Raw genomic sequence first — 55,657 nt, 5'->3', positions numbered from 1 at the left:
TTGCCTTTTCTTCCAGAACAAAACGCACGCGCTGCGCATACACGCAATCGTCACTGGAATACAATGTCATCAGGGTTTTTTTGCTGCTGGGCGTGGCCATATTTGAACTTCCTTGATCGCAAGTTGAGTATATCTTTAACATGAAACCCGTAAAGGATTTCATCGGCTCGCTGATTATACATGACTACCGCATTGTTGGGGTATTTCCATGAGGAAAGAGCGACTGATGGAAAATATTATTTGTTAATGAATGTCAATAGGCCTTGTCGAGGACTGTGGGGCGCTGTAAACTTCCTGACCAGTCGGTTAGTTGTATAGAGACAACAAAAGTTGTAACCTAAACCACAACTGTATGGGAGGGCGGTCCTGAGGATCGCATAGGAATTAAAATTATGATCCGTCAGCGCACACTGAAAAATATGATTTGGGGCACCGGAATCGGCCTGCATAGTGGCCGCAAGGTTTATCTGGGCCTTCGTCCCGCCCCGATTAACACCGGCATTGTTTTCCATCGCAGCGACATTGAGGGCGGTGCCTGGATCAAGGCAGATCCTCTTCATGTGGTGGATACCCGTCTTTCCACCAATATCGGCGACGGGCAGATTCGTGTGGGCACCATTGAACATCTGATGTCAGCTTTGGCTGGCTTGGGTATTGATAATGCCTATATAGATCTGGATGGTCCGGAAGTGCCAATTATGGACGGTAGCGCGGCGCCTTTTGTTTTTTTGATTCAATGCGCAGGCATTGAAGAGCAGAATGCGCCCAAGCGTTTCATCCGTATCACCAAGCCACTGCTTGCCGAAGACGGTGATCGTTGGGTGCGTCTGGAACCTTTTGATGGATTCAAGGTGAGTTTCACCATTGATTTTGACCATCCGGTCGTCAAAAACGGTGGCCAGGACGTGACTGTGGATTTTTCACGCACTTCCTACCTGAAAGAAGTGGCGCGTGCCCGGACTTTTGGTTTTATGCGAGAAGTCGAAACCCTCCGAAAAATGGGCCTGGCTCTGGGTGGTAATCTGGATAACGCCATTGTGGTGGATGATTACCGCATCCTCAATGAAGAGGGTTTGCGATATACCAATGAGTTTGTCCGTCATAAGGTTCTCGATTCCATTGGAGATTTGTATCTGCTGGGACATCCTCTGGTGGGACATTTTTCCGGGCACAAAGCAGGGCACGCTCTCAATAACAGCCTGTTGCGATACTTGTTGCAGCGCCAGGATGCCTGGGAATTTGCGGATTATTCCGAAAGCTCTGCGCCCTTTTCCTTTGCGGAAACCTTGGTGTCTTCTCCAGCCTGAGCTTTTTCCAGGGTCTCTGCCAGGCGCAGCATGGCCCGGGCGATAGCTGGTGCCATCTGCTTGCTGCTTTGTTTGAGGGTTTGGGCAGCTTGATCCGAGTAGGTTTCAGGTTTTTTCTGTACTCTGGTTTGAACGGGGAGTTGGGCATGCCAGTGCCTGATGCTGGACTGGATTTGTTGTACAGGGTCTTCGGGAAATTCCTTATTCCAGCGTTTAATCACTTTTTTTTCATTACGCCGTAACCAGGCGAGCCAAACCGGACTTTGGCAAAGCACTTGTAAAGTGTTATTCGACCAGGCCACCAGCCAGGTGTGGTCCTGGATTTCCAGATCAAGCATGGCATTCCAGGCAGGCTGACGTTCCCGCAGCAGGCGGGCATGCTGAACAATGCTGCCGACATTTCCTGAGTGGCGTAGTGTAAATGGGCGTTGTGGTCGCTGTCGTTTATCATTCATGGGCTTTCATGCTAACCTGCAAAATATTTTTTACCTAGGTTTGTCTATTCATGTTTGGAACCATCATCCGTCATGTGGTTGGTAGTCGCAATGAGCGTCTGATTAAGAAAGCCCGTGCTGTAGTGGTCAGGATCAATGCGCTGGAAGAGCAATACCAAGCCATGGACGATAGCAGTCTGGCTGGGCAGACAGCTCTTTTCAAAGAGCGTATCGCCCGGGGTGAAAGCCTGGATGCCGTGCTGCCCGAGGCTTTTGCTGTGGTTCGCGAAGCTACCCGGCGGGTAATAGGTATGCGCCATTATGACGTGCAGTTGATTGGCGGATACATGCTGCATGAGGGCAAAATCGCAGAAATGCGGACTGGCGAAGGCAAGACGCTGGTCGCTACGCTGCCCGCCTATCTGAATGCCTTGTCGGGCAAGGGCGTGCACGTAATTACCGTCAATGATTATCTGGCTAGCCGTGATGCCCAGTGGGTTGCCAAAATACATAATTTTCTGGGTCTCAGCGTGGGTACCATCATTTCCGATTTGGCCACGGAAGACCGGCGGGCGGCTTATGCAGCCGATATTACCTACGGTACCAATAATGAATTCGGCTTCGATTATTTGCGCGACAATATGGCTTTTTCGCCTGCTGACCGGGTCCAGCGTGGTTTGCATTACGCCATTATTGACGAAGTAGACTCCATCCTCATTGATGAAGCGCGGACTCCTCTGATTATCAGCGGCCCCACGGAAGAAAATACGGATTTGTATTTCCGGGTAGACAAGCTGGTAGGGCAATTTGTTGTCGAGGAAGATTACACGGTTGACGAAAAAGCCAAGCAGGTGATGCTCACCGAGGAAGGTATCGAAAAGGCCGAAAGGCTCATGGCTGAACATGGCCTGCTGACTGAAGATAATCTTTACGATCTGGCTAATGTCACCCTGGTACATCATCTGAATCAGGCGCTGCGGGCGCACGTCATTTATCATCGCGAAACGGACTACATTGTCCGAGATGGTGAAGTTTGTATTGTGGATGAATTTACCGGTCGTATGATGACCGGGCGGCGCTGGTCTGATGGATTACATCAGGCAGTGGAAGCCAAGGAAGGGGTCGAGGTCCAGAATGAAAACCAGACGCTGGCTTCCATTACCTTCCAGAATTATTTCCGGATGTACGACAAGCTTTCCGGAATGACCGGCACGGCAGATACCGAAGCGTTTGAACTGAATCAGATTTACAATCTGGAAGTGGTGGTTATCCCGACCCACAAGCCGGTTCGGCGTCTGGATATGGCGGATCTGATTTATCGCACGGCTCAGGAAAAATGGACGGCGATTGTTGAGGATATTCGTGATTGTCATCAGCGTGGACAACCGGTGTTGGTGGGTACAACCTCCATTGAGCACAACGAGTTTCTCTCACATTTGCTCAAGCAGGCAAAAATTCCCCATGAAGTGTTGAACGCCAAGCAACACCAAAGAGAGGCAGAAATTATCGCCCAGGCGGGTACGCCCGGAGCGGTAACCATTGCCACCAATATGGCCGGCCGTGGTACGGATATTGTGCTGGGCGGCAATGTGGGGCATCAGGTGGATATGGTGCTGGCAGATCCGGACATGGATGAAGCGCGTAAAAGTGAGCGCGCCGAATCCCTGAAAAATGGTTGGCAAGGCTTGCATGACCGGGCAATTGAAGCGGGTGGCCTGCATATTATCGGTACGGAACGTCATGAATCCCGGCGGGTTGATAATCAGTTGCGGGGTCGTTCCGGTCGTCAGGGTGATCCGGGCACCACTCGCTTTTATCTGTGTCTGGAAGATCCGCTGATGCGGATTTTCGGCAGTGACCGTTTGGGTGGACTGATGCAGAAACTGGGGATGAAAGAGGGCGAGGCCATCGAACATCCCTGGGTCACCAAATCCATTGAAAATGCGCAGCGCAAGGTCGAAAGCCGTAACTTCGATATTCGCAAGCAACTGCTGGAATATGATGATGTAGCGAATGAGCAGCGCAAAATCATTTATCAGCAGCGCAATGCTTTTATGGATGCGGATGATGTCAGTGAGGAAATCCAGGTGTTGCGTGAAGATGTACTGGATGCTGTGCTGGCAGACCACACCCCTGCCGGGGTCATGGAAGAAGAATGGGATGTTCCTGGTCTGGAGTCGGCCCTGCAGCGGGTTTTTGGGCTGGAAGCTCCAGTCGAGCGGTGGCTGGAACTGGACAAGCGTTTAAACTACGAAGGTCTGCGCAGCAAAGTCATGGAGCTGGTGCAGACATCTTATGCCGAGAAAGAAGCCTTGATGGGTAGTGAAATGGCGCGCCATTTTGAAAAGTCCATCATGCTGCAGGTGCTGGACAGCCAGTGGAAAGATCATCTGGCAAGTATGGATCATCTTCGCGAAGGCATTCATTTACGTGGTTATGCACAGAAAAATCCCAAGCAGGAATATAAAAAAGAATCCTTGGCGATGTTCAACAGTATGTTGGCGCGCATGCGCGAAGAGGTCATCAGTACCTTGTCGCGTCTGCATGTCAGTCCGGCGGCGGAAACCATGGATTGGGACGCTCTGGCGCGTGCCGCCGCACCCCAGCACTTACAGTTTTCTCATCCTGATTTTGCGGCGGAGTCGGGAGCTGAAAATTTAGGCTTGACCGCATTAGCCGGGAGTGTGCCCGGTGAACAGCTGACGGATACGTCGCCCCATTCTCCGACGCAGTCGCCGCTGATTGCCGATGACAAAATTGGCCGGAATCAGCCCTGCCCCTGTGGATCAGGCAAAAAATACAAGCATTGTCACGGACGCTTACAATAAGGAGCTGCTATGGCTGTTGGCCTTCTTCCTCCCCACGATTTACTGCCTGTAGCCGGTTTGCGGCTGGCGGTCACCGAAGCAGGCATCCGCTATGCCGGACGCCGTGATCTCACCCTGATTGTTGTGGATGAAGGCACTCAGGTAGCGGGAGTGTTTACGCGGAACCGCTTCTCGGCAGCTCCGGTATTGGTGGCCCAGCAGCATTTGTCCTCGGCAACCCCCATCCGGGCGCTGGTTATCAATACGGGTAATGCCAATGCGGGTACGGGGGCTGCAGGCTTGCGGGCGGCGGAAGATTCCTGCCAGGTTGTGGCCGCAGCTTTGAATTGTTCTTCAGGGTCCGTGTTGCCATTTTCCACCGGTGTGATTGGTGAACCGGTAGATCTGGCCGGAAAAATCTCTGCGGCGCTTCCCGCATTAAAAATACACCTGGATGGAAATCATTGGGAAATAGCTGCCGCTGCCATCATGACCACCGATACCATCCCCAAGGCCTGCTCGCGGCAGATTGATCTGGATGGTCAGGTAGTGACGGTAACCGGCATGGCCAAGGGTTCCGGGATGATTCGTCCGGATATGGCGACGATGCTGGCTTATATGGCTACCGATGCCACTTTGCAGGGAGAAGCTTTGCAACAGTGTCTGCAGGATGCCATGGCGCAATCGTTTAATCGAATTACGGTAGATGGAGACACGTCTACCAATGACGCCTGTATTTTGATGGCGACGGGCAAAATTGCCGCTGAGCCCATTAGCAGTGTCGAAGATCCGCGTTATGCGCCGCTCTGTGCGGTAATCACCGAGGTGGCCCAATTTTTGGCCCAGGCTATTGTTCGGGATGGCGAGGGCGCCAGCAAATTTATTCCTATCCACATTGCAGGGGGGCGCAATGAGGAGGAATGTCTGCAGGTGGCTTATCGCATGGCTCACAGTCCTTTGATCAAGACCGCCTTTTTTGCTTCAGACCCCAACTGGGGACGTTTGTTGGCCGCCATTGGTTCAGCCGGGATCGATGATCTGGAAGTGGACAAGGTTCAGGTCAGCTTGGGGAACACGCAAATCGTCCGGGATGGGGCCCGAGATCCTGATTACACCGAGGCTGCCGGGCAGGCAGTGATGGCTGAGGCAGAAATCCCGGTGCGGGTGGATTTGGGTCGCGGGCTGGCGAGCGCAACAATCTGGACCTGCGATTTATCCTATGACTACGTGCGTATTAACGCCGATTATCGCAGCTGATGACAGTCGTTCCTGTAGCCACGGGTATTCTTGAGGACGAAAATGGTCGTCTGCTTATTTCCTTGCGCCCTGAAGGCAAACCCTGGCCGGGGTTTTGGGAGTTTCCGGGTGGCAAGGTGGACCCCGGAGAAACGCCTGTGGAGGCTCTGCATCGCGAGTTATGGGAAGAGATTGGCATCAGGGTGCTGGATGCGGAAGCATTCCGGACCCTGGATTATACCTACCCAGAGCGGACGGTGCGCCTGCATTTTTACCGGGTGCGACGCTGGGACGGTGCAGCTCATGGTAAGGAAGGGCAGCAAGTTCGCTGGTTATTCCCCTGGGAAATTCCAGCGTTGGAATGTCTGCCCGCCAACCTGCGGATGACGGCAGCAGTATTGGAAGAATATTTGCCGCATCCGCCACTGTGTCTGATTGCAGATCCGGCCCGTGTGGAGCCTCAGGCATTCGCTCATGCCTGGCGAGAAGCCCTGAGAGCCGGCCTGCAATGGGTGATCCTGCGTTGCAAAAATTCCGTGGATGGAGAGCACGCGAAGTTGTTGGAATCCCTTTGCACAGAATCGCTGGCTGAAGGTGCGCAGGTCTGGCTAAATCATCCTGAACCTCTGCCGGACTGGCCGCATAGCGGTCGCCATTTGACGCAATCCCAATTGGATGCTGGCTTGCGGCCTGCAGAAGCTTTTGGTGTTTCCTGTCATGATGCCGAGGGAATTCATCAGGCGGCCCGGGCGGGAGCCCGTTATGCCCTGCTTTCCCCATTGTTTTCCACCCGCTCGCATCCGGATACCTTGCCTTTAGGCGAAAAAGTTTTTGCTGAACTAGCGGAAACATCGGCTATCCCGCTTATTGCCTTGGGTGGGCTAACGGCGGAGCGTGTTCCTGCGGCAATGGCGGCCGGGGCCAGTGGGGTTGCCATCCTCTCGGGAATTATCGAGGCTTCTGATCCTTTTACTGCTACCAGTCACTTTCTGCGCTATTGGAGGCCCTGAGTGCCCCGAATTTCGGTCGTGATTCCGCTGTATAATGAAATTGATAACGTCACACCGCTTTGTGATGCCTTGAGTGTGGCGCTGGACGGGGCTGATGTAGAAATCATCATTGTCGATGATGGTAGTCGTGATGGCAGTGCGGCGGCCCTGGACCGGGAAGCCGCAGCACGCGGAGACCATTTCAAGATGATTCATCTGCAAAGAAATTTTGGCCAGACAGCGGCCATGCAGGCGGGAATTGATGCCGCCCAGGGGGAGGTCATCGTGACCCTGGATGCGGACCTGCAAAATGATCCACAGGATATTCTCCCTTTGGCCGAGCGCTTGCTGGCTGAAAATCTGGATGTAGTAGCGGGTTGGCGCAAAAATCGTCAAGATGGCCTGTTTTTGCGCAAAATACCTTCGCGTATTGCCAATCGACTTATTCGCCGTTTTACGGGTGTGCGCTTACATGATTATGGATGCACGCTCAAAGCCTACCGGGCTTCGGTGATCAAGGGCGTGCGCCTTTATGGAGAAATGCACCGCTTTATTCCGGCCTGGTTATCGACCCTGACTTACACCGATCGAATTGTGGAAGTGCCCGTGCGTCACCATGCGCGTGTGGCAGGTAAGAGTAAGTACGGGATTTCCCGAACTTTTCGGGTGCTGGTAGACTTGTTGTTTGTTAAGTTTTTTCTGGGTTACAGCCAGCGACCCATGCATTTTTTTGGTACCGTCGGGTTGTTTTCGCTGTTTGTGGGCTCCGGCATGCTGATTTATTTGTTTATTGATAAATTCGCCGAAGGTGCAGAGATTTCCGGTCGGCCCATGCTCATTGCTGGCGTCCTGTTTTTTCTGGGAGGGCTGCAGTTTTTGAATACGGGTATTGTCGGGGAGATGTTGTCGCGGATATACCATGAATCCCAGGATAAAAAGACTTATGTAATTCGCCATACGGTGCATCTTGACCCAGGTGCCGAACCCTGATGGCCGTGCCTATTTTGATGTATCACAATATTGACCGCGCACCCAACGGGGTGAAATTGCGCGGTCTTTATGTTTCTCCAGAACGATTCCGGCGGCAGATGGCATTGCTGCATCGCTTTGGTTATCAGGGTTTGTCCATGTCTGCGGCCATGCCCTATATTGGTGGAGAAGCCAAAGGAAAAGTAGTCGCCATTACCTTTGATGATGGTTATCGGGATAATCTAGAAAACGCCTTGCCGGTTTTGCTGCATTATGGATTTACGGCGACCTGTTACATGGTCAGCGCGGCCCTGGGCGCGGATAATGCTTGGGATGCGGAAGATCTGGGTGTACACAAGCCGTTGATGTCCGAAGCCGAATTGCGTCAATGGCAAGCTGCCGGAATGGAAGTCGGCGCCCATAGTCGTCATCATCCCCGTCTGCCGGATCTGACAGAAGCGGATCTGCTGAACGAAATGGCCGGTTCTCGTCAGGATCTGGAAAAATTGTTGGACGTTCCCATCACGCAATTTTGTTATCCCTACGGGGCCGCAGGACAGCGCGAGCGTGAAGCGGCAAAACAGGCCGGGTTTTTAGCGGCAGTGACCGTGCGCCGGGGGCGTGCCCGAGCGGGGGAGGACGATCCTTTTGACCTGCCGCGCGTCATGGTAGGCGGACATCACGGCCCGCACGTATTCCCCATGCAGATCTGGACGGCACATGAGGATCGACATTGAGCACCGTGTTACGTTTGCTCTGGGTGGGTACAAATCCGGGGGGGGGAGGTACAGAAACCCACATGATCACCATGTGTCGGGCTTTGGCGGATGCCGGCGTGGACATGCATGCTTTCGTGCATCCCCAGGGACATATTGGCGAGGCTTTGTCTGACAGTTTGGTCAAGTTGCACTATGGGGTGTTTCGTAACAGTGCCGATGTGCCAGCCATGCGCCAGCTATGGAAAATTATCCGTCTTGTGCAACCCGATTGGCTGATCGGGAGTTTCAGCAAGGAATACTGGCCACTGGCCATGCTCAGTCGGATGAGTGGACGTCCTCTGGCCTTGTTCCGGCATATGGATTTACGCCTCAGACCTAGCACCCGCTGGCTTTTATCCCGCTGGCCCTTGCGGCTTTTCGCCATATCCGAATACTTGCGTCGCCGTCTGATTGAACAGGGCATTCCTCCGGCGCGGGTAGAAGTGCTCCTGAATCCCATCAACCTGGCAGAATTCCATCGAGATGTCGAAGTCCGTCAAAACCGGCGACGCGATTTAGGGCTGACTGATGCAGATTTCCTGTTGGGTTTTGTGGGTGCCTGGCATCGTGGTAAAGGCGTTTTCATGTTGGCCGACGCCATTGACGCCGCCCACGCCCAAAATGCGCATGTTCATGGCTTATGGTTAGGCGGTGGAGCCCATGAGGAAGAATTGCGCTCTCGCCTAGCCAACAAACCCTGGCACTATGTGCTGGGTTGGCAAAATCCGGTAATGCCTTGGTATAGTGTGATGGATGCTCTGGCCCTGCCGTCCATAGAACCCGATACTTTCGGGAGGGTTTGTCTGGAGGCGCAAGCCTGCGGGACACCAGTGCTGGGCGCGGACATAGGGGGTATTCCCGAAAGTTTTGTGGATGGACAGGGAGGATGGCTGTTGCCGGCTGGAGATGTTAAGCGCTGGGAGAATGCCCTGCTGAGCTTGTTGGCGAATCCGGCTCTGCGAGAAAAATTTGCTCATGCAGGACCGGTTTACGCAACAGGATTTGCCTCAGAAAACATTGCCTCCAATTTTTTGCAGGATTTGCAGCAATGACTGCTGGTTTTACAGGCTAAACATGGCGCGTGCTATTCCCTCCAATCCCCGGCGTATTTTACTGATCAAATCCCATAGTGCGGGCATAGGTGATATTCTCCGCAGCTCTGCGGCTTGGGCCGTTCTTAAAAAGCGTTGGCCCGATGTCGAGTTGCATTTGCTGTTTTTGACGCGCTGGCCAGGATATCCTAGTGAAGCGTTGATTCGTGAGCATTTTCTGCTTTCCAGTGCACATTTTTTGCCTATGCAGGAAGGCCGTTTCTGGGGAATGCGTGGAGTGGGGCCTCGAACCTGGAGACGTTTATTGCCGGAATTGAGAAAAATTGCCGAGCAGATACAGCCTGATTTAATTATTGATCATGAACCTCATGGTTTGGAAACTACCATAGCGGCAAGGTGGCTACGTCGTTTTTGCAAGGCAGCAATAGTCGGCGTCGATCAGGTTATGGGGCGTGGATTGATGTATGACAAATCGGGCCCAAGTCTGCAGCAATATGCAAAAAATGAGCGACTCGACTGGCCAATGGACTATACCGAAAGGGACTTCGCAGCGCTGGTAGCACTCGGTTTGCACCGTGAAGATCAATCCATAGTCCTGACGGAAACTTCTGATGGTCGGTTATTTCGTGATGAAATGCAGCAGCTCTTGCCAAAAGACTTGCCGATAATCGGTCTAAATATTGGTTGCGGTACTCCAGATGCTGAGAAGAAGCGTCCTAACCTGGATTTATTAGTGATGGCTTTTGGGAGAGCGTACAAAGAGAATCCGTATATCTTATTGTTAATGGGTGCTCCTAACGAAAGATTTATAAATAACTCATTTATAAATAAATATACAGAAAAATGGGGTAATAATGAGCATATAATTGATATTGCCGGTAGAACCTCACCAACAAGCCTCACTGGAGCGATCACTCTATGTGATGCTTTCGTATCCAGTGATTCTGGTCCTTATCATATGGCGGTAGCCTTAGGAATTCCTGTGGTTGCAATATTTAATACCAAAAGTTCTGTTCATTATCATAAAGAGGCAAAAATATTGATTGAAAATTTTGATACAAATTTATTTTTAGATAATCTAAGTAATAATATCGTTAACTTTTTGGTTCGTAAAGCATGAATTATATTTATAAAAAATTAAAATCACATAAGTTCTTTATTGGCTTTATACATAAGGTTGAATGCTTCCCTAGAGTTGTTTGGCATGCTTTTGATAAGATGTTTATTTTTATTTGCACATTACAGGTTGGTCCTGAAAAAGATGGTGGTGTGGCTGTTGTTAGAATAGGTGGTATGGGTGATATGATTCTATCAATACCGCTTCTATTAGAAATGAAAAAAAAGCATTATGTAACATTGATATGTAGTTCTGATCACATGTATATGAAAGAAATATTTTATGATTGTGTTAACAGCTTTATTTTTTTTGATGAGTATAAATTTCGTAAAAACATACTCTATAGATTTTCATTCTTGAAAAGAATATCAAGCATGAAATTTTCATGTACAATTCACTCTGGGATAAGCCGGCAGCAAGGTGGGGCTGATGTTATCGCTTGGGCTGCGAAATCAAAGAAAACAATTGCTTTTGACGCCAGAGAATGGCACTCATGCGAAAAGTTAATCAGTGATCGTTGGTTTGATACGTTGATAGATGGGAAATATGGAAAAATACATGAGTTGGAAAGGATGTCAATCCTTGCTGGGACCGCCCTGAATTATGATGAATTTTTGAAAAATTGTGATTATAAAGTTGTTGAAAAAAAATATGTTTATAATAATTATGCAATATTTAATGTTGGGTCAAGCACTAGTGTTAGAGAGTGGGAAATTAGCAATTTTGTTGAGGTTGCTAGAGCCTTACATGAAAAAAAAAGCCTTCTACCAATATTTATAGGCACGGAAAAGGACAAGCTAAAGATCTCTGGCATGAAAATTCCATTTCCTCATGAGAATCTCATTGGTAAATTAACTGTAAAAGAATATATTTTATTGTTAAAAAATGCTGATATTATAATTTGTAATGAAAGTTCACCAATGCATATTGGCGTCATGTTCGATAGGCCGACTGTGGCTATTGTTTCTGGTGGGGAGTTTAATAACTACTGTAAATACCCGGATGGTGTAGCGGAAAAACTATTAGTGATTTCATCGCAAGATAATAGCTGCTTCAACTGTGGTTGGAATTGTATTTATAAGAAAAATGATGGGCATTCGTTTCCATGTCTTGACGCGGTAAGAAGTCATGACGTTATCGAAAATATTTTATCATGGGAATTTTTTATTTAAGAAAAATATCAGCATTTTTTAATTATAGGATATTAGATCCTATAATTTCCTATATTGAGACTTTGGAGGGGCCATGAAATTACCAAAAATATTTATATTTTATTTTTATCCATTACCGATTTTATTCTTTTCAATTAGTACAGCCGCAACAGGTATTGCTGGGGCGTTACTTATTATTTACTATATTTATAGTGGTTATTGGAGGAATTGGAAACTTTTATATCAAAGACGCTGGACGATTCCTCTGTCAGGGTTGATGCTTTGGACATTTCTGGGTTTGCTCTGGAGTAATGATGTTTCTGCAGGCTTGAAAGTGGCTCAGATGGCAGCATTTGGAATTTATGCATTTATGGGTGCTACCTTACCATGGGAAGAAAAAAACGTTCGGTTATTTATCCGTCTTTTTTTGCTTGGGTTATTTATAAATGCAATTATAGCTGTGTTGAAGTCAACGGGCACATTGATTATACCGTATGGTCAACCACATCAATTTGTTGGTCTTGCTTCTCATATTTGGTGGTCGATGGCACTGACCCAAGGATTGCTTTGGTTTCTTTGGGATTGGCGTCATAGATGGGCATTCCCGCGCTGGATTATTGCGCCCGTGGCCTTATTGTTTTTTGCGGTGCTAATTCTCTCCCCCGCTCGTTCTGGGCAGCTGCTTTTTATCATTCTCGTTCCGGCTGCTATTTGGATTCTTTATTCAGGGCAGTGGAGATATTGGGGATTGGGGACTCTATTGCTTGCGATCACTGCGATGTCCTTTTCTCCGATGGTGGAACATCGAGTTGAGCTTGGTATAAGCAATCTTCAACAGTTTTGGAACAATCCCAATAGAACAGAAACTAGCTGGGGCATCCGTATTGCGACTATGGAGGCTGGTGCTGAAATGTTTTTTAACCATCCTATCATAGGAGTAGGAACCGGAGATTTTAGTCAACAAATGATAATCCTGCAAAAGCAAGGTATCGTAACCAAAACTCCGGGAATAATTAATACTTCGGCATCTAACAGTTACTTGAGTGAAGCTGCAGCGCTTGGATTACCCGGAATCATTTTGTTCCTCTGGTTTATTTGGAGTGTAAGCCTAGAAGCATGGCGGGTTAGATTGAGACCTCAAGGTTGGTTCGTGCTGACTTATCTGGGGATATTTTGGGTCGGTGGCCTTTATAATACATTAATCTGGGGCTACGTTGATGCAATGGAAATAGCTTTATTTGCTGGGCTTCCGTTGATTATTAAAACCGATATTCAAAACGAAAATCTCTAAGTACGATGGATGCTGATATAACCAATGGTTGCCTTTATTGTACCCCGGTAAACTTCGTTAATATGGGCTATCTGTTCCCAAGCCATCTGAAGTTGGAACTATCCGCTTGAAACGTCAAGGAGCCTTATGAAATTACCATTAACTGTGACAATAATTACTCTTAACGAAGAGCATAATTTACCGCGATGTATTGAATCCATAATCGACTTGGCATGCGAAGTAATTGTCGTTGATTCTGGTTCGATCGATCTCACAGAAAGTATAGCTAGAAAATATGGTGCAATTTTCGTCAAGAATAGCTGGAAGGGAAATGTCTCACAAAATCAATATGCTTTTAGTCTTTGTACTAGTCCATGGGTTTTATCTATAGATGCTGATGAGGTAGTTACGCCAGAACTAAAAAATGCTATACGCACTATTTTTGAAGGTCATATGGATGACTATGATGGTTTTTATGTTAATCGTCGCACTCAATATCTTGGGAAGTGGATATGGCATGTTTGGTATCCAGAATGGCGTCTTAGATTGGTGCGTAGAGAAAATGCAAGTTGGGTTGGTCCAGATCCGCATGGACACTTAGAAGTGGTTGGTGCTACAAAAAAAATAAAGGCAGATTTGCTTCACTATACCTATCGAAATCTCGATGAGCAACTTCACAAGATTTCTTCCTATGCAAAAACAAGTGCCGATATAAATTATCAGTATGATATTAAAACAAGTCTTTTGCGGTTATTGCTTTCTCCTTGGCTTAGATTCTTGCGTGATGTTTTTGTAAAAGGGGCATGGAGAGATGGTCGCAGGGGAATACTTATTGCCTACATGGGTGCATTTTCTTCTTTTCTTAAGCAAGCTTATTTATATGAAAATTATCTGAAAAGGTATGAAAAAGAAAGTGAAAAATAGCTTTTTAACCATTCCCAGCCTTGGGTGCCTTCATGAAATATGCTATTGCCCGTGAAATGCAGTTGCAGGACAAGGAAAATTCGTGAAGTTGCTGCTGCTGCGCCTCAGCTCTTTGGGAGATGTGCTGCATACTTTGCCAGCTATGTCCGATTTGGCGGTGTATTGCCTCGATGTTGAAGTGGACTGGCTGGTGGAGCCTGCTTTTGCGCCGGTTGTTGCCTGGCACCCGAAAGTTTCCAATGCGATTCCTTTTTCTCTGCGCAACCTTAAAAAAACACCACGCGCTTTTCCTGCCGCGCTGCGCCAGCTCCGCAAAACCTTGCGCGCTAATCACTATGATGCTGTGCTGGATAGTCAGGGGCTCTATAAAAGTGCATTTCTGGCCCGGTTGGTAGGTGCTCCGGTTTGGGGGCTGGCTGCGGACAGTGCCAGAGAGCCTGGAGCTTCTCGCTTTTATCAACAGCGCTTTACGGTTCCCTGGTCCAGTCCTGCCATTACGCGTAATCGCCAGTTGTTCGCGGCGGCGCTGCAATATCCTCTTCCTGACACGCTGCCTGACTTTGCTTTAGCCCCTCGTCGTAGACTATGGCAGGATCAGTCGTTGGCTGAACCGTTGGCGCAATGTGTAAGTAAGCCTTTTGTCATAGGGTTTCATGCGACTTCTGCTGTCTGGAAAACCAAGGAGTGGCCAGAACAGCACTGGATGGCATTGGCTTCTCGTATGCGCGTAAACGGCTTGAATTTATTGCTACCCGCAGCGGACGAAAGAGAACGCCTGCGGGTGGCTACGATTCAAGCGGGTGCTGATAATGTTATAGCGCTTCCGCGCCTGAATCTGGAAACTCTAGCTATGGTCATGAGCAGAGCGCAGGCTTTTGTGGGGATGGATACCGGGCTATCTTATCTGGGCAGTGCTCTGGGGCTGGCTGGAGTAACACTGTATGGACCTACATCTGTAGAACGTTTAGCCCATGGAGGAGAGCAACAGATTAACCTTCAAAGCCCGCAATCCTGCGCCCCCTGTGGTAAAACCCGCTGTCCGTTGCCCGAGGCGCAAAATGGCCGGATACTTTGTCAGGAGGCGCTGGGTCCTGATCGGGTCTGGGCCGCTTTATCTTCCTTGCTGGAGTCGTCCGATTCATGAATTCGTCCCTCAGGCTTTTGCCGGAAGAGCGTCGTCGCTATCGTCGTCATCAATTCTGGACAGATCACGGCATATTTCGGGAATGGTTTTACGCCAATTTCCATGAAATGGCACCGGGCGTATTTCGTTCGGCACAACCTTCGCCAAGGCAGTTGCGGCTCTGGCATAAGCGCCATGCTCTCCGGGCGGTGCTGAACCTGCGAGCCCCCGCGCCTCGGGAACCGCATTACCGTCTGGAGCAGGAAATTTGTGACGCTACCGGAATGCAGCATATTGTTTTGCATGGTTTCGGTTCCCGTGATTTACCCGAAAAAGAGCGTTTGCTGACAGCCATGGATTTGTTGACTGAGCTCCCTAAACCTTTTTTGTTGCACTGCAAATCGGGGGCAGATCGGGCCGGATTCATGAGTGTCCTGTACATGCACCTGGTCTTAGAGCAGCCCATTGCAGAAGCCCAGAAGCAGTTGCGATTATGGCCATTTGGTCATATCCGTCATGCCAATACCGGGATTCTTGACTGGTTTTTTACCAGTTACCGATTGGCTCTTGTCAATGAACCGGGACTCACCTTACGCCAGTGGGTAGAGCGCGATTATGATCGTGAGGCGCTGCTGAAGAGTTTTCGCCCCTGGTATCGTCTGGATTGGCTGACCGATCGTCTGTTGCATCGCGAATGATGAATCGCCGTATTTACGCGGGATTACTCGGTTTTTTTAGTCCGTTTTTGCTGCTTTTTACCTTATGGCGCGGCTGGCGTCGTCCGCCTTACCGGGAAAAATGGCGGGAACGCTTCGGCTGGGGAGAAATGCATCAGGATCGCCCCCTATGGATTCATGCGGTGAGTGTCGGAGAAGCCATTGCCGCTATCCCGTTGGTGCACGCCCTGCAAACACGCTATCCGAATATTCCGATTCTGCTGACCAGCACAACCCCCACGGGTGCTGCCATCGTCGCTCAACGTCTGGGTTCGGCGGTGCGCCAACACTATATGCCCTATGATACTTCGGCAGCAGTAAGCCGGTTTTTGAAGCGTCAGCAGCCCCGCCTTTGTCTGATTATGGAAACCGAAATCTGGCCGAATTTATGCTTCTGGACGGTCCGATTTTCTATCCCACTAATATTGATTAATGCGCGCTTGTCGCAGCGTTCGCTGCGGGGCTATGGACGTTTTCCAGGTTTGTTTCGCCCGGCGCTGGCCTCCATGACGGCGGTGGCGGCACAAAGCCCCGAAGATGCCGAAGCCTTCAAGAGCCTGGGTGCTTCCCGGGTCCTGGTCATCGAAAATATCAAGTACGATCTTCCTGAACCCGTGGATGCCCTGAAAAAGGGGCGCGTCTGGCGGCAGCATCTGGCGACCCGGCAGGTTTGGGTGTTTGCCTCCACCCATGCTGGTGAGGAAAAAATAGCAATAACTGTACTCGAACATTTACGGGTGCATTGGCCCCACCTTTTGCTGGTGCTGATTCCCCGGCATCCCAGCCGATGCGATGCAGTAGAGGCGGAGCTGCAAGCGGCTGGGATATTGTATGCGCTGCGCTCTCAACATGACGAAATAGAAAGTAAAAATGTATTTCTGGTGGATACCTTGGGAGAGGTGATGGATTTTTATGCAGCGGCGGATTTGGTGACGGTCGGCGGCAGTTTTGTCCCTGTTGGTGGACATAATCCATTGGAGGCGGCGGTGCTGTCCTGCCCCATTATTTTTGGTCCGCATATGGAAAATTTTCGGAGTATTGCGCGGGACATGCTGACTGCTGAAGCCGCCGTTCAGGTTGATGATGCTGACGCTCTGGAGGCCCAGTTAGAGCACTGGCTGCGCCAACCCGAGGACGCTCAGGAACAGGGAAAAAAGGCTTTGGCCTTTGTCCAAAAGCAGCGCGGTTCTCTGAAAAAGATTATGCAACTTCTGGAGGAACTGGATTTGTCCTAGAGCTGGCAGCGGTCCTGGAGGCTTTGCCGCGACTTTGTCCCGCGCCGTTGTTGTTCTTGGTGAAATCCTGCGCCCGTCAGGAGAGCTGTTTGAGCCCAAAGGGCGAGTTCTCTCCTGACAGCAGGATGAACCTTAGAACAACAGGCAAGGGACGTTGGAGCAAAAGCCTCCAGGACCGCTGCCAGCTCTAGGACAACAACCCGTTTCGCAAGCGCAATAATCCTTCTTCCAGGACGCTGCGGGGTGCTGCAAAATTCAGGCGCACGAAACCTGCTCCGCCCGGCCCGAAACTGGGTCCAAGATTGAGCCCGAGCCCGGCCTTGAGCAGGCTTTTCTGAATGTGATCGTCGTCGCCGTAAGCAGCCACATCGAGCCAGGCCAGATACCCGAACTCGGGAAGACGATAGCCCAAATCCGGTAGTTCCCGGCGCAGGAATTCGTGAATGAATTGTGCATTGGCAAACAGGTATTCCCGCAGCGCCGTCTGCCATTCTGCACCCTGCTGCCAGGCACTGGTCATGGCCGTCAGAGCGCAGGCATTGGTCTGATGAATCTGGCTGCGATACAGCTCATCCCGAAAAGTCTGGCGTAATTCGCTATCCGGAATAATGGCAATTCCGCCGCCAATGCCGGCAATGTTGAAACTCTTGCCCGCCGAACTCAGTAAGACAGACCGGGCTGCAAGCTTTGCAAAGGGAATATGTTGCGCATAACTGAGGTCGGCGTGAATTTCATCGCTGACGACCACGCAGTCGGCGGCCTTACAAAGATGGGCCAGACGCTGAAGTTCTTCTTCCGTCCAGACCCGCCCCACCGGGTTGTGCGGCGAACAGAACAGCAGCAGGCGAGATCGGGTTAAGGCCTTTTCCAGGGCCTGCCAGTCAATATGGTAAGTCAGGTCTGTTGCCCTTTCCAAGGGCACGAGGAGCAGCTCCCGACCGTTTTTCCGCACGGCATTCATAAAGGGAGGATAGATGGGTGGCATAACCATGACGGTGTCGCCTGGTTGAGTAAATGCCCGCACGGCTGCAAATAAGGCCGGTACCACGCCGCTGATGCTTCCCGTCGCGCTGGGTTCCGGGCGCCAGCCATGACGCGCAGCCATCCATTCGTCAGCGGCACGTAACATGGCCGGTCCGTCACTGGGGTATCCAAAAATCGGGTGTTCCAGACGTTTTCGCAAGCTCTGGATAATAGGGTCAGGAACAGCAAAATCCATATCGGCGACCCACATGGGCAAAACATCGCCGCCGAAGCGCTGCGCTGCTTCATCCCATTTTATGGAACCGGTGCCCACGCGCGGAATAACGGCATCAAATGGCGAGACTGAATTTCCATGATTTTTCATAGGCGCTCCCAGAGGGTGGCTTGCGCGATACTGTGCTGATATTTACGCGCGGTTTCGCGGATGACAAAGGGAATATCCAGCGGGCTTTCTTCCCGAAGCCGGAAATAGGGCGACAGGATTTCCTTGAGTGCTTCCAGGGTGCTGAGATTTTCGCCATCTTTTTTGTAGCCACCGAGCCACTCACTGCGTGCGGTATATTCTTCCAGCCAGGTGTAAGGTGAGGTGATGAGCAAAATGCCGCCCGGTACAATGCGCTCACGTATATCATCCAGAAATTTGCGAGGATGATGCAGGCGGTCAATGAGATTGGCTGCGACCACCAGATCATAGTCCCGATACAATGGTTTGAGATTGCAGGCATCGGCCTGGAAAAAATGGACATGATTGGCACTTTCCCGCAGACCCAGGGTTGCCAGATCGATGCTTTGATAGCTCCGCAAATCGCCTTCTTCAACCAATGTGTAGGAAAAATGTCCGCGCTCTCGAAGTTGTACACCAACACTGATAAAGCGCGCCGAGAAATCCAGTCCGGTCACATCCGGGCAGTATTTTGCCAGTTCAAAGCTGCTCCGTCCCACCGCGCAGCCAATATCCAAAGCCCGGCGCAAGGGCTTACCAGCCATGGCGCGGAGCGCCAACTCAGCGACCGCAGCCGCAAAGTTAGGTACTTCATAATAGCTGCGTCCATAGTGAAATTCCGCATACTGGGAGACCAGTGCGTCGCTTTCATAAATAGGTACTTCAGGAACGGTGTTGGTTGAGGTGACATAACGAAATCCGGCATGCTGAAAAAAATGCCGACGGAAGGCATAACGTGCTTCCTGCTGCATTTCGTTACCCAGACTGATAAACGACCCCCCTTTCATCAGATTATGCTGCTGATCAAAAGTGGGCACCGTAAAATCGTCGTAAACCGGATGGACTTCAAATCCGGGAAAAGGATAAATGGGTGTGCTGGTCCATTCCCAGACGTTACCCATCAAGTCGTAAAAGTCGCCCTGGGGAAACTGGTCCACCGGACAGGGTGAACAGCCGACACTCAAGCCAATATTGGCGGGGACCGCATCTTCCCAGCCATCGCTGTCACTCAATGCACTGAGATTGCGCAGATGGCGCCACTCGTCCTCACTGGGAAGGCGCAGGTTTTCACCGGTTTGGGTCGATTTCCAGCGACAAAAAGCCGCTGCCTCCAGGGCATTTACCTCAACCGGCCAGTTCCAGGGCATGGGCCGCTCCTCGGCAATCAGGCGCAAAAGCCATCCTGCGGAATTGGGTACCCAAAATGGTGGATGTTCGGCGCGACTGAAGCGCCGCCAGCCATCGCCTTCTTCATCCCAGTAACTCGGGTTGTGATAACCTCCGTCTTCGACAAAGGCAAGAAACTCCTGATTACTGACCAGAAATTTTGCGGCGGCAAAAGGCTGTAGTTCATGTTGATGACTACCGTATTCGTTGTCCCAGCCATATTGGCGGTCATCTTTTGCCTTGCCCAGCTCAACGAGACCTCCGGGCGCGGGCAGCAGGGCATTTTGTGGAGCCGTGCCAGCCTGATCCCATGGCGTAAAAGCGGCTACAGGATTGACCCGGGAAATTGACAACTGGCGCATCAGGACGGAGCTGGTTTCCAGATGGATGTTTTCGTGTTCAATGCCCATCAGGATGACCCACCAGGGTGAATCCCAGGTAATGGGGAGGGTCAGGGGTAACTCGGAGATGAGTTGGTCCACCATCTCCCTTACCTGCTGACGATAGTCGCGGACGCTTTCAGGGGCTGGCCAGTCATAATGGGTTTCGTCCAGATCATCCCAGGACATTTCATCAACGCCGACGGCAAATACGGATTCCAGATGCGGGTCCAGACGGGCTTCAATCAGTCCCGCAAATTGCAATTTGTTCACATAAAAAGTAGCGGTATGCCCGAAGTAAAAAATCAGCGGATGCCGCAGAGGAATGGCTTTTTCTACCCAGGCAGCAGAGTCCTGCAAGTGATCAAACAAGGATTCATACAAGGAGAAGGTTTCATGAAAAACCCTGCGAATTTCCTCCCGTTTTTGTTCAGCATTCTCACCGTCCAGACGAAGTGGAGTAATGCGTGTGCGCGCCATGATTGCTCCTTTTAAGTCATTTCTGTTTGTCATCCCCAGTCTAACACAAGATACCGTCCGGTCGGATGCTTGGGAAGGGCCTGACTGGCAGGCTCAGGTGTTGCGCGCAGGGTCCAGTCAAGCGCCGCCCTTGAATCCCAATTGTCGCCATGCTTCAAATATACCAACCGCACAGGCATTGGAAAGATTCAGGCTACGCTGTCCCGGACGCATGGGTAAACGCAGGACTTGACTGGTGGGAAGGCTCTCCAGAATCTGCGTGGGCAGGCCACGTGTTTCCGGCCCGAACAGCAGGGCATCACCTTCCTGAAAAGCCACTTGCTGATGCAGGGTTTTTCCTTTGGTGCTGAATGCAAAAATACGTGCTCCATGCAGTGCATTCAGGCAATGTTGCCAATCCGAATGCCGTAACACCTCTGCAAATTCATGATAATCCAGTCCTGCACGGCGCAGGCGGCGATCATCCCAGGCAAAGCCCAACGGCTCTACCAGATGCAGGCGCGCCCCGGTGTTGGCGCAGAGCCGGATAACATTGCCGGTATTGGGCGGGATTTCCGGCTCATAAAGAATGACATGCAAAAAAGTCTCAGGCATGGGCAGGGGCCGCTTCGCGCAGGGCTCGGGCCAGAACCCAGACATCAATACGTTGCACACCCGCACTTTTTAATAACTCGGCCATTTGTCCCGCTGTTGTTCCTGTTGTCATCACATCATCGACGATGGCTACATGGGCAGGTAATTTGCCGTGCAGGGTAAAAGCAGAATCCAGATTATCGCGTCGGGCGGCCGCACTCAGCCCGGTTTGGTGGCGGGTATTGCGACAGCGTCGCAAGATCCCGGGTTTTACTGGAATACGCCAGCGTTTTCCCCAATGTCGGGCCAGCAGCAGCGCCTGATTGTAGCCGCGCTCGCGCAGTCTTTTGGGGTGCAGAGGCACGGGTAGTAGGCATTCGGGATGAGAAGGCGCATGCCCTCCCCAACCCTCTGCCCAAGTCGTCGCCAAGGCGCGAGTCCAGTCCAGACGCTGGTGGAATTTCCAGGCGAGAATGGCAGCATTCAGGGGTTCGGCATACACAAAAGGCGTATAGACATGATCGTACTGGGGCGCTTCTACAGAACATACCGGGCAGTCACCGTTGGCCTGGAGGGGCAATGCACAATAACTGCAACGGTTTTCTGGCAGGCGAGGCCAATCCTGGGCACAGGCCTCGCAGAGGGCGGCACCAGCCACGCCACAGGCGCGACAATATTCAGGGAAAAGCCACTGAGTGAGTTTTCGTCTGCTTTGGTAGAGATGTTGCAGGGAGAAGCGAGGCAAGGGAATCCGTACACCTTTTGCGAAAGTGGGAGGCTGTAGTTTATAGATTCTGGCGCTTCGGGCTGACATTGACAAGGTAGATACCCGTCCTTATAAGAAGCTATGTCTGATATAGCAGAAAATACCTGGAGTACGCAGCTTGCGGATATTCGTCGGCAGGGACTTTGGCGAGAGTTGCAGCCTCTGCAACCGGACCCGGACGCCGATCGTCCACAGTTTGTGGATGCGGAAGGTCGCTCACTACTTTCTTTTGCCAGTAACGACTACTTGGGTCTGAGCAGGGAGCCCGCGTTACGACAGGCAGCTATTGCCGAAATGGAGCGCAGTGGGGTGGGCGCTGGTGCGGCCCCCCTGCTGGGCGGTGAACGTCCGGCTCATCAGGCTTTGGCGGCAGATTTGGCACGCTGGCTGGGTGTGGAAGCTGTGCTGCTTTTTGGGAGTGGTTATCTGGCTAATCTAGGAATCATTTCTGCCTTGGTCGGCCGTCTGGACCGGGTTTACGCCGATCGTCTCAATCATGCCTCACTGGTGGATGGTGTGCGTCTGTCCGGGGCGCGTCTGCAGCGTTACCGGCACGGCGATATGACGCATTTGCAGCAACTGCTGGAGCGCGATACTTCGGGGCAGGCGTGGATCATCACCGATGGTGTATTCAGTATGGACGGTGATCTCGCCCCTCTGCCTGAAATCGTAAGCCTTGCCCGCCGGTATCAGGCCAGAATCATTCTCGATGAAGCCCACGCCTTTGGCGTGTTTGGCGCAGAGGGGCGAGGGACCCTCGCGCACTATCAACTGGATACGCACTCTGTGGATGTCATCATGGGGACGCTCGGCAAAGCTTTCGGGGTCTATGGGGCCTTTGTGGCAGGTAGTCAGGATCTGATTGACCTGTTGCGTAACCGGGCACGGAGTTTTATTTATCATACGGCCATGCCTGCGGCACTGGCGGCAGCGGCACAGGCCTCTTTGCAGTTGTTGCGCGGCGGAGAGGCTCGTCGTGCCCGCCTGGTAGAGCATCAGGACTGGCTACATGCCCAGCTTCCCGACGCGCCCTGGCTGCCCAGTGCAACGCCCATTCAGGGGCTGGTGTTGGGAGAGGCAACAGCGGCTGTGCAGGCGGCTGCCAGATTGCGCGAGGCCGGACTGTACTGCCCGGCAGTGCGCCCCCCGACCGTGCCTAAGGGCAGCGCCCGTTTGCGGATTACCCTCAGTGCTGCGCATCATCGCGAAGATCTAATGCAGTTGGTGACCGCCCTTCGGGAGATTTTATGAGTTGGTATCGGGAACAGACAGGTCAAGGTCCAGCTTTGCTGTTGCTCCACGGCTGGGGCATGGAAAGCCGGGTTTTTGCGGGTTGGCGCCCTTTTCTGGAAAAGCATTTTACCTGCATATCCTACGATCTGCCCGGTCATGGCCGCAGCCCTTGTACGGCGGATGGCATGCAATGGGCTTATGTTCTGGAACAGTTGACGGGCATGCTGCGTCGTGAGGTAGAGGCGCCGATTTTGTTGGGTTGGTCTCTGGGTGGTCTGCTCGCCCTCGGACTGGGTCTGACCCAGCCCGCATTGTTGAAAGGCTTGGTACTGATGGCGAGTTCACCGAGTTTCCGCCAGCGCCCCGACTGGGCGGCAGGGATTCCTGCCGCAACTCTGGAAGATTTTGGCCAGCGCCTGCACAGTGATCCCCAGGGAACCCGCAAAAGGTTTTTAGCCCTGCAGGTTTTGGGTGATCCACAAGGACGACGGGCGCTGGAGGGCATGACCAACTGGCCGTCGCCTGATCCTGCCTGTCTGGCTGATGGGTTGACGCTTCTCCAGGAAGTGGATTTACGCGATCGACTGGATAGCTTGTCCATACCGGTTCAGTTGATTCATGGTGCGCAGGACCGCATTGTGCCTCCGCAAGCCAGTTTTTACCTGCAGCAACATCTTCCCGGCAGCCATCTGAACGTGCTCGAAAAGGCAGGGCATGCGCCCTTTTTATCCCAGCCGCAAGCCTGCCGGGATGCTCTTTTGGAGGTCTGGGCATGAATCCATCGACGCCAGCGGATTATCAGCTGGAAAAACGCGCGATCCGCCGCGCTTTTGACCAGGCTGCTGGCTCTTATGAAGCTAGTGCTGTTCTTCAGGATCAGGTAGGCCAGCAACTGATTGAACGACTGGATCTGGTCAAGCTGGAACCACAATGGATTCTGGATCTGGGCAGTGGCACCGGCCTGCAAAGTCGGCGCTTGAATCGGCGTTATCCCAAGGCACGGTTGCTGGCGGTGGATTTGGCCGCCGGTATGCTCCAGCAGGCGCGACTGCGCAAGAGCTGGCGGCAACGCCAGCACTTTTGCCAGGGGGATGCCGAACATCTGCCGCTGGCGACCGGATCCATGGACTTGCTTTTCGCCAACATGTCCATCCAATGGTGTAATGATCTGGATCGGGTGTTGCGCGAATTTGCCCGAGTCCTGCGTCCCGGGGGGCTGTTGATGTTCAGCACCCTGGGTCCGGATACGCTCACCGAGTTGCGCCAGTCTTTTGCCAGACTGGATGATCAACCCCATGTCATACAGTTTATGGATATGCACGATATTGGCGATGCCCTGGTCCGCCAGGGTTATGAAATGCCGGTGCTGGATGTCGAACATTTTCAATTGACTTACGCAGCGCTGGAGGATCTTTTGCGCGACTTGCGCAGCATTGGTGCGACCAATGCCACAGTCCAGCGACCGCGCGGTTTGTTGACACCCGGTCGTTTGCAAATCCTGCGCGATGCTTATGAACAGTTCCGTAAAGATGGACGTTTGCCAGCCACCTATGAGGTGGTTTACGGGCATGCCTGGAGCAGCGGACCACGTCCTGAGATTCGAGAAGATGGCGCAGTTACCCTGCCCTATCCGCAAATGCGGAGGCATATAAAATGAATCCGGCAGAAACATTGGAAAACCCGCCCACGCCGCCGCTCCGGAGTCTTTTTGTCACCGGGACGGATACCGGCGTTGGCAAGACGACGGTGACAGCCGCTCTGGCACAACGCTGTGCACGTGAAATGGGCCGGGTCGCAGCCTTGAAGCCGGTGGTTTCCGGTGTGGAAGGCGATGGGCAGTGGAGTGATGTGGAAATCCTGCGCGCCGCATCAACGCCCTCACGCTCTTTTGAACAAACCTGCCTTTATGCTTTGGATCCGCCTATTGCTCCGCATTGGGCAGCAGCGCAAGCCGGTCTGACGCTTAATCGTCAAAAAATTCAGCAATTTATCAAGCAACAGTCGGCAGGTATACATGCTGTTCTGGTAGAGGGAGCGGGCGGTTTTCTGGTCCCGCTGGGTGATAATTGGAGTTTTGCTGACCTGGCCCTTGATTTGCAATTTCCGGTGCTCTTGGTCGTGGGTCTGCGTCTTGGTGCCATCAACCATGCCCTGCTTAGTGCCGAGGCTATTCTTACCCGTGCTTTGCCGATGGCGGGCTGGGTGGCTAATCATCTTCAACCCGATTTTGCTCCGGGAACCCTGGAAACTTTGCAACGACTGATGCCCAGCCCCTGCCTGGGAGAAATCCCCTTTCAGGCAGAGGCATCAAGTGTCTGCAGGAGTCAGTATCTGTCTCTTCCGGCGTGTTGGGATTGATGTTAGGATTCAAACGACTGCCATAAAAAAATAGAGGGCAGCCGGTCACGGCGCGGCGGGTATTACAGCGGGAGCCGTGACAGTGAAACGTAGATATTCTGATGGAGCGTGAATGTCATGAAATCATTCAAGAGCATAGCCTTGTTGGTGGGTACCAATTTACTTATTTTTATCACCCTTTCCATTACTTTTTCGGTCCTGGTGAATCTGGTTTTACCCGCTTTTGGCGTAGATCTGCGCGGGGTGGTCAGTGTGACCGATTTACTCTGGGCGCTGGTCATTGGTTTTGGGGGGGCTTTTATTTCCCTGCTGATGTCCAAGCATCTGGCACGAGCCGGTATGCAGATGCAACGCATCGAGCAACCGCAGTCTGCCAAGGAGCGTCTGGTTTACGATACCGTGGTGCAGTTGTCTACCCGTTTGGGCATCCGGATGCCGGAAGTCTGGATTTATTGGAATGATGATCCTAATGCTTTTGCTACGGGGCCGGGGCGTAACCACAGCATGGTGGCGGTCAGCAGCGGGCTCGTGAATCTGCTTAATGACAATGAAGTACGAGCGGTGCTGGCCCATGAAATGGGTCATGTTTACAATGGGGACATGGTCAGTACGACGTTACTTCAGGGGTTGATGAATACTTTTGTATTCTGGTTATCGATGTTGGCGGCCCGACAATTTGATGATCGCCCGATGATTGCCTTCGCGGTTTCCATGTTCCTGCAAGTGGCCTTGTCTTTTTTGGCGCTGATTCCCATCACCTGGTTTTCGCGTCGTCGGGAGTTTGCAGCCGATCGCTTTGCTGCTGAACAAATTGGTGCTGCCGCGATGATTTCTGCTTTGCAGAAGCTGCATCAACGGTCCACAGCCATGCATGTAGAGCATGATGCGGTCCGTGATCCTATGGCTACTGCCTATATTTCGGGTAGCTGGAAGGGGCTTTTTGCGACCCATCCCAGCCTTGAAGCGCGGGTTGCGGCTTTGCAGGCTCTGCAAAAAGGGTATAGTTACCCGTAGTGTTCTGGCAGGGGAGTGATTGTGGATGCACCTGAATAGGGGAGTAAACAGCATTGCGCCCTGAGCGGGTAAAACCGGTTCTCCTCAGTAGTCAAAATGCCTCCGTCATTTTTCCGGATCCGGAAAAAGCCGACAGCAACCTGATTGCAGTAGGGGGTGATTTATCCCGAAAGCGTATTCTTCAGGCTTATACTCAGGGTGTATTCCCTTGGTTTGGTGAAGAAGATCCCATCTTGTGGTGGTCCCCTGATCCTCGTGGGGTGCTGGAACCCGATGCCATTCATATCAGTCGCAGTTTAATAAAAAATGCTAACTTTGCGTCCTGGCAGGTGGTTCTGGATCAAGATTTCGCTGGTGTTATGGATGAATGTGCGGCTCCGCGTTCAGGTCAGGGCGGGACCTGGATAACTGCCGAGATGCGTAATGCCTATCTGGATCTTTTTGCTGCGGGGGCTGCCCACTGTATAGAAATTCTTCAACATGGTCAGAGGGTCGGTGGATTATATGGCGTCGAGCTGGGCGCAATTTTTTTCGGAGAATCGATGTTCAGCAGGGTTCCCGACGCTTCAAAAATTGCTTTGGTCTGGCTGGCCCGACATTTGGCGCATTGGGGTTTTGGTCTGATTGATACCCAGTTTTTGACTCCACACCTGCAAAGCATGGGCGCTTCTGAAATTCCACGTGCTGAATTTTTACAGCGTTTGACCAGGTTGAAAGCCCAGGCAACGCAAGGGGCGTGGCAGGAACTTCTGCCCTGGGGGCATATTTTTTGGCGATGAGTTTTTATATGTCGACCTTGCAAACCTGTCCCTATTTACCTGAACAGGAAGAATTACTGGTGTTGAGTGATCCGCGCGCAGTGCTGGAAAGCGTGGAGTACGATCAACTGTTACAAAAGGGCTTTCGACGCAATGGTCCAGTCGCGTATCGGCCTATGTGTCCGCAATGTGATGCGTGTATTTCCGTTCGTATCCCGGTGGATCATTTCCAGCCGGACAGGGGGCAAAAACGTACCTGGGCACGTAATCAGGATCTCAGCCTGCGTGTGGCACGACCATACCGGGATGCGCAACATGCCCGTCTTTTTGCCGATTATCAGCGTTTGCGACATCCAGATGGTGGTATGGACCAAGAGGCTGATCGCCTGTATGCAGAGATGATGGCAGATACCAGCGCCGTGGATTCGCAGCTGTTGATATTTGAAAAGGCGGATGAGCCCTTGGCGGTAGCTCTGGTTGATCAGGTAGATTCTGGATTGTCAGCAGTTTATACATTCTACCGAACAGACCTGGCGAAACGCGGTCTGGGGATTTTTGCAATTCTGAGTCAGATCGAATGGGCCCGCAACCAGGGGTTTTCTCACCTGTATCTGGGTTATTGGGTCGCAGAAAGTCCAAAAATGGATTATAAAAGGCGTTTTTCGCCCCTGGAAGGTTTTATCGCCGGTGAATGGCGACCGCTTTCCACGCATCCTTAATCCATAAAGAAATTCGCATCCATGCTTAATGCCGCACCGGATATATTCCGTACCTTCTCACCCTGGGCCCTGACCGGCGTATTGGGGCTGCTGGGAAGTGCCTGGGCACTGTCGGCATGGCAAAAGTTGGGGGTCGGTAAGGATCTGCTCTGGTCAGCAGCACGCGCGACCGTACAGCTGGGAATTATGGGTTTTGTGCTGGGCTGGTTGTTCCGTCAGCATCAAGCCTGGTTACTGCTGGTGTTTCTGGCGCTGATGATTCTGATGGCCGGTCGATTCAATCGCAAACGGGGAGCAGGTATCCCTCATGCTTACTGGATTGGTGTCGGAAGTATTGGTATTGCGACAACGGTGACTCTGGCCTGGATGCTGTTTTCCGGTTTGGTATTCTGGCGTGGTGAATCTCTGGTGCCTATTGGCGGGATGATTATTGGTAATGCCATGAATGCTGTTTCTCTGGCATTGAATCGCTTACGCAGTGAAATTGACCAACGTGAGGATATGTTGCTGGCGATGCTGGCGCTGGGTGCCGGACGTCGTCAGGCCATGCGCAGTCTCTACGGCATCGTGGTCCGCAGTTCGCTGATTCCTACCATTGATAGCCTGAAAAGTGTCGGCATGATTCATATTCCAGGTATTACAGCAGGAATGATTCTGGCGGGTATGGCCCCACTTGCAGCTGTTTCCATGCAGTTGGTGGTGATGCTGATGCTGACTGCCTCAGTCACCTTGAGCGTTTCTACGGCGGTCTTGTTGGCTGCACCCCACGCCCTGATATTTTCACAGCGTACAGAAGGATAATTGATATGGCCGCACTAGCTGGACGTTTTCGTGGTTTTTTGCCCGTAGTGGTTGATGTGGAGACGGCGGGTTTTGACCCGGAGCGTAATGCCCTGCTGGAGGTGGCAGCGGTCATTATTGGTGGCGAAGTGGGACAACTGAAACCGGTAGCCAGTCATCATTTTCACGTTATGCCCTTTACGGGCGCGGTGCTTGACCCAGCGGCACTGGCTTTTACCGGAATTGATCCTTTTCAGCCATTGCGCGGAGCGGTTTCTGAAGAAGAAGCGCTGCGCGGTATTTTTCGGGCCATTCGTACGGCGGTAAAGGCTGCACAGTGCCGGAGGGCGATTCTGGTAGGTCACAATGCTGCCTTTGATTTGTCTTTTATCAAGGCGGCAGAAAAACGCTCTGCAGTGAAAAACAACCCATTTCATTTGTTCAGTACTTTTGACACAGTCAGCCTGGCGGGTCTCGCTTATGGTGAAACGGTACTGGCCAAAGCGGCACTGGCCGCAGGTTTATCCTGGGATCATGAACAGGCACATTCGGCGTTATATGATGCGCGCCAGACGGCAGAATTATTTTGCAAGATAGTGAACGGGTTTGACCTTAATCGGGAATATCCCTGAAGTTGTTGCAACAGCAGTCAACATCCGGTGCTTCTGTTAGAATATTGGCATCTACCATTTTTAAGAGGGGCAAAACATGCCTTATCGTCTGACAATTGAACCCAGCGGTCACGAGATGGATTGCGATAGTGATGAAACCATACTCGAGGCAGCACTGCGTCATGGCTTTAATATTCCCTACAGCTGTCGCAATGGTACTTGTGCAACCTGTAAGGGGCGCATTTTAAGTGGCACTGTAGATTATGGGGATATTGAAGAAAAAGTGCTCAGTGAAGCAGAAAAAGTGGACGGTTTGGCCCTGTTTTGCCAGGCTATACCGCTTTCTGATCTGAAAATTGAAGTGCGCGAAATAGGTGCAGCCAAGGATATTCAGATTAAAACCCTGCCGGCACGGGTAGCTAAAATAGAGGATGTGGCGCCGGACGTGCGCGCACTGTTCCTCAAAATACCCAGTACAGAGCGCCTGCAGTTCCTTCCCGGTCAGTATATAGACATTCTTTTGAAGGATGGCGCGCGCCGGGGTTTCTCGCTGGCGAATACCCCTAATGACGACGCTTTGCTGGAATTGCATATTAAGAAAGTAGAGGGTGGTGCATTCACCGGGCACGTTTTTTCAGCAATGAAAGAAAAGGATATTGTGCGATTTGAGGGACCTTTGGGCACTTTTTTTGTTCGCCAGGAATCAACCCGACCGTTGTTGATGGTGGCTACAGGAACAGGCTTCGCGCCGATCAAGGGGATGCTGGAATCGCTTTTTGCTCAAGGCTCAATACGGCCCATTCACTTTTATTGGGGCGTCCGCCATTCTGAAGATTTTTATTATGAAGATCTGTTACAGGAGTGGCAGTCGCTCCATAGCCATTTTAATCTGACTAAAATTGTCTCACAACCGGATAGCCATTGGTCGGGTCCTACGGGATATGTAACAGAGCAGGTGATTAAAGACTTTCCTGATGCCAGTGCTTTTGATGCTTATATTTGCGGTCATCCGGATATGGTTTTTTCTTTATCCGCCGCTTTAGCTCAGGCAGGATTGGATTCAGAACATATATTCGCAGACGCATTTGTATTTGCCAAAGCAAAAACAAGCTGACATAATAATTTTATTGGCGACTTTAGCCAAAATTTCAACTTATTTTTTTCAGGAGTGAGCGGGTATGGAATCTCAAACAAAAAAACGTCATCGTCGTAGTGCCGAAGAGCGTCTTGCTGATTTGGAAGAAAAGCAACGTCAAACGGAATTGCGCCTGCGCGAGCAATTGGCCAAAATTGAGCAGCAGAAAAAGTCCCTGCAGGAAAATCCCCGTGCCAAACGCGAACGTGAAGCACAACGGCGTTCTTTGATGGATCGCGTTTCCCGCCTGGTACCTGATTGGGAGCCTACCCAGATTCTGGCAGCTATTGCCGAAGTACGGGATCGTGTAGGCGATAACCATCATGCGCTGCAGGAACTGGAATCCCATGGAAATGCATTGATGCAGGAACTAAAGCCACGTCGTGGACGGCGTCCGCGTAGCGCGCTCTAATTTTCTGTAGTTAAAAGCCCCCGAATTACTGAATTCGGGGGCTTTTTGTTTGTATGTCAGTCATTAGCGTTTGCAGCTGCGCCACCGCTTTAACATGGGTACCCGATGGGCCATATAGGCACGAACATACCAAGGTGCCTGTCTGTTGCGCATCAATTGCCTGACTCGCTGTTGCATGGCTTCCAGGGTTAATTGAGGGTCCTTGAAGGCGCCATCTGCATAGCAGTAACTGCAGTAATCCCGGCTGTGGCTGCCATCGCTTTCCGTACCGCCGCCTTGCGGGTCAAACTGTAAGGGCATGCCACAACTTTGGCAGCGGTTTTTTTCAATTTCCAGTTGGTGTAACCATTTTTTCATTAGCAAATTAGACATCCTCAGGAGCAACCAGTTCAAGGGCCTCGATATAAATATGGGCCATCCCTAGCAAAAATACGATATTCGGTATAATGAAAACCAATGCGGTGGCAACGCCCATCCCCATGCTGAGTCCGACATTATACAGGGCAGTATTCGCGGTGACGCTGGAATGCGTTGCATGGTCCAGCATAAAAGGGTTTCCCGTAATCGCATCCATCATCTGCCAAAACATATCGGCGCTACGGCTCAGTTCGCTGGCCAGAGCTGGGGCCGCAGCGGACAGTGCCATACTGTATCCGGTGTAAAGGATGACGGCGATAATGACCGCCAGACCAGTAGATAGCACCCCGAGTAACAACATCATCAGCAAAATGGAGCCGGGTTTGTTACGGGCAATACCAATAGTGTGGCGCAGGGAGTTGCTGACAGATTCGCCATGCCAAAGAGCCGGACCGGACAGATTAAAAACAATGATGGCCAGAACGAAAACCACGGCATTTATCAACATGGCTACCGGGAAAAGCGGTACAAACAAAATCGCTCCTATTCCTGGTATTTTACAGGCCATGAATCCCAGTAACTCGACCACAAAAATGCCAAAGAGCAAAAGACTTTCAATGATCAGCAAGCCAATCAGCCGGGGTAGCGATCTTAAGCCAAAGCGGAGACTGCGCAAAATCCCAGGTAATGAATCACCTCGGGCTTCATGTAATAGTACCCCGCCAGCCCCTAAATACCCCACACCAAAACTGATGAACAAAATCAGCATTCCGATGCTGGCACCAATCATTCCGCCGGGCCATTGCACAAAAAATTCGAGGCCCGCCATGCCCATAAAAACGGCGAGAACATACACCAAAATTGGCTGCCAGAGAGTGATTCCCCGTAATGCCCGCAGCAACAGCGAAAAAGACAGGTCCCCCTGACTGGGAGAATGACTAAACATGGGAGCTTCCTTTTTCAGTGACCGATCTTAAGGATGAATGCCAAGGATAACCGTTAGATTTTTACTGTAAAGCGACAATCGCTTTTGTTGATGCTACACTGACCGGATATTGACCGATTGGTCGGGTGTTTTTCAACTGGCTGATAATATGTGGAAAGAGATCGCTGAGGGAATGTTATGGATAATACGCTGGCGATGATAGAAGGAGAGGGGCGGCAGCGTATCCTGGCTGCTGCCGAAAAACTCTTCTCGGCTAAGGCCTTTGATGCAGTTTCCATGAATGCCATAGCCTGCGAAGCCGGTATCAGTAAAGCCAACATCTACCACTATTTTCCGAATAAAGACACGCTGTATCTCGCGGTTTTGCGCGTCGCCAGCCATAATCTGCGCGCGGTGTTGAACGAAGCGGTCAGCGCCCACGGCTCGGTTCTGGATGTATTGCGGCATTTTGCCCGCAATCATCTGCAGGCGTTGCTGAACAGGCCGCAACTGGTGCGTTTGGTCTGGCGGGAAATCCTGGAAAGGGGCGCGCCCAGAGCACAGGAGTTCGCCGAGCAGGGCTTCGCGGATATGTTTTCTGCGCTGGTAGATGTGCTGAAGCTCGGGCAGAGCCGGGGCGAGTTCCGCCAGGACTTTGATCCGGCACTGGTCGCTACACTCCTGTTGGGTGCCAACGTGTTTTTTTTCCAGTCGCGAGACATATTGCGACACTATCCCCCCATTACTTTTGCAGACGACCCTGCCGGATATGACGCGGGTATTGTTGAAATTCTTTTGCGCGGGCTGGTCCCAGCCTCATCCTGAGTTTTGCTTCATAACACAAGAGATTCGTATGGATAAAAGCCCTAAACACCAAGCCCATGTTCTTGTGGAAGCCTTGCCCTATATGCAACGCTTTCATGGACGGACCATTGTCATCAAATATGGTGGGAATGCGATGACGGAGGCGCATTTGCAAGAGCAGTTTGCCTATGATGTTACCTTGATGAAGCAGGTAGGGATGAATCCTGTGGTGGTTCATGGCGGTGGGCCGCAAATTGGCGCCATGCTTGAACGTCTGGGCGTGGAAACCCGTTTTGTGGATGGTATGCGGGTAACCGATGCAGCGACCATGGAAGTGGTGGAAATGGTGCTTGGCGGTCGCGTCAACAAGGAAATTGTGCAGGGAATCAATCGTGCCGGTGGGCGGGCAGTGGGGCTGACCGGCAAAGATGGGGCTTTGCTTCGCGCCCGACCGCTGCGCAATGCGGTGGCTGATCTGGGGATGGTCGGTGAAGTGGCTGCCGTTAATCCGGAAGTCATTCGCTGGTTGGACCAAGGCGATTTTATCCCGGTAGTAGCCCCCGTTGGCGTCGGTGCTCGGGGTGAGTCTTACAATATCAATGCCGACCTGGTCGCCGGAGCACTGGCCGCTACCCTGAAAGCCGAAAAACTGATTTTGATGACCAATGTGGCTGGGGTGCTGGATAAAGAGGGCACCCTGCAAACCCGCCTGGAGGCCAGCGCAGTGGCACAAATGATTGCCGATGGTCAGATATATGGTGGCATGTTGCCAAAAATTCAGTGTTGTCTGGATGCCGTCGCTGCTGGTGTTCAGGCCGCGCATATTATTGATGGCAGAGTACCTCATGCCTTGTTGCTGGAGATTTTTACCGACGCCGGGGTGGGAACACTGATTGCCAGCAGCCATTGAAAAAACTGTCCGCTCCTGCTCCGCAGCGTAATAAATACGCTTATTCTGCGGCAACCCGCAAGCGTCGTCTGTTAGCCTGGCGGCGAAGTGCGCTGCCGGTTTTCCTCTTCGATCTCGACAATACTCTGTATGACGCAGACCGTTACTGCTTTCCCTGGATGCATGAGCACATCAATGCCTTCCTGATGCAGGAGCTTGGCCTGAAGATGGAAGCCGCCGATCAGTTGCGCCGCCATTACTGGCGGAGTTATGGGACCACCCTCGCGGGTTTGATGCGGCATCATACTGTTGACCCCCGGGTTTTCCTGAAGGCCATTCATCCCCCGGTTCTGTCTGCCCAGGTTCCTGAAAATCCGGAGTTACGTCGTTGGCTTGTGCAACTTCCCGGGCCGGTGTTTGTTTTTACGAACAGCGTGTCCAGTCATGCCTGGCGAGTGCTGGAGCGTTTGGGCGTGGCGGATATTGTGGAGGATGTATTTGATATGGAGACCGCAGGTTTTCAGGGGAAACCCCACCATCATGCTTATCACCAGGTTCTTGGAAGATTGAAAGTTCCCGCCTGGCGTTGTGTTTTTTTTGATGACACCCTGGCCAATTTGCGGACCGCTCGCTGGATAGGTATGCGAACGGTACACATTGAAAAAAGTCGCAGACGCTCGCGCAGTGCCCATAGTCGGGTTCCTTCACTCATGCGCTGGCGTTACAGTTCCTCCTAAAGCGGCAGTGGGCCTGAGAGCTTTTTGCTCCAACGTCCCTTGCCTGTTGTTCTAAGGCTCATCCTGCTGTCAGGAGAGAACTCGCCCTTTGGGCTCAAACAGCTCTCCTGACGGGCGCAGGATTTCACCAAGAACAACAACGGCGCGGGACAAAGTCGCTGCAAAGCTCTCAGCCCCACTGCCGCTTTAGTCCTACAGAATCGGCTTCAGAAACTTGACCCAATCCGGTGCGCCGCCAGTGTTGATGGTGACCGAAGCGCTGGTACCAATACGTAAGGGCAGTTTTGGATCAGGATTGGTAATCATCACCCGTACGGGTACCCGTTGCGTGACCTTTACCCAGTTGCCTGTCGCATTTTCCGGTGGTAACAAGGAAAAAGCATTGCCGGCCCCGCCGCTGAGGCTGACCACTTTTCCCTTGAATTTGTGGTTGGGGTACATGTCTACCTGGATACTGGCAGTCTGCCCAGGATGAACCCGATTCAGATCGGTTTCCTTGTAATTGGCTTCCACCCAGTATTCAGCATTACCAATCAACGGGAAAAGATCCTGGTTGATGCTGACGACATCACCCACATGAATTTTGTCGACTTTGCTGACTACTCCCGTGATGGGCGCATATAAAGTCGTTTCCGCGAGATACATTTTGGCGGTACCCAATGCGGCCTTGGCTGCGGCGATTCGGGCAGCATTGAGGCTTTGTTGGGCGCGGGTGGCAGACAAATTGGCTTTTTCGGCTTGCCATTGGGCCATGGCCCCTTTTGCCGCCGTCATCCGGTTGTCCGCTTCCTGTGCAGACAAATATTTTTGAGCAGCCAGTGCGGCAGCGCGTTGGGCATTGCGCTGGGCGTTTTGGTAGGTGATCTGGTCTGCACTGACTCGCGCCTCGGCTGCCGCAATGTTGGCCTGAATAGCACCCGTCTGGCGTTCTGCCTGAGCCAGTTCTGCCTCGGCTTTTTGTACGTCGTACTGGTAGGCTTCCGGGTCAATTTTCACCAGAGCTTGACCAGCGTGCACCACCTGATTGTCGCGCACATAAATATGGACAATGTGTCCAGTCACTCGTGGCGAAATATTGACCACATGGGCATGGAGGTAGGCGTCATCAGTGTTGGGGTAATAATTGGCAATCTGAAAATAGGCATAGGCACCGAAAGCGACAATAATGAGAATGATCAGGACCAAAAAGCGTTTGAGCCAGCGCATAGCTTTCCTTGTGTTGCAATAACAGCAGCCAATTCCCGTGGCGCCCCATCAACGAACCATAATATTCCGTATATACTAGGCTCAAGGGCGTTCCGGTAAGCCAGTAGCTCAACTTCAGTCCTGTTGCAAAATTTTGACAGGCTCGAAAGTAAATCGCATACTGACCGTTCGGTTGATACCTTAACCTAAACACTTCAAGTCGGCAAGATGATGTATGAATGAATTGGATACAAGGAGTAATCATGAAAAATAAGCAGTGGGTCTGGACGGGGATTTTAGGCGGTGCCGTTCTTGGATTATTGGCGGCAACTCCAGCATTGGCAGATAGCGAAGGTTTGCACGTGATTCAGGGCGGTCCTTCGTATTTTAATATTGGTCTTGGCGCATTTAATGCGGCCGGTGTGACTCCTGGTCCAGGCTATACCAATGCTACACTTCCAGAGATTAACCTCGAATATCAAACGGGTGCCAAGTTATTCGGGGTGGGTGCTGTCTATGGCCTGATGGCCAATACCAATGGCGGCTTTATGGGTTATACGGGCTTTTACACAGATGTTGCCTGGGATCACTGGGTGCTGACCCCCGTTTTGGCCATGGGTGGTTATCATCAAGGTCGGGGTAAATATCTGGATGGTACTTTTCAGTTTCGTCTGGAGCTCAGCCTCGATTACCAGTTTGCCAATCAGTCGCGTTTCGGTCTGAAAATCGCCCATATTTCGAATGCTTATATCAAGAATAGCGATCCGGGCGAAGATGAAATCATGCTCAATTATTCCATGCCCCTGTCCTTTGGGGAGCATTCCTGATTTGCGTTTTTTTGAGTTGAATAAGCCCTCTGATTCCTTATGGGTCAGAGGGCTTTCTGCTTATCCGGCGTGAAGCCCCAGCTTCTCAAATAAAATCTGGTCATGTCCGCTGCTGGCATTGCTGGTGGTCAGCAAACGGTCTCCCAGAAAAATACTGTTGGCGCCGGCCAGAAAGGCCAAGGCCTGCAATTCGTCGCTCATGGTTTCCCGTCCTGCAGAAAGCCGGACATAGGCTTGTGGAAAAATGATCCGGGCAGCGGCTATGGTGCGAACAAATTCCAGACCGTCAATGGGTGTGGCCGCTTCCAGAGGCGTGCCGGGAATAGGGACCAGGGCGTTGATGGGAATACTTTCCGGTGCCTGCGGCAGTTGCGATAACACCTGAAGCATCCGGGCCCGATCCCGACGCGATTCACCCATGCCCAGAATTCCGCCACTACATATTTTGATGCCGGCATCGCGGACGGCTTCCAGAGTATCCAGACGATCCTGAAAACTGCGGGTATGAATGACCTCGCCGTAAAACTCCGGGGAGGTATCCAGATTGTGATTGTAGTAATCCAGTCCGGCAGCCTGCAACCGTTCTGCCTGCCCGCTTTTCAGCATGCCCAGGGTGACGCAGCTTTCCAGCCCGTGCGCTTTGACCACCTGAATCATGGCGGCGACTTTTTCAATATCCTTGTCGTGCGGAGAACGCCAGGCTGCCCCCATGCACAGGCGTTGCGCACCGTTGGCTTTAGCGGCAGCAGCAGCACTGCGCACGGCTTCAATATCCATGAGCGCTTCCGGTTTCAGACTGTTTTCATGATGTACGCTTTGCGAGCAATAACCACAGTCTTCCGGGCAACCACCGGTTTTGATGGACAATAAGGTAGAACACTGGATGGTATTCGCATCAAAATGCTGACGATGAATTTGCTGCGCCTCAAAAATCAGATCGTTGAAAGGACGTGCATAGATTTCAAGGATGCTGTCCAGACTGTAAGCGTGCTGAGAAGGTGTCATGTGAGTTTCCGGTTCGCGTCGAGAGGTGCCTGGCGTATTAAACGCCGCCGAGGTTCAGAATGGCATTGACCAGCAGACCTTTCAATAACTCAATGAGTAAAAGGGCCGCCAGAGGGCTGAGATCCATGCCGCCAATGGGAGGAATAATCCGCTGCAGGGGGTAAAGAATGGGTCCGGTAACCCGGTCCAGAAAATGGACAATAGGGTTACGGGGATCCGGCTGGACCCAGGATAAAATGGCGCGAATCAGTATGGCCCAGAACAGCAGGGTGAGTACCAGATCCGTCAGGCGAGCGGCTTCTATGCTGATTTCATTCATGCTTTAGTCTTCAATGACTGACCTAAAGCACGGCTGCGCGCGGCGGCAGCAGCCAGCGCACGCTGGGTCAGGGGCCGCAACTGCTCTTCCCAGACCGCCAAACCGGCAGCGGTCGTACCACCAGGGCTGGTGACCTGATGGCGCAGTTCACTAGGGCTCGCAGCACTGGCTGCTGCCATCTGGGCGGTACCCCAAACCGTTTGTAAAGCCAAAGCCCGGGCGGTGACTCGATCCAGACCCTGGAATACGGCGGCATCTTCCAGCGCCTCCAGAAATAACAACACATAGGCAGGACCGCTGCCAGCCAGGGCGGTAGCAGCGTCCATCAGGGATTCATCATGTAACCAGAACACCTTGCCTACTCCAGAGAAAATTTGCTGCACGATGTCGCACTGCGATGCCTTGACCGTCGCCTGGGCGAAGAGGGTCGTCGCTCCCGCTCCCACCTGCGAAGGCGTATTGGGCATGGCGCGGACTACGGCCACATTCTCTCCCAGGGAGTCGCTCATTTGTTGGCTGGAAATGCCCGCTGCAACGGATATGAAGAGGACTTCAGCATTCACGAATGATTCCCGCCATTCGCTGAGAATCCCATCTACCTGTTTGGGCTTGGCGGCATAAATCACCAGGCTGTTTTGCGGCAGCTTTTCGGCCTTGGCAGGACGGCTATGCACACCGAACTCTTCGGCAAGGGCTTCACGACGCTGGGTACTGGGTGCATGTACCTGAATCTGGCTACCAGGTACGCCAATCTGGCGTATTCCGGAAATGAGGGCGCGCGCCATATTGCCTGCGCCAATAAATACGATGTTTTGTTCAATCATGTTGCCTCCTGGTGACGGCTGCCAAACAAGAGCGTACCCAACCGGATTTCTGTGGATCCATGCTCTAGCGCCTGCACAAAATCAGACGAAGTGCCCATGGACAGGGTATCCAGGTCAGGATAATTACCGCTTTGGAGCAGCGTGTTGAATAAGCTGTGCATGTGTTGAAAGTTGACGTTTGCCTGGTCAGGGTCGGGATGGACCAATGCCATCAGGCCACGCAACCGGAGAAAGGGGAGTTGCTGGATGCCTTCTGCAAGTGTTGCAAGCTGAGCAGGGGGGCATCCTCCCTTGCTGTCTTCCGAGCTGACGGCCACTTCAATCAGCACATTCAAAGGCGTCGAAGCTTCCTGCCTGGCGCTGTTCAGGCGTTGGGCAATCAGCAGGCGGTCGACGCTTTCGACCCAGTCAAAGTGTCGAGCAATTTCATGGGTTTTGTTACGCTGAATCCGTCCGATAAAATGCCAGCAAATATCCTCCAGATCGCGTAGTTCATCTTGTTTCTCCAGAGCTTCCTGAAGGTAGTTTTCACCGAAATGACGTATTCCCAATGCATAGGCTTCCCGGATGGCAGGCGCCGGAACCTTTTTGCTGACCGCCAGCAAAAGGGGGTGGTTGGGCTGCGGTAGAGCGCGCTTTATTTTTGCAAGATTTTCGGCGAGGGACATGCTGCTCCATGAAACGTGGGCGAAATGGCCAAGGTCGACTATAGTAACGCGCATGAGTCCCAATGCCCAAATGCCGGGTATTACCATGCCAAGTGGAGAATTATTGATGGATATTGCTGAACTACTCACCTTCGCGGTGAAAAATAACGCATCAGATACACACATATCTGCGGGGCTTGCACCCATGTTGCGCATTAACGGCGATATGCGTCCCATCAATGTGGAAGCACTGGATGGAAAGGCAGTCCACGCGATGATTTATGACATCATGTCGGACTCCCAGCGAAAATGGTACGAAGAAAATCTGGAAATCGATTTTGCCTATGAATTACCCGGTATTGCGCGTTTTCGGGTGAATGCGTTTAATCAGGATCGAGGCCCCGCTGCCGCATTTCGTACTATTCCGGCCAAGGTGCTGAGTCTGGAAGATCTCAATGCGCCCAAGTCCTTTACGGAAATTATTAATATTCCGCGCGGACTGATACTGGTTACCGGACCACCCGGGTCTGGTAAATCCACGACTCTGGCGGCCATGGTGGATCATATCAACGCGAATCGGCCGGATCATATTATTACCATTGAAGATCCCATAGAGTTTATCCATACGGCTAAAAAGTGCCTGATCAACCAGCGTGAAGTGGGGCCGAATACCCATTCTTTTGAAAACGCCCTGCGTTCGGCGCTGCGTGAAGATCCGGATATTATTCTGGTCGGTGAATTGCGTGATCTGGAAACCATGCGTCTTGCCTTGACGGCAGCAGAAACCGGACACATTGTTTTTGCGACGCTGCATACCAGTTCAGCCCCTAAAACCATTGATCGTATTGTCGATTCTTTTCCGGGCGGGGAAAAGGACATGGTCCGCTCCATGTTGTCTGAATCCTTACGGGCGGTCATTTCGCAAACCCTGCTGAAAACTGCCGATGGAAAAGGCCGGGTTCCGGCTCATGAAATCATGATTGCCACTCCGGCTATTCGTAATCTCATTCGCGAAAATAAAGTGGCACAAATGTATTCAGTCATTCAGACCGGACAAAACCAGGGCATGCAAACGCTGGATCAATGCCTGGCGGATTTGGTGCGTGCGCATAAAATCACCCGCGAAGAGGCGCTGCGCCGGGTGCAGAACAAAGACAGTTTCATGAATGTGGCCTGAGGAATACTAAATGTCTGTACTGGATGATCTGTTGGTGTTGATGGTCGAAAAAAACGGTTCTGATTTGTATCTGACCGTGGGTTCTCCGCCGGTCATGAAAATTGATGGGCGCGCCGTAAATCTGGGTACAGATATGTTGAAACCCGGGCAAGTGCTCAGTCTCGCCAAGGAAATTCTGGGGATGGAACGTCTGCAGGAATTTCAGCATGAAAAAGAAATTAATATGGCCATTTCAGCGACAGGTATCGGGCGTTTTCGGGTCAATGGCTTTTATCAGCGTGGTGAACTGAGTTTTGTGTTGCGTGCTATTAAAACCCAAATTCCGACCCTGGAACAGCTCAAATTGCCTCCTATTTTGAAGGATCTCGCCATGACCTCGCGTGGTCTGGTGCTTTTTGTGGGTGCCACCGGTTCAGGTAAAAGCACTTCGTTGGCTTCCATGATTCAATATCGTAATCAGAATGCTGCCGGGCATATTTTGACCATCGAAGACCCTATTGAATTCATCCATAAGAACCAGAAATCGATAGTGAATCAGCGGGAAGTCGGCATAGATACGCTTACTTATGAAAGAGCACTGGAAAATGCCCTGCGTGAGGCGCCTGATGTGATATTAATTGGTGAGGTGCGTAATAGGGATACCATGGATCATGCTATGGCCTACGCAGAAACCGGGCACTTATGCATGTCTACCTTGCACGCCAATAATGCCAATCAGGCCATTGAACGCATCATCAACTTTTTCCCGGAAGATCGGAAAAAGCAGTTGCTGATGGATTTATCCCTGAATCTGAAAGCCGTTGTTTCCCAGCGACTCCTGCCTATCAAGGGACAGGCGGGACGGATTGCCGCTATTGAGGTGCTGATTAATACGCCGGCGATTGCTGACCTTATTTATAAAGGCGAAGTTGGAGTGCTCAAGGAAGCCATGGGGCGCACCAACGATGTGGGCATGCAGACCTTTGATCGTAGTCTGCTGGAGTTGTACGCCCAAGGTTTGGTGGAATATGAAGATGCGCTCCGTGCCGCTGATTCTCAAAACGATCTGCGTCTGGCCATCAAACAGGATTGCTTGCGTCGCGGTGTTGAAGATCCGGGTGCCATGCATTCTTCTGAGGATAAGTGGCAAGTATAGCGGGGAGCCCTGTGTTTTGGTTCTTGGATGCACTGGCAGGCTTGGTTCTACTGGCCTGGCTGGTATTGTTTTTTGCCCGAGGATATTTCTGGCGTGCTGATCAGCGCTTACCGGCGCTCTCCGCAGAATCCCTGAAAGCTGCTGACCCCACTGCCGTCGGACTTCCGGCAGTAACGGCCATTATCCCGGCACGTAACGAGGCTGAAGGAATTGGACCCTGTGTAACGGCTTTGCTGCGCCAGAATTATCCGGGAGAACTTCGGGTCATTGTGGTGGATGATCAAAGTCAGGACGACACTACACAAGTTGCGAAAATGGCCGCTGAAAAAGTAGGAGCTTCAGACCGCCTGCAGGTTATCAGCGGAAAAACGCTACCCGATGCGTGGGCGGGCAAAGTCTGGGCCATGCATCAGGGCGCGCTGGCTGCTGATGATGTATCACTGCTCTGGTTTAGCGATGCAGACATTGTCCATGGTCCTGATGTGCTCACCCGCTTGGTGGTCCAGCAGCAGCGTGGAAACCGTGCATTGGTGTCGCTGATGGTGATGTTGTCCTGTCGCAGTTTCTGGGAGCGCTTGCTGATCCCGCCGTTTATTTTCTTTTTTCAGATGCTTTATCCTTTCCCCTGGATTAATGATTCGCGTCGCAAGCTGGCTGGAGCAGCAGGCGGCTGTATGTTGTTGCGGCGGGATTTGCTGATGCAGGCGGGGGGCTTTGCTGCCATGCGGAGTGCCTTGATTGATGACTGCACGCTGGCTGCCCTGTTGAAAACCCAGGGCCCGGTCTGGTTAGGATTGGGCACCGAAAGTTACAGTCTGCGCGACTATCGTTTTTTCGGCGAAATATGGCGGATGGTGACACGTTCAGCCTATGTGCAGCTGGAGTTCAGTCCATGGCGTCTGCTGGAGGCGACATTGGGCATGTTTTTTCTTTACGCTGTACCAGTGATTTTGTTGATTGCCGGGTGCTGGGAGCAGCAATGGATAGGGCTGACCCTGTCGGTATTGACCCTGGCCCTGATGTTTACGGCTTATTTACCCAGCGTCCGCCTCTATGCACAGAACGGCCTCTGGGTTTTGACCTTGCCGCTGGCGGCGATGTTTTACACGCTCATGACGCTGGATTCTGCGCGCCGTCACTATCAGGGAAAAGGCGGCGCCTGGAAGGGGCGCCACTATGACCAGTCTGGAGAAAAACGCTGATGAATGCTGCAGGAAAAGACGGGTTCTTATCGATAATGCAGCAGATAACGCCATTCAAAAGCCATTTTTGCGGCATGCCAGAGTGGATTGGGGAGAACGCTGGCATGATCTTTATTGCGAAATACCATGATGCCGCTGTCCAGCGCATCGACAATGCACACCAGTTCAGTCCGGAAAGGCTTGTCAGAAGCCTTGTTCTGGAGATGTAAAACCGCATTGTGGACGGCGGCTTCGGCCTGCAGGTCGGCGGTATGGCCCTGCTTGGGCAGCCAGTCTGGACTGTTGGCGTAGGAGCCCGCGTCGCCCACTACAAAAACACCCGGATGCCCGGGAACCTGACAGTATTCATCGGCTTGGATAAATCCACCGGCCGAAAGCGGTAAACCGGATTGTTGCGCCCAATCAGGCCCCGTCATGCCGGGCATGAAGAGAATCAGATCTGCCGCGATCTCGCCACCTTCCGTCATGACTTTATCTGCAGAAAATCCAGTGATTTTGTGACCGAGATGGGTCTTGATCCGGCGTTTTTCCATTTCGGCCAGTAATCCGGCAACTGCTTTGGCTCCCAGGCGATTACCGGGTTCGGTCATGGGATTAAAAAACACCAGATCAATCTGTTCGCGCCTGCCGGTTTTGCGCAGATAACTGTCAATGCCAAACAGTAGCTCAAAAACAGGCCCGCCGCGCACGGCAGTGGGCTCCTGAGGATTGCCGGCAAAGCCAAAAGCAATGGTGCCCTTGTCCAGGGCCGCCAGCCGATCACGAATTTGTTCGGCGGCTTCAATGCCATCACAAATAGCCAGGCTATGTTCGATACCCGGCAATTTGCGCAGGCCCCGGCCACCACTGGCAATAATCAGTACATCGTTGGCTATTTCACCCTGATCAGTAACCACCGTCCGACCTGCGTCGCGCAATTCCGTCGCACGCCCGGCATGAAAATGCACATTTTTGCGCTGAAAAAACCGGTCCAGGGGAATGCGGAGCTGCTCACCCTGACGGAGACCGGTGGGAATCCAGATCAAGCTGGGGTAATAAATGAACTCTGCCTCGGGGGCGATGAGGGTGATTTCGGCATCGGGCAACTGACGGCGTACTTGCCGCACGGCGGTCAATCCCCCAAATCCTGCTCCTATAATGCTGACTTTGTGCATGTTATCGATCCTCGCTCATGGGTTTTCATATAAAAGCATCCATTTTGATTGGTGAGTATATCGCAAAATCTTTTCCGGAATATTACACCATGCCGGAAGGCACTATACTGAAAAGCTTTATGAATCAACTCGTGCGTCGATACACCAGATCGTAAACACTGTGTCCGAGTTTTTCGCCACGGCGTTCAAAACGGGTCGGAATGCGATTGGTGGGCCGCTCCGAAAAGCCGTTTTCAGAATCGGTATTTATCAGGCCCTGGGTCTGATTGAGGACGGTCAGCATTTGTTCCGCGTAATCAGCCCAGTCTGTTGCCAGTTGTAATTCCCCACCCGTTTTGAGCAGACGCTGCAATGTGTTCGCGAACTCAGGCTGAATCAGACGACGTTTTTGTTGCCGGGTTTTTGGCCAGGGATCGGGAAACTGAATGATGATGCGCTCAAATAAAGCATCTGGCAGGGTTTTCATCCAGGCCGCGACATCATCATGAACAATACGGACGTTATCAATGCCCGCATTTTCCATCTGCAACAAGAGAGAACCGACCCCTGGAGTGTGTACTTCTGCACCAATAAAACCCTGTTCGGAATGTGCAGCGGCAAGGGCGGCGAGATGCTCCCCGTTGCCAAAGCCAATTTCCAGGGTAATGGCCCGTTGCCTGTTCCAGGGGTCCAGCCAGGCAACTTGCGTGTCTATTTGCAGGGCAGGTAGAGCATCCTGAATCACCCGACGCTGTGCGGCGGTAATACGTCCCTGGCGTAATACAAAACTGCGAATCGGGCGTTGCCCGGTATTGAGCGCTTCTTCCATGACAGGCATTATAACCCGTTTAATGTGCAGGCCTAGAGAGGAGAGCAGGCATGGAACATCCCCTGGTTGGGGTGGTAATGGGCAGCAACAGTGACTGGGAGGTCATGGTCGCTGCGACAGAACAACTGCAGGCATTGAATATTCCCCATGAAAAGCGGGTGGTTTCGGCGCATCGAACCCCGGACTTGCTTTTTGATTATGCCGCGACGGCCGCATCCCGGGGGCTGCGCTGCATTATTGCCGGAGCGGGCGGTGCTGCCCACCTGCCGGGGATGCTCGCCGCCAAAACCCTCTTGCCGGTATTGGGTGTGCCGGTTCCTTCCCGGCACCTGAACGGCATGGATTCGCTCCTGTCCATTGTGCAGATGCCCAAGGGTATTCCGGTAGCTACTTTTGCCATCGGCGCTGCGGGGGCCGCCAATGCCGGTCTTTTCGCCGCAGCCTTGTTGGCGGCAAGTGATCCGATGCTGGCCCGGCGCCTGCAGGATTTTCGTCACCAACAGGAAGCAGCCGTTCTGGCCATGACCTTGCCGGAGACGAAGCAATGATCCTGCCCGGCGCTACCCTCGGGATTCTGGGGGGAGGGCAGCTGGGGCAAATGTTTACTCTGGCGGCCCGGCGCATGGGGTATGCTGTATGGGTTCTCGATCCTGATCCCGATTGTCCGGCGGCGGCCGTGGCAGATCATCATCTTTGTGCGGCCTATGATGATTTTTCAGCTTTGGCGCTTTTGGCGGATCACTGTGCAGCGGTGACCGCCGAGTTTGAAAATGTTCCTGCCTCAGCCATGATTTATCTGGAAGCACGGATACCCGTGCACCCCGGCTCTACGGCGCTGGCCATTGCTCAGGATCGGGCACGGGAAAAAACTTTTTTTCAGGACATTGGTCTGGCAGTCGCGCCCTTCGCACTGCTCAGACAAGAGGATGATGTGGCACTTGCAGCAAGAAAGCTGAGTTTTCCTGCCATCCTGAAAACTACCCGCTTTGGGTATGATGGCAAGGGGCAACAGAATGTTGGCACGGCCAGTGAGCTTCCAGCTGCATGGGCCAGCCTGAATACTCCGGAAGCTATTCTGGAGTCACGGATTAATCTGGTGCAAGAATTTTCTGTAGTGATGGCGCGCTCAGTGGAAGGGATGATGGTGTTTTATCCCCTGGCAGAAAATCGTCATCACCATGCTGTGCTTGATCTCAGTATTGTGCCCGCCCGAGTTCCAGAGGCATTACAAAATCAGGCTCGCCAAGGCGCCGCGCGCATTGCCGAGGCACTGAACTATGTCGGTGTGCTTGCCGTTGAATTTTTTGTGGAGGAAGGGGGTCGTCTGTTGGTCAATGAAATGGCTCCGCGTCCCCACAATAGCGGGCACTACACTATTGATGCCTGCGTCAGCAGTCAGTTTGATCAGCAGGTACGTGCTCTTTGTGGGTTATCTCTGGCTGATACCCGTCTGCTCAGTCCGGTGGTCATGATGAATCTGCTGGGCGATTTGTGGGAAGAAGGCGGACCGGATTGGCAGAAGCTGTTGCAGCATCCGCAAATTAAGGTGCATTTGTACGGCAAGAAGGAAGCGCGCCCCGGTCGCAAAATGGGCCATGTAAATGCCTTGAGTTCTGACGCCGAGCAGGCTTTGGCAGTATTGGAGACGCTGCGTCAGGACTGGAACTGGCGTCAGGATTAATTCCGGACGCGGCCGCTCAACCACTGGGCGATCAGGAGCAGCATGGCGCAACCCAGAAAAAACACCATACTCCAGTGGGTGATGGGCCATCCTGCCAGGCTTTTGGTGCCAGCCAGCGCACAAGATCCATGGCCGGATAAGGTCGAGGCAAAATCATTCCCCAGACTGCCCAGGGCAGGGCCACCCTGAAACACCTCGACCGAAGAACAGGTTTCTATCTGATCTGCCGCCATCTGCGTCAGGTGCCACTGCCAGCCTGCCAGTGCCGCGCCCAGCAGGGCATACAATGCTGCCAATATCCATAAACCCCGGCGGGCCGGGCCTTTCCAGAAAAAACCCATGGTTACAATGACGATGACGGCCAGATCAGCCAGGCGCTGATAAACACAAATGCTGCAGGGTTGCTCACCTTGCGCAAACTGTAGCCACAGCACCAGCGAAAAGGCAACGATGCCAGCCAGAATGACCAGAGCCGCCAGCCAGGGCGCGTATTTGGCAGCAGTCATTGGGCGTGAATAATTTCTGACCATTGTTTGTTGTTGGGTAAACCAGGGACATAACGAATTTTGCCATTCTGGCGATAAACCAGAAATGGCACGCTGGCTCCAGGAATCCCGAGCACTTCGGCTTCCTTGTTGACCAAAAGCGAAGCATTGAAATTCAGTACATCACTCATTTTATTTTGTACGGTAATGGGCGCAGGATCTATACCCCCTTCTGGACCGCCTTTGGTGCTGAATTTATTTTCATTCAGTTTCATGGCAGCCAGCGGGTCCTTGGCCGAGAGAATGGCGGCAGCTTTACCAGCGCTACTGTGGCTCAGAAAGCCGACAGTAATGAACCTGACCCGTATTTGCTGGCTGCGAATGGGGTTTTGTAGCCAGGTATAGATTTCATGACAATAAGGACAATTGGGATCGTAAAAATCATAAATAATCGGCCCCTTGCTGCCTTCCTGAATGTAATGGGTGTGGGTCAGGGCCTGCCAATAATCCTGATCCCCGTCACTACCTGTTGCTGGTCCAGCGACGGCAACAGTCGCTATTCCCTGAATAATCAGAAAGCCAAGCAGCACCCAAAGGGTCAAGTCAATCCTGGGCAGTTTTTTCAGTGTGAGAACCATGGGAAAATTTCCTTGGGGCAGTCCATCAAACATCCCTGGACCCGCCTTTCATAATACGGGCCTTGTCTCTTTGCCATTCCCGATCTTTGATGGTCGCACGCTTGTCATGTTCCTGTTTGCCCTTGACCAACGCTATTTCGGCCTTGGCCCGGCCCTGCTTCCAGTACATGGCCAGAGGGACAATGGTAAAACCCTTGCGTTCCACGCTCCCGATCATCCGGTTGATTTGCTCACGGTGCATCAACAATTTGCGGGTACGGGTAGGATCGGGGTGAATGTGCGTGCTGGCTGTCAGCAGGGGGCTGATATGCGCACCCAGCAACCAGAGCTCAGCGTCTTTGACAATGACATAACTGTCCTTGAGATTCAGGCGCCCGGCACGCATGGATTTGACTTCCCAGCCTTCCAGGACGATTCCCGCCTCAAAACGCTCTTCTATGAAATAATCGTGTTTCGCCTCACGATTCAGGGCGATGGTGCTGCTCATTGCACAACTCCCGTGCCAGTCAGCCAATCATTGTACGTGAAAAAAGGGGTATGCAGAAAGTGGCATTGACTTTACCTGCCCTCCTGTGAAATTTTTGCTGAGTGAGAGGGGAGGAACAAGGTGGAGTCCAGATTGTTGACGGGGCACTTGCTACGACGTCGTACCCGGCAACAGGAGGCTATTCCTGACTGGGTTTTGCTGAATGACATGCAATCCATTGCCGCATGGCTGGAAACCCGCTTGAGCGCCGCGTCCAGGGAGATTTTACTGGAAAACTATATTTTTGCAGCGGGCATCTGGCCCCAGCAAATTTTGCGGATATTATGCGACAAAGCCCTGACCGGAGTGGCGGTATATATTACGCTCGATGCCCTGGGCAGTCGCGGCTTTCCCGAAAGCTGGGTCAGCGAGCTACGGCAGGCGGGCGCACATCTGCATTTTTATCATCGTTTGCAGCTGAAGGGCCTGGAAAAGCGCTTGCGGCGTACTCACCGTCGTATTGTCGCGATTGATGGCCAATGGCTGGCTGTTGGTGGTTTTGCCCTGGATGATGAATGGCTGGATGCCAAACCGGGTAATCCGCCTTATCGGGACATGCTGTTTGCCTGTCGTGGTGCGTTGGTGGACCGTGGTCGGGAAATATTTTTCCGGCACCGGCCAGAACATTTGCCAGACCTGCCTGCCGGAGAGGGTGAACAAATGGCTTTCTCTCCGGAATCCTGGGGTGATGGCCGGTTTCTTGAAGGGATACCACCTGCCAGTTATGCCGTGCGCCGACGTTTGTTGGCTGCTATTCGCGGGGCGCGCCAAAGCATCTGGATTGCAACGCCCTACTTTAATCCTGACCCAGTGATATTGCGCAGTATTTACCGGGCGGTGCAGCGCGGGGTGGATGTGCGCCTGCTGCTGGCGGGACGCATTACCGATCACCCACTTTTGCGATTCGGGATTCAGGCGTATTATCAAAAGCTGATGCGTAGAGGTGTGCATATTTATGAATATCAGGGCGCTTTCCTCCACGCGAAGTACGTACTGGTAGATCGATCCTGGGCAACACTAGGTTCGGCAAATTTTGATTTCCTGAGTTTGTGGTTTAATCACGAGCTCAACCTTGAACTGCGTTTGGCTCGGGTATCCTTGCTGTTGCACGGACTGTTTGTGCGTGAATTTGCAATATCCCGAAAAATCGATCCGGAGCCCTGGCGTAAGCGCCCCTACTGGCGACGTTTGCCGGAGTGGTGTCTGGCTCAGCTCGATCGCTGGGTGCAGGCCCATGCCATGGGTCAACGCCGTTATTGAGAGGATGCATGCATCATATTTGTAAAACGGCTGTGTTGCCGTACAGCGCTGGGCAGGTTATGGCTCTGATTGAAGATATTCGTTCCTACCCGCAATTTCTGCCCTGGTGTGGCAGAACCCGAGTCATTCAGGATCGGGGCGAAGAAGTGATTGCCGAAATCACCATTTCTCATGGTGCGTTTGGCAAATCATTTACCACCAAAAACCGCTATCAGCGCCCCAAGCTGGCAGAAGTGCGCCTGGTGAATGGTCCTTTTCGTTTTCTGGAAGGATTGTGGCAGCTTGAACCCGACCCCAAGGGCACCGAAGTGACGCTGGATATGCGCTTCGAATTTGCCTCACGGCTGGTGGGCGCGTTTCTGGAGCCTATTTTCAAACAGGCGGCGGAAACCATGGTCCAGCGTTTTGCGCAAAGAGCGCGCGCTGTATATGGCCCCCCCGTAGCCATTCCGGCAACAGGGGACAGTCCATCTTCTTAGGCTTTCACCCTAAAAACGACAGTTGCCGTGGATGCTTTTTGCTCCATTGTTCCTTGCCTGTTGTTCTAAGGCTCACCCTGCTGTCAGGAGAGAACTCGCCCTTTGGGCTCAAACAGCTCTCCTGACGGGCGCTGGATTTCGCCAAGAACAACAACTGCTCTTTTCAGGTTTATCCGTTTAGGCGCCGGACTTTTCCGGGCTCTTGGCCGTGCCTTTCACATCCCCCTGCACGCCGATGAGTTTGTCGTCCTTGTCAAAAAGAACAATCACCTTGCGAACCTGGGTACTACTATAGGCCGGCTTAAAGCTATAAGAGTAAATCCATTGATGGGGGTGCCAGGGGTCCTTCAGCAGTGGTGAACCCAAAATGGTACGCACTTGCAGCGCATCCATACCCGGATGCAATTCTGCCAGTTGCTGGCTGGTGACGACGTTACCCTGCTGTACGGCAACCCGATAAATACTGCAGGCTCCGAGGGAGAGGGCACAAAAGGTAATCAGGGTAATCAGGCGGAGGCTTCTCATAGTCCTTGTCTTAAGCGTCAGGTGCAACTATCCTAAACCATTACGCATGGGAATTGCTACGAGCACATGAACTACGAAAAACTAAATAGTGACGAATTGAAGCGGGCTGGTCTGAAAGCCACGTTGCCACGTCTGAAGATTCTCCGCATTTTTGAGGACAGTGACACCCGGCATTTAACGGCGGAAGAAGTGTATCGTCAGTTGCTGGATGCCGGCGAAGAAGTGGGTCTGGCCACGGTCTACCGGGTACTGACCCAGTTTGAGATGGCTGGTCTGGTACGCCGTCATCATTTTGAAGGGGACAAGGCCGTTTTTGAAATGAACGAAACCGGTCACCATGATCACATGGTTTGTACAGCTTGTGGCAAGGTTCTGGAGTTTTTTGATGAGGCGCTGGAAGCCCGCCAAAATGAAATCGCCGGAGCCCAAGGGTTTTTCATCAGTGATCATAGCCTGTATTTGTACGGGACTTGTCTGGGGATGCAGGAATCCGGGGTTTGTTCTCTGCAGGCTCCAGCCGGCAAATAATTTTCTGAACTTTTGCAAAGTTTAGTTGCTGAGTACCAGATTATCACGGTGGATGATTTCCACCTCGTCAATATCCCCGAATAATTCCAAAAGAGTTTTGCTGCTTTTTCCCATTCTCAACAAAACATCTTCATAAGCAAAATTCACCAGGCCACGGGCTATTTCCTGTCCTTCGGGATCGACGCAACGTAACAGATCGCCGCGCTGAAAATCGCCCTCGGCAGCAGTGATTCCTACGGGTAGCAGGCTGCTGCCTTTTTCGCGTAACACCTTGGCCGCACCGGCATCCAGATGTAACACCCCGTTGGGGCGGAGCTGACCGGACAGCCAACGCTTACGTGCCGCCAGTTTGGCGACGCCGGGCCGAAAATGGGTGCCCAAAGGCTCTCCCGCCCAAATGCGCAGCAAGACATCCTCAGCACCACCCGGCGCAATGATGGTAGCCGCACCAGATTGTGCCGCACGGCTGGCCGCGTGGACCTTGGTGCTCATCCCGCCGGTGCCGACGGCGCTGCCACTCCCCCCGGCCATGCTCAGCAGGGCCGGATCCCCAGCCTCCACCTCGGTCAGTAAACGGGCATCAGGGGCTTTGCGGGGGTCCTGGTCGTACAAACCCGCCTGGTCCGTCAAAATCACCAGTAAATCGGCTTCCAGCAGGTTGGCAACCATGGCGGCCAGGGTGTCGTTATCGCCAAAACGGATTTCGGTGCTGGCAATGGCATCATTTTCATTGATGATGGGAATGACCCCGAGTTCCAGCACCGTACGCAGGGTGGCCCGCGCATTCAGGTAGCGATGGCGTTCCTGAAGATCTTCGTGGGTCAGCAGGACCTGACTGCCGTGAACCCCGCCCCGGCGGAGGAATTCGTTATATACCTGAATCAGTGCTGCCTGGCCGACGCTGGCTGCGGCCTGTAGCTGATGCAGGGCACTGGGACGGCTCGTCCAGCCCAGACGCTCCATGCCGGCTGCCACGGCACCGGAAGAAACCAGTACAATATCCAGGCCATGCCGGCGGAGTACCAGTAGTTGCTTGACCCAGGCCTCAATAGCCGGGAGATCCAGGCCTTGACCATTATTGGTGAGCAGGCTGCTGCCGATTTTAATGACCCAGCGCTGGGCATTTTTAAGGTCGCGGCTCATTCATCGTCATCCCAGTCGGCGCTCAAATCATCACCTTCCCACTCTTCCAGATATTCTTCCTCTTCATCGCCCCATTCTTCCGACTGGACTGGATCCGGTGCGGGCGGTAAATCTGGCAGTGCCAGCCAGATGGCGTGGGTGAGGGCGCTGCAGCCCGCACCGCTGGCAGCGGAAACCAAAAATGCCGGACCCTCCCAGGAAAGTTCGGAACGAATCGCCTGAAAGCGCGCCTCGCCCTCTTCAGGGCTGAACAAGTCGGCCTTATTGACCACCAGCCAACGCGGGCGCTGGGCGAGGGCGGGGCTGTAAGCCAGCAGTTCTTCTTCCAGGGCGCGAACATTTTCGGCAGGATTGCTCTCATCCACAGGCGCCATGTCGACCATGTGCAGGAGCAGACGGGTACGGCTGAGATGTTTCAGAAAACGGGTGCCTAGCCCTGCGCCCTCGGAGGCTCCGGGGATCAGGCCAGGAATATCTGCGAGTACAAAAGATTCGTGGGTTGCCACCCGGACTACACCAAGATTGGGGTAGAGGGTGGTGAACGGATAGTCCGCCACTTTCGGGCGAGCCGCACTAACTGCCCTGATCAGAGTGCTTTTGCCGGCATTGGGCAGGCCCAGCAGGCCGACATCGGCCAGAACCCGCAGTTCCAGGCGAAGATTACGTTCTTCTCCCGGTGTGCCTTTTTCATATTGACGGGGTGCGCGATTGATGCTGGATTTGAAATGCAAATTGCCGTGTCCGCCACGTCCGCCTTGCGCGACTAGCAGACGTTCTCCTTCTTCGCGCAAATCACCCAATAATTCGCGGGTGTCGTCATCGTAGACCAGAGTACCTACCGGGACGTGGATTTCCTTATCCAGACCCGCGCGCCCCGTCATTTGCCTCCCCGCACCGCCATGTCCGGTTTCGGCCCGGTAACGGCGCTGATAGCGAAAATCTATCAGGGTGTTGAGGCTGGCCTGGGCGACGAGGAAAACACTGCCACCGCGACCACCATCGCCGCCATCCGGACCGCCAAAGGGGATAAATTTTTCCCGGCGAAAACTCAGAGAACCATGTCCACCGGTACCCGAAGCAACATGGATGCGTACTTCATCAATAAACTTCATAAAAAAACCCCGCTCCCGCAAAAACGGGGCGGGGTCCCTCTGAGCAGAGGCCGGTTCAGGCCACGGATACGACGCTGACGGTACGTACCTGGCGCGGTCCCTTGCGCTCGAATTTTACAACCCCTTCTGCGGTGGCAAAGAGCGTGTGATCCTTGCCAATACCGACGTTGCTACCCGGATAAAACTGGGTGCCACGCTGACGAATGATGATGTTGCCGGGGATGACCAGTTGTCCGGCGTAACGCTTTACACCCAGTCGTTTGGATTCTGAATCGCGTCCGTTGCGCGAAGAGCCACCCGCTTTCTTATGTGCCATGACTGTGCTCCTTAGGCTTCAATGCCGGTAATGCGGACTTCAGTAAAATACTGACGATGTCCCTGCTGTTTACGGTAATGCTTGCGCCGACGCATCTTGAAAATATGCACCTTGGCAGCCCGTCCCTGACTGAGCACGGTGGCCTTGACGGCTGCACCAGCTACCAGCGGTTGACCGACCACTACATCACTGCCAACGCCGACCATCAGTACCCGGTCCAGCGCGAGTTCCGCACCTGGCTCTGCTTCCATCTTTTCGAGCCGGAGCTTGTCGCCCACTGTCACCCGATACTGCTTGCCACCATTTTCAATGACCGCGTACATCACAAACCTCCAACAAGGGTTTTACCCGGTACTGTCCGGAAAAGTTCGCAAGGATAGCGTTATCAGTCTATTAAAGCAAGAGGATGAGGGCTTGTTTTGTTGAATGATCTGCATCGGCGCATAAATTGTCTGGGCGAACCACTCAAGCGCGGGGCAATAAGCGGTCCAGAGCATTGGCAAAGGCCTGGCGGTCGGCTTGGCTCAGGGTGGCGGGGCCGCCGGTACGCACGCCGGAATCTCGCAGTTGCTCCATCATGTCGCGCATTCGCAGGCGCTCGCGGATGGTTTCGGGGGAGTACCGTTCGCCGCGTGGGCTGAGCGCATGACCATTTTTTTCCAGTACGGCAGCGGCCAGGGGAATATCAGCGGTAATGACCAGATCGCCTGCTTCAATACGGCGCACAATTTCATCATCGGCTACATCAAAGCCGCCCGGCACTACCACACTGCGAATATGCGCCGATGGGGGCACGCGCAGGGGCTGGTTGGCGACCAGGGTTAAGGGCAGTTTCAGGCGCGTACTGGCGCGAAACAAAATTTCCTTGATGGCATTGGGGCAGGCGTCGGCATCGACCCAGATATGCATGGAAGCACTCGGATATTTTAGAGAAATGGACCTTGTCACAGATGAAACTTGCTGGCAATGCCAATATCCGGTTATGTGGTGACTAACAACCCACCGGAATGCGTTGAAATTTTGTCGTTTAAGCCCGGCAGCGTAGAATGCTCAAAAAAATGTCGCTGGAGAACGCATGAAAACGGAAGGCCGCACGCGGAAACAAGTCGATGCCCCAGGTACCTACAGTCAGCCCGCTGCTCGCCCGCATTCCGCCGTCCGCGAGGACACCATCGAATACGGCTTCATCGGCACCCTGCAAAACCTCAAGTACGCGTATCGCGACGACATCCGCGACCGCGCCACGCTGGAGCAGAACTTCCGCGAGAAATTCGAGGCGCTCAACCGTGTGCATCTCACCGATGCCGAGTTCGCCCGCCTGCTCGATGAAATCGTCAGCCCGGATGTGTTCACTGCCGCCAAGACCCTGCGCAGCATCAACGCCTTCACCCGCGACGACGGCACGCCGCTGAACTACAGCCTCGTCAACCTCAAGGACTGGTGCAAGAACACCTTCGAGGTGGTCAACCAGTTGCGCATCAACACCGACTACAGCCACCACCGCTATGACGTCATCCTGCTCATCAACGGCATTCCCTGCGTGCAGATCGAGCTGAAAACCCTGGGCGTGAATCCGCGCCGGGCGATGGAGCAGATCGTCGAATACAAGCACGACCCCGGCAACGGCTACACCAAGACGCTGCTCTGCTTCATGCAGTTGTTCATCGTCAGCAACCGCGACCAGACCTATTACTTCGCCAACAACAACGCCCGCCACTTTGCGTTCAACGCCGAAGAGCGCTTCCTGCCCGTCTATGAGTTCGCGGGCGAGGACAACCGCAAGATCACCCAGCTCGACGCTTTTGCTGAAGCCTTCCTGAAAAAGTGCGTCCTCGGCCAGACCCTCAGCCGCTACATGGTGCTGCTCGCCGGTGAGCAAAAGCTCATGATTATGCGGCCTTACCAGGTCTATGCCGTGCAGCACATGGTGAAATGCATTGATGAAGACAACGGCAATGGCTACATCTGGCACACCACCGGCAGCGGCAAAACGCTCACCTCGTTCAAGGCGTCCACGCTGCTGAAGGAGAACGAGCACATCCACAAATGCGTGTTCGTCGTCGACCGCA

General features: G+C 52.7%; 62 protein-coding genes (2 of these 62 cut by a window edge). 38 read left to right on the top strand and 24 right to left on the bottom strand.

Annotation, left to right across the window (positions count from 1 at the left end; genetic code table 11):
- Positions 1-100 carry the start of a glutathione S-transferase N-terminal domain-containing protein gene (locus HJG40_RS00930; protein ID WP_215862455.1) on the bottom strand. 521 nt of this gene lie to the left of the window's left edge, so the window shows 100 of its 621 coding nt (coding positions 1-100); its start codon is at positions 98-100; the stop codon falls past the left edge of the window.
- 292 nt (positions 101-392) lie between these two features.
- Between HJG40_RS00930 and lpxC the strand changes: the two genes are divergently transcribed.
- Complete coding sequence (lpxC, locus tag HJG40_RS00925) at positions 393-1,307, top strand: UDP-3-O-acyl-N-acetylglucosamine deacetylase (protein WP_215862454.1); 915 nt, start codon at positions 393-395, stop codon at positions 1,305-1,307.
- On the opposite strand, the gene HJG40_RS00920 is transcribed toward lpxC, so the two are convergent.
- A complete protein-coding gene (locus HJG40_RS00920) occupies positions 1,247-1,762 on the bottom strand; it encodes a DciA family protein (RefSeq protein ID WP_215862453.1) in 516 nt (171 codons plus the stop codon). The two genes, lpxC and HJG40_RS00920, sit on opposite strands and share 61 nt — an antisense overlap.
- A 50-nt stretch (positions 1,763-1,812) precedes the next feature.
- Here HJG40_RS00920 and secA point away from each other — a divergent pair, with 50 nt between their 5' ends.
- From secA to waaA, 13 genes are all read left to right on the top strand, one after another.
- The gene (gene secA, locus HJG40_RS00915; RefSeq protein ID WP_215862452.1) at positions 1,813-4,569 is read left to right on the top strand and encodes a preprotein translocase subunit SecA; all 2,757 of its coding nucleotides are present in this window, start codon (positions 1,813-1,815) and stop codon (positions 4,567-4,569) included.
- Positions 4,570-4,578: 9 nt separating this feature from the next.
- Positions 4,579-5,805: a bifunctional glutamate N-acetyltransferase/amino-acid acetyltransferase ArgJ gene (gene argJ / locus HJG40_RS00910; RefSeq protein ID WP_215862451.1), complete on the top strand. Its 1,227-nt coding sequence runs from the start codon at positions 4,579-4,581 to the stop codon at positions 5,803-5,805.
- Positions 5,805-6,794: a Nudix family hydrolase gene (locus tag HJG40_RS00905; RefSeq protein WP_215862450.1), complete on the top strand. Its 990-nt coding sequence runs from the start codon at positions 5,805-5,807 to the stop codon at positions 6,792-6,794. Before argJ ends, HJG40_RS00905 begins: the two co-directional genes overlap by 1 nt.
- Positions 6,795-7,763 (top strand): glycosyltransferase family 2 protein, encoded by a 969-nt coding sequence (locus HJG40_RS00900; RefSeq protein WP_215862449.1) that lies wholly within the window; start codon positions 6,795-6,797, stop codon positions 7,761-7,763.
- Positions 7,763-8,479: a polysaccharide deacetylase family protein gene (locus HJG40_RS00895; RefSeq protein ID WP_226856780.1), complete on the top strand. Its 717-nt coding sequence runs from the start codon at positions 7,763-7,765 to the stop codon at positions 8,477-8,479. The genes HJG40_RS00900 and HJG40_RS00895 overlap by 1 nt, the downstream gene beginning before the upstream one ends.
- 5 nt (positions 8,480-8,484) lie before the next feature.
- Entirely contained in the window at positions 8,485-9,552 is a 1,068-nt protein-coding gene (locus HJG40_RS00890; RefSeq protein ID WP_368355857.1) for a glycosyltransferase family 4 protein, read from the top strand.
- A 22-nt stretch (positions 9,553-9,574) separates the two neighbouring features.
- Entirely contained in the window at positions 9,575-10,672 is a 1,098-nt protein-coding gene (locus HJG40_RS00885; protein ID WP_215862447.1) for a glycosyltransferase family 9 protein, read from the top strand.
- The gene (locus HJG40_RS00880) at positions 10,669-11,841 is read left to right on the top strand and encodes a glycosyltransferase family 9 protein (RefSeq protein WP_215862446.1); all 1,173 of its coding nucleotides are present in this window, start codon (positions 10,669-10,671) and stop codon (positions 11,839-11,841) included. Before HJG40_RS00885 ends, HJG40_RS00880 begins: the two co-directional genes overlap by 4 nt.
- Before the next feature lie 73 nt (positions 11,842-11,914).
- Positions 11,915-13,111, top strand: a complete 1,197-nt coding sequence (locus HJG40_RS00875) for an O-antigen ligase family protein (protein ID WP_215862445.1) — start codon at positions 11,915-11,917, stop codon at positions 13,109-13,111.
- 126 nt (positions 13,112-13,237) lie between these two features.
- Positions 13,238-14,014 carry a glycosyltransferase family 2 protein gene (locus HJG40_RS00870; RefSeq protein WP_215862444.1) on the top strand — a complete coding sequence of 259 codons (777 nt, stop codon included), beginning with the start codon at positions 13,238-13,240 and terminating at the stop codon, positions 14,012-14,014.
- An 82-nt stretch (positions 14,015-14,096) separates the two neighbouring features.
- Positions 14,097-15,158 (top strand): lipopolysaccharide heptosyltransferase I, encoded by a 1,062-nt coding sequence (gene waaC / locus HJG40_RS00865; protein ID WP_215862443.1) that lies wholly within the window; start codon positions 14,097-14,099, stop codon positions 15,156-15,158.
- Positions 15,155-15,835, top strand: a complete 681-nt coding sequence (locus HJG40_RS00860; protein ID WP_215862442.1) for a protein-tyrosine phosphatase family protein — start codon at positions 15,155-15,157, stop codon at positions 15,833-15,835. Before waaC ends, HJG40_RS00860 begins: the two co-directional genes overlap by 4 nt.
- The gene (gene waaA / locus HJG40_RS00855; protein WP_215862441.1) at positions 15,832-17,088 is read left to right on the top strand and encodes a lipid IV(A) 3-deoxy-D-manno-octulosonic acid transferase; all 1,257 of its coding nucleotides are present in this window, start codon (positions 15,832-15,834) and stop codon (positions 17,086-17,088) included. Before HJG40_RS00860 ends, waaA begins: the two co-directional genes overlap by 4 nt.
- 187 nt (positions 17,089-17,275) lie before the next feature.
- On the opposite strand, the gene HJG40_RS00850 is transcribed toward waaA, so the two are convergent.
- The 4 genes from HJG40_RS00850 to HJG40_RS00835 form a co-directional block, all read right to left on the bottom strand.
- A complete protein-coding gene (locus HJG40_RS00850; RefSeq protein WP_215862440.1) occupies positions 17,276-18,436 on the bottom strand; it encodes a MalY/PatB family protein in 1,161 nt (386 codons plus the stop codon).
- Complete coding sequence (gene ovoA / locus HJG40_RS00845; RefSeq protein WP_215862439.1) at positions 18,433-20,541, bottom strand: 5-histidylcysteine sulfoxide synthase; 2,109 nt, start codon at positions 20,539-20,541, stop codon at positions 18,433-18,435. Before ovoA ends, HJG40_RS00850 begins: the two co-directional genes overlap by 4 nt.
- Before the next feature lie 117 nt (positions 20,542-20,658).
- Positions 20,659-21,135, bottom strand: a complete 477-nt coding sequence (gene trmL / locus HJG40_RS00840) for a tRNA (uridine(34)/cytosine(34)/5-carboxymethylaminomethyluridine(34)-2'-O)-methyltransferase TrmL (protein WP_215862438.1) — start codon at positions 21,133-21,135, stop codon at positions 20,659-20,661.
- Positions 21,128-21,859 (bottom strand): ComF family protein, encoded by a 732-nt coding sequence (locus tag HJG40_RS00835; RefSeq protein ID WP_368355856.1) that lies wholly within the window; start codon positions 21,857-21,859, stop codon positions 21,128-21,130. Before HJG40_RS00835 ends, trmL begins: the two co-directional genes overlap by 8 nt.
- A 102-nt stretch (positions 21,860-21,961) precedes the next feature.
- Between HJG40_RS00835 and bioF the strand changes: the two genes are divergently transcribed.
- From bioF to HJG40_RS00780, 11 genes are all read left to right on the top strand, one after another.
- Entirely contained in the window at positions 21,962-23,131 is a 1,170-nt protein-coding gene (gene bioF / locus HJG40_RS00830) for an 8-amino-7-oxononanoate synthase (RefSeq protein WP_215862437.1), read from the top strand.
- Positions 23,128-23,889, top strand: a complete 762-nt coding sequence (locus HJG40_RS00825) for an alpha/beta fold hydrolase (RefSeq protein WP_215862436.1) — start codon at positions 23,128-23,130, stop codon at positions 23,887-23,889. Before bioF ends, HJG40_RS00825 begins: the two co-directional genes overlap by 4 nt.
- On the top strand, positions 23,886-24,770 hold the full coding sequence (gene bioC / locus HJG40_RS00820; protein ID WP_215862435.1) for a malonyl-ACP O-methyltransferase BioC: 885 nt from the start codon (positions 23,886-23,888) through the stop codon (positions 24,768-24,770). The genes HJG40_RS00825 and bioC overlap by 4 nt, the downstream gene beginning before the upstream one ends.
- Entirely contained in the window at positions 24,767-25,471 is a 705-nt protein-coding gene (gene bioD / locus HJG40_RS00815) for a dethiobiotin synthase (RefSeq protein WP_215862434.1), read from the top strand. Before bioC ends, bioD begins: the two co-directional genes overlap by 4 nt.
- Before the next feature lie 117 nt (positions 25,472-25,588).
- Positions 25,589-26,485 (top strand): protease HtpX, encoded by an 897-nt coding sequence (gene htpX / locus HJG40_RS00810; RefSeq protein WP_215862433.1) that lies wholly within the window; start codon positions 25,589-25,591, stop codon positions 26,483-26,485.
- A gap of 53 nt (positions 26,486-26,538) precedes the next feature.
- Positions 26,539-27,264, top strand: coding sequence for a leucyl/phenylalanyl-tRNA--protein transferase (gene aat, locus HJG40_RS00805; protein WP_215862432.1), 726 nt, complete (start codon positions 26,539-26,541; stop codon positions 27,262-27,264).
- Between the two features lie 8 nt (positions 27,265-27,272).
- Positions 27,273-27,962, top strand: coding sequence for an arginyltransferase (locus tag HJG40_RS00800; RefSeq protein ID WP_264317483.1), 690 nt, complete (start codon positions 27,273-27,275; stop codon positions 27,960-27,962).
- 21 nt (positions 27,963-27,983) lie between these two features.
- A complete protein-coding gene (locus HJG40_RS00795) occupies positions 27,984-28,763 on the top strand; it encodes an ABC transporter permease (RefSeq protein ID WP_215862431.1) in 780 nt (259 codons plus the stop codon).
- Between the two features lie 5 nt (positions 28,764-28,768).
- A complete protein-coding gene (gene rnt / locus HJG40_RS00790; RefSeq protein ID WP_215862430.1) occupies positions 28,769-29,374 on the top strand; it encodes a ribonuclease T in 606 nt (201 codons plus the stop codon).
- Positions 29,375-29,450: 76 nt separating this feature from the next.
- Complete coding sequence (locus HJG40_RS00785) at positions 29,451-30,467, top strand: CDP-6-deoxy-delta-3,4-glucoseen reductase (RefSeq protein WP_215862429.1); 1,017 nt, start codon at positions 29,451-29,453, stop codon at positions 30,465-30,467.
- A gap of 64 nt (positions 30,468-30,531) precedes the next feature.
- Entirely contained in the window at positions 30,532-30,900 is a 369-nt protein-coding gene (locus HJG40_RS00780) for a hypothetical protein (protein ID WP_215862428.1), read from the top strand.
- 63 nt (positions 30,901-30,963) lie between these two features.
- On the opposite strand, the gene HJG40_RS00775 is transcribed toward HJG40_RS00780, so the two are convergent.
- Both HJG40_RS00775 and HJG40_RS00770 read right to left on the bottom strand, forming a co-directional pair.
- Positions 30,964-31,257: a zinc ribbon domain-containing protein gene (locus HJG40_RS00775; RefSeq protein WP_226856779.1), complete on the bottom strand. Its 294-nt coding sequence runs from the start codon at positions 31,255-31,257 to the stop codon at positions 30,964-30,966.
- 7 nt (positions 31,258-31,264) lie between these two features.
- Positions 31,265-32,203 (bottom strand): hypothetical protein, encoded by a 939-nt coding sequence (locus HJG40_RS00770; RefSeq protein WP_215862426.1) that lies wholly within the window; start codon positions 32,201-32,203, stop codon positions 31,265-31,267.
- Positions 32,204-32,380: 177 nt separating this feature from the next.
- On the opposite strand from HJG40_RS00770, the gene HJG40_RS00765 reads away from it, so the two are divergent.
- The 3 genes from HJG40_RS00765 to HJG40_RS00755 are packed head-to-tail and all read left to right on the top strand — an operon-like array spanning position 32,381 to position 34,612.
- Complete coding sequence (locus HJG40_RS00765) at positions 32,381-33,007, top strand: TetR/AcrR family transcriptional regulator (RefSeq protein ID WP_215862425.1); 627 nt, start codon at positions 32,381-32,383, stop codon at positions 33,005-33,007.
- 28 nt (positions 33,008-33,035) lie between these two features.
- Positions 33,036-33,896 (top strand): acetylglutamate kinase, encoded by an 861-nt coding sequence (gene argB / locus HJG40_RS00760; protein WP_215862424.1) that lies wholly within the window; start codon positions 33,036-33,038, stop codon positions 33,894-33,896.
- Complete coding sequence (locus HJG40_RS00755) at positions 33,893-34,612, top strand: pyrimidine 5'-nucleotidase (RefSeq protein ID WP_215862423.1); 720 nt, start codon at positions 33,893-33,895, stop codon at positions 34,610-34,612. Before argB ends, HJG40_RS00755 begins: the two co-directional genes overlap by 4 nt.
- Positions 34,613-34,804: 192 nt before the next feature.
- Here HJG40_RS00755 and HJG40_RS00750 read toward each other — a convergent pair whose 3' ends face one another.
- Positions 34,805-35,818 (bottom strand): HlyD family secretion protein, encoded by a 1,014-nt coding sequence (locus HJG40_RS00750; RefSeq protein WP_215862422.1) that lies wholly within the window; start codon positions 35,816-35,818, stop codon positions 34,805-34,807.
- 242 nt (positions 35,819-36,060) lie between these two features.
- Here HJG40_RS00750 and HJG40_RS00745 point away from each other — a divergent pair, with 242 nt between their 5' ends.
- Positions 36,061-36,624 carry an acyloxyacyl hydrolase gene (locus HJG40_RS00745; RefSeq protein ID WP_215862421.1) on the top strand — a complete coding sequence of 188 codons (564 nt, stop codon included), beginning with the start codon at positions 36,061-36,063 and terminating at the stop codon, positions 36,622-36,624.
- A gap of 60 nt (positions 36,625-36,684) precedes the next feature.
- Here HJG40_RS00745 and bioB read toward each other — a convergent pair whose 3' ends face one another.
- The 4 genes from bioB to HJG40_RS00725 are packed head-to-tail and all read right to left on the bottom strand — an operon-like array spanning position 36,685 to position 39,440.
- A complete protein-coding gene (bioB, locus tag HJG40_RS00740) occupies positions 36,685-37,629 on the bottom strand; it encodes a biotin synthase BioB (protein WP_215862420.1) in 945 nt (314 codons plus the stop codon).
- 37 nt (positions 37,630-37,666) lie between these two features.
- Positions 37,667-37,948: a YggT family protein gene (locus tag HJG40_RS00735; RefSeq protein ID WP_215862419.1), complete on the bottom strand. Its 282-nt coding sequence runs from the start codon at positions 37,946-37,948 to the stop codon at positions 37,667-37,669.
- Positions 37,945-38,772, bottom strand: a complete 828-nt coding sequence (gene proC / locus HJG40_RS00730) for a pyrroline-5-carboxylate reductase (protein ID WP_215862418.1) — start codon at positions 38,770-38,772, stop codon at positions 37,945-37,947. The genes HJG40_RS00735 and proC overlap by 4 nt, the downstream gene beginning before the upstream one ends.
- The gene (locus tag HJG40_RS00725) at positions 38,769-39,440 is read right to left on the bottom strand and encodes a YggS family pyridoxal phosphate-dependent enzyme (RefSeq protein ID WP_215862417.1); all 672 of its coding nucleotides are present in this window, start codon (positions 39,438-39,440) and stop codon (positions 38,769-38,771) included. Before HJG40_RS00725 ends, proC begins: the two co-directional genes overlap by 4 nt.
- A gap of 52 nt (positions 39,441-39,492) precedes the next feature.
- Here HJG40_RS00725 and HJG40_RS00720 point away from each other — a divergent pair, with 52 nt between their 5' ends.
- Genes HJG40_RS00720 through HJG40_RS00710 form a run of 3 tightly spaced genes read left to right on the top strand, consistent with a single transcriptional unit; the run spans position 39,493 to position 42,933 of the window.
- Positions 39,493-40,596, top strand: a complete 1,104-nt coding sequence (locus HJG40_RS00720) for a type IV pilus twitching motility protein PilT (protein ID WP_303646296.1) — start codon at positions 39,493-39,495, stop codon at positions 40,594-40,596.
- 10 nt (positions 40,597-40,606) lie between these two features.
- On the top strand, positions 40,607-41,731 hold the full coding sequence (locus HJG40_RS00715; RefSeq protein ID WP_215862416.1) for a PilT/PilU family type 4a pilus ATPase: 1,125 nt from the start codon (positions 40,607-40,609) through the stop codon (positions 41,729-41,731).
- 11 nt (positions 41,732-41,742) lie between these two features.
- Positions 41,743-42,933 (top strand): glycosyltransferase, encoded by a 1,191-nt coding sequence (locus HJG40_RS00710; protein ID WP_215862415.1) that lies wholly within the window; start codon positions 41,743-41,745, stop codon positions 42,931-42,933.
- Between the two features lie 26 nt (positions 42,934-42,959).
- Here HJG40_RS00710 and HJG40_RS00705 read toward each other — a convergent pair whose 3' ends face one another.
- Positions 42,960-44,087 (bottom strand): NAD(P)/FAD-dependent oxidoreductase, encoded by a 1,128-nt coding sequence (locus tag HJG40_RS00705; RefSeq protein ID WP_215862414.1) that lies wholly within the window; start codon positions 44,085-44,087, stop codon positions 42,960-42,962.
- A gap of 124 nt (positions 44,088-44,211) precedes the next feature.
- A complete protein-coding gene (trmB, locus tag HJG40_RS00700; RefSeq protein ID WP_215862413.1) occupies positions 44,212-44,904 on the bottom strand; it encodes a tRNA (guanosine(46)-N7)-methyltransferase TrmB in 693 nt (230 codons plus the stop codon).
- Positions 44,905-44,945: 41 nt separating this feature from the next.
- On the opposite strand from trmB, the gene purE reads away from it, so the two are divergent.
- On the top strand, positions 44,946-45,443 hold the full coding sequence (purE, locus tag HJG40_RS00695; protein WP_215862412.1) for a 5-(carboxyamino)imidazole ribonucleotide mutase: 498 nt from the start codon (positions 44,946-44,948) through the stop codon (positions 45,441-45,443).
- Positions 45,440-46,576, top strand: a complete 1,137-nt coding sequence (locus tag HJG40_RS00690; RefSeq protein ID WP_215862411.1) for a 5-(carboxyamino)imidazole ribonucleotide synthase — start codon at positions 45,440-45,442, stop codon at positions 46,574-46,576. Before purE ends, HJG40_RS00690 begins: the two co-directional genes overlap by 4 nt.
- Here HJG40_RS00690 and HJG40_RS00685 read toward each other — a convergent pair.
- The 3 genes from HJG40_RS00685 to smpB are packed head-to-tail and all read right to left on the bottom strand — an operon-like array spanning position 46,573 to position 48,186.
- Positions 46,573-47,082 (bottom strand): disulfide bond formation protein B, encoded by a 510-nt coding sequence (locus HJG40_RS00685; protein ID WP_215862410.1) that lies wholly within the window; start codon positions 47,080-47,082, stop codon positions 46,573-46,575. The genes HJG40_RS00690 and HJG40_RS00685 overlap by 4 nt on opposite strands.
- Positions 47,079-47,699: a thioredoxin fold domain-containing protein gene (locus tag HJG40_RS00680; protein ID WP_215862409.1), complete on the bottom strand. Its 621-nt coding sequence runs from the start codon at positions 47,697-47,699 to the stop codon at positions 47,079-47,081. Before HJG40_RS00680 ends, HJG40_RS00685 begins: the two co-directional genes overlap by 4 nt.
- Positions 47,700-47,724: 25 nt before the next feature.
- Positions 47,725-48,186, bottom strand: coding sequence for an SsrA-binding protein SmpB (smpB, locus tag HJG40_RS00675; RefSeq protein WP_215862408.1), 462 nt, complete (start codon positions 48,184-48,186; stop codon positions 47,725-47,727).
- A 120-nt stretch (positions 48,187-48,306) separates the two neighbouring features.
- Here smpB and HJG40_RS00670 point away from each other — a divergent pair, with 120 nt between their 5' ends.
- Positions 48,307-49,485, top strand: coding sequence for a phospholipase D-like domain-containing protein (locus tag HJG40_RS00670; protein ID WP_215862407.1), 1,179 nt, complete (start codon positions 48,307-48,309; stop codon positions 49,483-49,485).
- An 8-nt stretch (positions 49,486-49,493) separates the two neighbouring features.
- Positions 49,494-49,964: a type II toxin-antitoxin system RatA family toxin gene (locus tag HJG40_RS00665; protein ID WP_215862406.1), complete on the top strand. Its 471-nt coding sequence runs from the start codon at positions 49,494-49,496 to the stop codon at positions 49,962-49,964.
- 177 nt (positions 49,965-50,141) lie between these two features.
- Here HJG40_RS00665 and HJG40_RS00660 read toward each other — a convergent pair whose 3' ends face one another.
- Positions 50,142-50,489: an outer membrane protein assembly factor BamE gene (locus tag HJG40_RS00660; RefSeq protein ID WP_215862405.1), complete on the bottom strand. Its 348-nt coding sequence runs from the start codon at positions 50,487-50,489 to the stop codon at positions 50,142-50,144.
- 66 nt (positions 50,490-50,555) lie between these two features.
- Between HJG40_RS00660 and fur the strand changes: the two genes are divergently transcribed.
- Positions 50,556-51,017: a ferric iron uptake transcriptional regulator gene (gene fur / locus HJG40_RS00655; protein WP_010641352.1), complete on the top strand. Its 462-nt coding sequence runs from the start codon at positions 50,556-50,558 to the stop codon at positions 51,015-51,017.
- 21 nt (positions 51,018-51,038) lie between these two features.
- On the opposite strand, the gene proB is transcribed toward fur, so the two are convergent.
- From proB to HJG40_RS00630, 5 genes are all read right to left on the bottom strand, one after another.
- Positions 51,039-52,160 carry a glutamate 5-kinase gene (gene proB, locus HJG40_RS00650; protein ID WP_215862404.1) on the bottom strand — a complete coding sequence of 374 codons (1,122 nt, stop codon included), beginning with the start codon at positions 52,158-52,160 and terminating at the stop codon, positions 51,039-51,041.
- Positions 52,157-53,272 (bottom strand): Obg family GTPase CgtA, encoded by a 1,116-nt coding sequence (cgtA, locus tag HJG40_RS00645; RefSeq protein ID WP_215862403.1) that lies wholly within the window; start codon positions 53,270-53,272, stop codon positions 52,157-52,159. The genes proB and cgtA overlap by 4 nt, the downstream gene beginning before the upstream one ends.
- Before the next feature lie 55 nt (positions 53,273-53,327).
- Positions 53,328-53,588: a 50S ribosomal protein L27 gene (gene rpmA / locus HJG40_RS00640; protein WP_010641358.1), complete on the bottom strand. Its 261-nt coding sequence runs from the start codon at positions 53,586-53,588 to the stop codon at positions 53,328-53,330.
- A gap of 11 nt (positions 53,589-53,599) precedes the next feature.
- Entirely contained in the window at positions 53,600-53,911 is a 312-nt protein-coding gene (gene rplU, locus HJG40_RS00635) for a 50S ribosomal protein L21 (protein ID WP_010641361.1), read from the bottom strand.
- Between the two features lie 142 nt (positions 53,912-54,053).
- On the bottom strand, positions 54,054-54,497 hold the full coding sequence (locus HJG40_RS00630) for a YaiI/YqxD family protein (RefSeq protein WP_215862402.1): 444 nt from the start codon (positions 54,495-54,497) through the stop codon (positions 54,054-54,056).
- 166 nt (positions 54,498-54,663) lie between these two features.
- Between HJG40_RS00630 and HJG40_RS00625 the strand changes: the two genes are divergently transcribed.
- Positions 54,664-55,657, top strand: partial view of a type I restriction endonuclease subunit R gene (locus tag HJG40_RS00625; protein WP_215862401.1) — the beginning only. It continues 2,090 nt past the right edge of the window; the window shows 994 of its 3,084 coding nt (coding positions 1-994); the start codon lies at positions 54,664-54,666; its stop codon lies beyond the right edge, outside the window.

This window comes from Acidithiobacillus concretivorus (assembly GCF_018853445.1).
Classification (GTDB): domain Bacteria; phylum Pseudomonadota; class Gammaproteobacteria; order Acidithiobacillales; family Acidithiobacillaceae; genus Acidithiobacillus; species Acidithiobacillus concretivorus.
Note: the sequence above shows the minus strand (reverse complement) of the source record. Positions and strands in the feature narration are given on the sequence as shown.

Coding starts and splice junctions, on each gene's coding strand:
- rnt (WP_215862430.1), top strand. CDS start 28,769: ATGGCCGCACTAGCTGGACGTTTTCGTGGTTTTTTGCCCGTAGTGGTT.
- HJG40_RS00785 (WP_215862429.1), top strand. CDS start 29,451: ATGCCTTATCGTCTGACAATTGAACCCAGCGGTCACGAGATGGATTGC.
- secA (WP_215862452.1), top strand. CDS start 1,813: ATGTTTGGAACCATCATCCGTCATGTGGTTGGTAGTCGCAATGAGCGT.
- argJ (WP_215862451.1), top strand. CDS start 4,579: ATGGCTGTTGGCCTTCTTCCTCCCCACGATTTACTGCCTGTAGCCGGT.
- HJG40_RS00920 (WP_215862453.1), bottom strand. CDS start 1,762: ATGAATGATAAACGACAGCGACCACAACGCCCATTTACACTACGCCAC.
- HJG40_RS00780 (WP_215862428.1), top strand. CDS start 30,532: ATGGAATCTCAAACAAAAAAACGTCATCGTCGTAGTGCCGAAGAGCGT.
- HJG40_RS00680 (WP_215862409.1), bottom strand. CDS start 47,699: ATGGTTCTCACACTGAAAAAACTGCCCAGGATTGACTTGACCCTTTGG.
- HJG40_RS00745 (WP_215862421.1), top strand. CDS start 36,061: ATGAAAAATAAGCAGTGGGTCTGGACGGGGATTTTAGGCGGTGCCGTT.
- HJG40_RS00880 (WP_215862446.1), top strand. CDS start 10,669: ATGAATTATATTTATAAAAAATTAAAATCACATAAGTTCTTTATTGGC.
- HJG40_RS00885 (WP_215862447.1), top strand. CDS start 9,575: ATGGCGCGTGCTATTCCCTCCAATCCCCGGCGTATTTTACTGATCAAA.
- cgtA (WP_215862403.1), bottom strand. CDS start 53,272: ATGAAGTTTATTGATGAAGTACGCATCCATGTTGCTTCGGGTACCGGT.
- bioF (WP_215862437.1), top strand. CDS start 21,962: ATGTCTGATATAGCAGAAAATACCTGGAGTACGCAGCTTGCGGATATT.
- HJG40_RS00660 (WP_215862405.1), bottom strand. CDS start 50,489: ATGAGAAGCCTCCGCCTGATTACCCTGATTACCTTTTGTGCCCTCTCC.
- HJG40_RS00860 (WP_215862442.1), top strand. CDS start 15,155: ATGAATTCGTCCCTCAGGCTTTTGCCGGAAGAGCGTCGTCGCTATCGT.
- HJG40_RS00735 (WP_215862419.1), bottom strand. CDS start 37,948: ATGAATGAAATCAGCATAGAAGCCGCTCGCCTGACGGATCTGGTACTC.
- purE (WP_215862412.1), top strand. CDS start 44,946: ATGGAACATCCCCTGGTTGGGGTGGTAATGGGCAGCAACAGTGACTGG.
- HJG40_RS00875 (WP_215862445.1), top strand. CDS start 11,915: ATGAAATTACCAAAAATATTTATATTTTATTTTTATCCATTACCGATT.
- bioB (WP_215862420.1), bottom strand. CDS start 37,629: ATGACACCTTCTCAGCACGCTTACAGTCTGGACAGCATCCTTGAAATC.
- fur (WP_010641352.1), top strand. CDS start 50,556: ATGAACTACGAAAAACTAAATAGTGACGAATTGAAGCGGGCTGGTCTG.
- HJG40_RS00705 (WP_215862414.1), bottom strand. CDS start 44,087: ATGCACAAAGTCAGCATTATAGGAGCAGGATTTGGGGGATTGACCGCC.
- ovoA (WP_215862439.1), bottom strand. CDS start 20,541: ATGGCGCGCACACGCATTACTCCACTTCGTCTGGACGGTGAGAATGCT.
- rplU (WP_010641361.1), bottom strand. CDS start 53,911: ATGTACGCGGTCATTGAAAATGGTGGCAAGCAGTATCGGGTGACAGTG.
- HJG40_RS00770 (WP_215862426.1), bottom strand. CDS start 32,203: ATGTTTAGTCATTCTCCCAGTCAGGGGGACCTGTCTTTTTCGCTGTTG.
- HJG40_RS00795 (WP_215862431.1), top strand. CDS start 27,984: ATGCTTAATGCCGCACCGGATATATTCCGTACCTTCTCACCCTGGGCC.
- HJG40_RS00895 (WP_226856780.1), top strand. CDS start 7,763: ATGGCCGTGCCTATTTTGATGTATCACAATATTGACCGCGCACCCAAC.
- htpX (WP_215862433.1), top strand. CDS start 25,589: ATGAAATCATTCAAGAGCATAGCCTTGTTGGTGGGTACCAATTTACTT.
- HJG40_RS00630 (WP_215862402.1), bottom strand. CDS start 54,497: ATGCATATCTGGGTCGATGCCGACGCCTGCCCCAATGCCATCAAGGAA.
- rpmA (WP_010641358.1), bottom strand. CDS start 53,588: ATGGCACATAAGAAAGCGGGTGGCTCTTCGCGCAACGGACGCGATTCA.
- HJG40_RS00905 (WP_215862450.1), top strand. CDS start 5,805: ATGACAGTCGTTCCTGTAGCCACGGGTATTCTTGAGGACGAAAATGGT.
- HJG40_RS00720 (WP_303646296.1), top strand. CDS start 39,493: ATGAGTCCCAATGCCCAAATGCCGGGTATTACCATGCCAAGTGGAGAA.
- proC (WP_215862418.1), bottom strand. CDS start 38,772: ATGATTGAACAAAACATCGTATTTATTGGCGCAGGCAATATGGCGCGC.
- HJG40_RS00665 (WP_215862406.1), top strand. CDS start 49,494: ATGCATCATATTTGTAAAACGGCTGTGTTGCCGTACAGCGCTGGGCAG.
- lpxC (WP_215862454.1), top strand. CDS start 393: ATGATCCGTCAGCGCACACTGAAAAATATGATTTGGGGCACCGGAATC.
- HJG40_RS00800 (WP_264317483.1), top strand. CDS start 27,273: ATGTCGACCTTGCAAACCTGTCCCTATTTACCTGAACAGGAAGAATTA.
- HJG40_RS00750 (WP_215862422.1), bottom strand. CDS start 35,818: ATGCGCTGGCTCAAACGCTTTTTGGTCCTGATCATTCTCATTATTGTC.
- HJG40_RS00690 (WP_215862411.1), top strand. CDS start 45,440: ATGATCCTGCCCGGCGCTACCCTCGGGATTCTGGGGGGAGGGCAGCTG.
- HJG40_RS00725 (WP_215862417.1), bottom strand. CDS start 39,440: ATGTCCCTCGCCGAAAATCTTGCAAAAATAAAGCGCGCTCTACCGCAG.
- trmB (WP_215862413.1), bottom strand. CDS start 44,904: ATGCCTGTCATGGAAGAAGCGCTCAATACCGGGCAACGCCCGATTCGC.
- proB (WP_215862404.1), bottom strand. CDS start 52,160: ATGAGCCGCGACCTTAAAAATGCCCAGCGCTGGGTCATTAAAATCGGC.
- HJG40_RS00715 (WP_215862416.1), top strand. CDS start 40,607: ATGTCTGTACTGGATGATCTGTTGGTGTTGATGGTCGAAAAAAACGGT.
- HJG40_RS00775 (WP_226856779.1), bottom strand. CDS start 31,257: ATGAAAAAATGGTTACACCAACTGGAAATTGAAAAAAACCGCTGCCAA.
- smpB (WP_215862408.1), bottom strand. CDS start 48,186: ATGAGCAGCACCATCGCCCTGAATCGTGAGGCGAAACACGATTATTTC.
- HJG40_RS00685 (WP_215862410.1), bottom strand. CDS start 47,082: ATGACTGCTGCCAAATACGCGCCCTGGCTGGCGGCTCTGGTCATTCTG.
- bioC (WP_215862435.1), top strand. CDS start 23,886: ATGAATCCATCGACGCCAGCGGATTATCAGCTGGAAAAACGCGCGATC.
- waaA (WP_215862441.1), top strand. CDS start 15,832: ATGATGAATCGCCGTATTTACGCGGGATTACTCGGTTTTTTTAGTCCG.
- bioD (WP_215862434.1), top strand. CDS start 24,767: ATGAATCCGGCAGAAACATTGGAAAACCCGCCCACGCCGCCGCTCCGG.
- HJG40_RS00765 (WP_215862425.1), top strand. CDS start 32,381: ATGGATAATACGCTGGCGATGATAGAAGGAGAGGGGCGGCAGCGTATC.
- HJG40_RS00870 (WP_215862444.1), top strand. CDS start 13,238: ATGAAATTACCATTAACTGTGACAATAATTACTCTTAACGAAGAGCAT.
- HJG40_RS00825 (WP_215862436.1), top strand. CDS start 23,128: ATGAGTTGGTATCGGGAACAGACAGGTCAAGGTCCAGCTTTGCTGTTG.
- trmL (WP_215862438.1), bottom strand. CDS start 21,135: ATGCCTGAGACTTTTTTGCATGTCATTCTTTATGAGCCGGAAATCCCG.
- HJG40_RS00850 (WP_215862440.1), bottom strand. CDS start 18,436: ATGAAAAATCATGGAAATTCAGTCTCGCCATTTGATGCCGTTATTCCG.
- argB (WP_215862424.1), top strand. CDS start 33,036: ATGGATAAAAGCCCTAAACACCAAGCCCATGTTCTTGTGGAAGCCTTG.